The following is a 57671-nucleotide window of genomic DNA, read 5'->3' as shown; positions in this document are numbered from 1 at the left end:
CAGGTTGTGGTTCTGAGGGTCGCGGGTTCGAATCCCGTCACTCGCCCCATTTTCTTCCCTTAATACAAAATAATTAATAGACCTCTTTCATAACCTATCTTATAAAGAGGAATTTGAAGGAAACACGGAAGCGCTTACCGCCGCAGCGTACACACTAGTACGTGAGGATGCGAGTACCGGATTGACATACAAATTACCTTTAGAAGGAGGTTATGAAAGAGGCCTAATGGATATCAAACTTTTATATAGACTGGCTAAATATCTAAGGTTCTATAAAAAAGACTTGATCATCGTTATGATCTCTTTACTTAGCGTATCAGCTTCATTATTACTAATCGGTAGTGTTTTTAGCAATTTAGTTGATAAAGGCTTGAGCAAAGACCATATTTTATCGGTTGATAAATCTATATTATATATTTGTTTATTAATTATCATCTTAAGTATTGCTAGTTTTTTTCGTTCATATTTTATCAATAATGTTGCTGAAAAGGCAGTTAATCAAATAAGAAAAGAAGCTTATAGTAATTTAATTAATTATGAAATTGAAGAGTTTGAAGAACTAAAAATCGGCGATATAATTTCACGCCTAACAAATGATATAGATCAAATATCTACTCTCATCGTTAATTTCTTATCTTTTTTTATTCGCAATTCGGTGATGCTAATTGGCGGCGTTACCTTAATGTTTTTTGAAAGCTTTAAACTCGCTTCTATAGTAATTATTACCATTCCTATCTTATTAATTCCTTTAATTAAATTCGGCAAACATGTTAAGGCTTTATCTAAAAAAGCCTTGGAATCTAAGTCACTTTTAGCATCGGATATTGATGAAACTTTTAATAATATTAGAGCTATTTATGCTTTTAACCATCAAATAAAGAAAATTGCCGATTTTGATACTAAATTACAAAACTATTTAATATACTGCAAAACCCGTTTAAAAATCCGGGCTTTATTCTTTGCGATTTCAATAGCCGTTATATTTCTTGCGATTACTTTAGTCGTTTGGATCGGAGCTTCAGATATAGTGAAAGGTCATTTATCTGCCGGTCAAATTATATCATTTATTTATTATGCAATCATTGCCGGAGTTAGCTGTGGCGGTATTTTTGAGCTACTAAGCGAAATGCATTTACCTATTACAGCCCTTGAGAGAATAATTACAATTATAGATAAGACACCTATAACACATAATAATTATTTAGAATTAAATAATTCCGATCCAATCTCGATAGAATTTAAAAATGTTGATTTTACCTATCATTCAAGACCTAATTTAAGGATTATTAATAATATGTCTTTGAAGATAAATGCCAATAAGTTTCTTGGTATTGTAGGTAGATCAGGTGCAGGAAAAAGTACTTTGATGCAGTTACTGCTGTGTTTTTACCGGCAAGAAAGCGGCACTATCCTTATTAACAATCAAGATATAATTCTTTTAAATCCTGCCGAAATTCGTAAATTAATTGCCTATGTTCCCCAAGAAGCTAGCATTTTTTCCGGCACTATAAGGTCCAATATTATATTCGGTAATAATGAAGCAAGCGACGACGAAATAAATGAGATAATAAAAATTACGGGAATAGAAGAATTTGCTGCTAAACTTCATGACGGTATAAATGCTAAAATCGGTGAAAGAGGGGTTAGATTATCAGGAGGACAGAAACAAAGAATAGCTATTGCTAGAGCATTACTACGCATGCCACAAATTTTGCTTCTTGATGAGGCAATGAGTGCTTTAGATACGATGAGCGAACAGAAATTATTCAATGCTATAAAAAAAATAATGAAAGGGAAAATTATTATATCAATTGCCCATCGAATTAGTAGTATAGAATCAGCTGATCGTATTTTAGTAATAGATAAAGGAATAGTAGCAGCTAGCGGAACGCATAATGATTTATCTAAAAATTCAGAAATCTATCGCAATATCTGTAGAGAACAGTTAACAATATAAAGGGGTATGTCATTCCCGCGAAAGCAGGAATCCAGTCAACCTTAATGTCATACCACGACTTGATCGTGGTATCTTAATCTGTGACACAAGATCCCGTGGTCAAGCCACAGTATGATACTGAACGCTTTTTACTGGATTCCCGCTTTCGTGGGAATGATAATAAAGTAGATAATTGATATATTTGTTACAATAAAAGTTCCTTAGTATAAAAAAATTTAAATGTTTAATATAATTTAGCTTGAAAGCTGCCGTGGCTTTGTTATAATCGTAATTACAAAACAAAAAAGGTTTACAAAATGAAAAATTTATTAAAGATTTTATTAATTCTAGCTTTCGCAAGCCCAGTATTTGCTTCATCAATGCAAATGCCTGACCCAGCTTCAGTTACAACAACCCAAATACAAGCTATGAGTACTGACGATCAACAAGCTTGGGTTGCTAGTTTAACAGCAAATCAGTATAATATGTTAAGTCCTGATGTTCAAAAGTGGGTAATGGAGAATACTACCGATGCTCAAAAACAAGCTTTAGGAATTAATCAGTAATATTTTAATTAATTTTTAAAATTGATATATGTTAGAATAATTATTCTTAACATATATCACTAAAAGTTTCTGCTTTCACTTCCTTTCAGTCTTCCTGTTATCGTGTCATGTATATACTCATTGATAAATAAAAATTGCTAGATGAGTATAAATATTCATTTATTCTTTCTTTAGTAGAATAATACACTAATTATTGTAAGCTATAAGAATATAGAAAGCTAATTTGTTGTATGGCTTTGCTGTCATTCCTGCGTCCTTATTTATGTCATCCCTGCGAACCATTGTTGCGTGGAGCTGTTTTTCCGTCATTGCGAGAAAATTTACAATAGTAAATTGACGAAGCAATCTTGGAAAGAATTCCTGAGATTGCCACGCTCACTAACGTTCGCTCGCAATGACGACTTGGTATCCACGCAACAATGGCTCGCAGGGATGACATCGAGCAGGATTTCGGATTCAACAATACTTTGCTCAAACAACCTAAAACTAATAATTACTTATTACCGTAATCATCATGGAAATACTCGCTGGAGCGGAAATAGATTTATTCGTTCTAAGTTTCCCTGAAATACAAGATACATTTAACCTTTCAACTTTTATGACGGAACTACTACTCGGTGTAAATCTAACCGCTTATTGTATTACTTCGCTTATAGTCGGTAATTTAGGAGATAGATACGGATGCAGACCGATTATTATACTCGGTTTACTGATTTTTAATCTTGGTAGTTTTATTTTGTGTATTTGCAAATAATTATGAAGCTATATTATTTGGAAGATTTTTGCAAGGATACGGGATATCTCATCGGTTGCAGTGCTAGTATATGTTGTTCTTGCCGATATTTATTCGGTACAAGAACAGCAAAGATTAATGGGCATTTTAAACGGCACTATTGCTCTTTCTAGGGCAATAGCACCGGTTATAGGTAGCTACATCAATTTATTTTGAGGCTGGCGTGGCAATTTTGTTTTGTTGCTTATAGTAGGTTTGATTAGTCTAATTCTTGGTATATTATTTATTCCAAAAAGAGAAGTTAATAAAAAAATATGTATTTCTTTAAAAGAATATATACCTATCTTCAAATCGCCAAAAGCTATATATTATATACTTACAATGATATTTCTTGCACAAGGATATTGGATATTTATCGGGATTGCTCCTATTTTATATATGCAAGATTTAGGTGTAACTTTAGAATATTTCGGACTTTATCAAGGAGCAATGGTGGCTCTATTCTCAATTATGAGCTTTTCAAGCGGTTATTGCTTTAAAAAATTCGGTATTAGAAATTGCTTCTATTTTGGAGTTATATTTATAATACTATTCCTACTAGGAAATAGCATATTAGTTGTATATAATATTAATAATCCTTTAACCATAACAATAGTTACTTTATTATTATCTCGTGGCGTGATATATCCGATTAACATATTATGGCCGCTGCTTTTAGAAGCTATTCTGGACGGTAAAGCTCGTATGACTGCTATTTTTACTTCGGCTAGATTGATTTTAACGGCATTTGGGTTGCAATTAGTAGGATTTTTAACGGTACTTTTACCCCTCTTGGCATTACTATATCCATTGTTACGCTATTTGGGTTAGTAACATTACCTAAATTATTTAAGTACGATAAAGCCTTTGAGATTTCTAGTAACGTGTAGATGTCTTTATGTCGTCATTGCGAGGAAAAACTGTAAGTTTTGACGAAGCAATCTCAGGAATTTGTTATTATTTCATAAGATTGCCACGCAGCCTACGGATGCTCGCAATGACAAAAAAGCTGATTCACGCAGGAATAAACGGATGTGAGAAAAAATAAAAAAATGATCAATAACAATTTTATCTTCAAGATAGCTTTCAGATATTTTAGAGCTAAGAAAAACGAAAAATTTGTTTCTATTATTACTGCCTTTTCGTTAGTAGGCGTAATGATCGGCGTTGCAGCATTAATAGTAGTCATGTCCGTTATGAACGGTTTTCATATAGAGCTTACTAAAAATATTATCGGGTTAAATGGGGATATAGTAATAAATCGGCAAGGTGGTAGTATTGATAACTATGAAGAGATTAAAGCTAAACTCCTAAAACAAGATTATGTAAAGCATGTAACATTCATTGCCCACGGTCAAGCTTTGGCTCTTGGTAAAAATAATAATAGCGGTGTACTTGTTAAAGGTATGAAATTAAAGGATCTAAGTTTAAGAAATGAAATTTTTAAAAATGTAAATTTTGGTAGTTTTGATAATTTTCACGGCAAAAACGTAATAGCACTCGGAGAACAATTAGCAAGCAATTTAGGCGTAACCGTTGGGGATAAGATTAGATTAATTTCACCGAATTCAGTTTCTACCGCCTTTGGTAGTATGCCAAGATCAAAAGAATTTAAAGTTATCGCAATTTTCAATAGCGGTATGTATGATTATGATTTGACAACGATATTAATGCCGCTTACCGCAGCACAAAATTTCTTATCTCTTGGCAACGATATTAATTTAATCGAAATTAATAGTCTAGATCCCGATAAAGCTCTCGCATATTCATATAAAATACAATCATTATTAGGTCCAAACCTATATGTATTTAATTGGCAAACCTTAAATTCGCAATTTTTAAGCGCTCTTGCTGTTGAGCGTACGGCTATGTTTACTATTCTATCTTTAATTATTACGGTTGCCGCCTTTAATATTATTTCAAGCTTATTTATGCTTGTTAAAGATAAAACTTCAGATATCGCAATTCTTAGAACTATGGGAGCAAGCACTAAGCAAATAATGCTTATTTTTATCTATAACGGAATGTTTATAGGATTGCTTGGCACAACACTAGGTGTAATCCTTGGGGTTACCTTTTCTTATAATATTCAAACTATCAAGAATTATTTGGAGCGTATAACTGGTACTAAAATTTTCGAGGCAGCTATTTATTTTCTTTATAGTTTACCTTCAAAAGTAAGAGCTGAGGACATTATTTTAATTACCTCTTTATCTATAATATTGTGTTTTCTTGCAACAATTTATCCTTCTTATAGAGCCTCAAAATTAAATCCCGTGGATGCCCTAAGATATGAATAATACAGTCCTCATTTTAAAAAATATCTCAAAACATTACAGCCAAGGCAAAACTATTGTTAGAGTACTAGATGATCTTAATCTAACGGTTAATGAAGGTGAATTAATCGCTATAATAGGTTCTTCAGGTAGCGGCAAATCAACTTTACTACATATTGCCGGCTTGCTTGATAAACCTACAAACGGTCAAGTCATCATACCAAATAGCAAGTATCAAAAATATCATCTCATTCGTCTTCATTATTTAGGTTTTATCTATCAACAACATCACTTACTTAAAGATTTTACCGCTCTTGAAAATGTTATTATGACAAGACTTATTAGCGGTCTTGATCAAAAAGAAGCAATAGAAGATGCAACAAAGATATTAGATGATTTAGGGCTTGGGGAAAAACTCTATAATATACCCGGAGAATTATCGGGAGGAGAACAACAACGGGTCGCTATAGCTCGGAGCTTAATTAATAAGCCGAAAATTATTTTAGCAGATGAACCGACAGGTAATTTAGATCCCAAAACCACAAATGAAGTATTTAATTTATTTTTAAAAGTAGCAAGAGAACAAAATACCGCAGTTATTATGGTAACACATAACCATGAGTTAGCACATAAAATGGATAAATTATATAAGCTAAAGCATGGATTATTAAATATAGCTTGATTTAAAGCTCAAAAATTTTAATAATTATATGTAGATTCTGTGAAGATTTCTAAAAAGATTTAATTTTGGCTCTTTTTTGCTGCAAATTAGAAATTTTCACAGAACCTAATATTCTTTTAATAAAGGTTAGTAATGGCTGAGCCTATTATATTTACTCTTTTACTCGGAGATAAAGATCGGATATTAGAGAAAATAAACAAGCAGGAAACTCAAAATAAACTGTCTATTATCCGGCTAGAAGTTAATAAAGCATCACATATATCCGATAAAGAACGTATTTTTTCGGAGATCTTACAAGAATCCCGCGAAAAGGGCAAAACACCGATTTTTAATATTCAACTTAATAATAATAATGTAAAACCAATTTTTCGGGTACAAGATTTAATTAATTCACAAAATTTAAATATAAAAACTACTATTACTTTTAATCAATATAATTCATTACCCCAAAATTCTGAACTAGAAGCTTATTGGAAGCAAATTATGGAAAAAGTTGATCATGTTTTTTTTACAAATGAAGCAGATCAAAATTTAGCTATAGCCGATGGTATAGTACCAAAAGATAAAACCACTACAATTACGGATATAAGTTTAGTAACATCTGTTTTTAACAATCTTGTATATGATCGTAAAATTGATCAATTACTTTCCGGTACAATACCTGATAAAGAAAAGTTAGATAAAATAATAAAAAATGCTAAAAATCAAGGCGGTAGAGTGATTATAGAAACTTGGCCTCTTTCTGCAGACGAAGCAACAAATCTCATCACTGCTAAATTCGGTATTACCTCTGAAGATCAAATTTACGGATTGAAACTCGAAATTAATGAAATCTTAAAAGATCCAAATAATGCTGCTGAAAATTTTAAAAAATATATATCACAAATATCCAGGCAATTTCAAAAAGATTTAGGTAAAGCTGAGATAAATCCTATTGACTTTAATTTTAATACAAAGAAAGTTATGAATGATAGCCCTAAGGATATACAAGTAGAACAAACAACATCATATGAACCTCCAAAAGAAAACCAACCACAACCGCAAGGTTTTTTTAGAAGAGTTTTTAACTATTTTAAAGATATAGTAACTAGTTTTAAAGAAGCAATATTCGACAAAAAAGAAGAACTTAAAACTCAAGTAACTCCAACTACGGAAGCAAAGCCGACAATAACAGAAGAATCACTAACTACTGTTGCATCTTCTATAACTCAACCGCAACAATACGTTTCTAAAAGCTCTCCGGTTATAGGTTCAAGTCAAAAGCAGCAAGATAAGCCATTTAGTATGACAGAACAAGACTATAAAGTGATGAGGGCTGCTAGTACTACTTTGCACCATGATAATCCAAGTAATAATATTAATGATTTTAAATATGATCTTTCACAAGAAGATCTAAATAACATAAAAAAACCTGAATATTGGTATACTGAAAATGATATTGTAAATATCTTGACGGCAGCGTTAGATGACAAAAAAGTTTCAATACAACCGGCTATAACTTTAGCAAATACAGTAGTTAAGGAAGAAATGCTTAAAGATCTTACCATAAAAGGCGAAGAGAAAGAGAGAGCCTTAGCAGAAATTCAAGAGACAAAAGCAATGTTTAAAGATGCTCCGGAAGCAGAACGAAACAACGTTTTAAAAGACCTTGAGGCTAGAGAAAAAATAATTACTCTACCGGATGAGGAACGTAAAAAACAGAGTAATGCACTATTAAAAGAAGCAGAGTCTAAACAAAAAATTAACACAGATATTTTAAATAGAGCTGCTAAAGATATACAAGAAAATGGGAAAGAATGTGCAGTGATACCGATAGAGATGGGTACCGGACATTGGTGTAATTTATTTATGACTCATAGTAAAGAAGATAATCAAACTATTATAACTTTTAATGATTCTTTTGGGCATCCTATAGGTAGTAATAATAATATATTACCTGATACAATAAATAAAGCATTTGAAAATAAAAGACCTCCGCTTGTTATTGATGAACAAATCAAGCAGCAAAATAATAATTTTGATTGTGGTCCTTACTCCGTGGAGACTATGATTAGAAAAGCAAGCGGCAAGCCAATTCTTACTGAGAGCGAAGCTTTGAATAAAGGACCGGAGTTAAGAGAAAAGCATGCACAGGTCGTTATCGATAAACAGCAAGAGCGGCAAGCTAAAACTCAATTATCTAATCGTTGGACTAGTAAACAGCAACAAGAGAGCAAAGGCAGTAATCAACTTAGACATTAAAACTTATTTTAAACAATTGTAGACTCTTTAATAAATATATCCCATCCCTAATCCGCTAAAACTTGACGTTAGTGACTTATCACCTTTCGAAGCTGCTGAAAAGATTTTGGAGCATGTAGAGAATATTACTAGAAGTTACAAGAAAGAGCTATGATATATGAAAAACTTTTTAAAATATTTACTTACAATTTTTCTATTAACTTTTACAACTCAATCATTGGCTAATAAATATCTTTCTAAAGCTGATAATTTGTTTGGAATGAGTAAATTTGATTTCGCTCTTAAAGAGATTGATAAAGCTATAGAGCTAGAGCCTAATAACCATCATGCATATTTTGTTAAAAGTATTATTTTAACAAAATTAGGCGAAAATAAATTAGCTTTAAAAGCAAGCAATAACGCTATCAACCTAGATCCTAAAAATTCTAAATATTACTGGTTAAAATTTATGATTTTAGAAAAATTATATGAATACAAGTTAGCTAGTGAAGCATTTGATAAATATAAAGCATTAAAGCAAAAATTTCCTCAAGATATTATATTAACCGATAAAGGAGAATATAAATTAAAGAGGAAGAAGCTCTTAATGCTTTAATAGTAAGGAGACGAGTTTAAATTAGGTAAACACAAAGAAGCTTTAAAGACGTTTGAAAAAGCTATTGCATTAGATAATACTAACCCTATGGCTTATTCGTTAAAAGCTTTTGCATTATGTGATTTAGGAAGATATAAAAGCACTTATAGAAATAAATAAAGCATTAGAATTAGACCCAAATAATCTTGAGGATCAAACTATTAAAAAATTACTACAAAAGAAATTGCATAAAAAATGATTTAGGTAATAAATAATTTTAAATGCACTTACGTATAAATCAATTATTATAAATACCAGTACTAAATATTCTCCTTAAGCTAAATGAAAAGTTTTTTGAGAAAGCTGGTATTTTCGTTTAATCCAACATGGAAAGATTCGTGCTATTGTTTTAAGGCATGAATTTTTAACATACCGATAACGGTCGAGTAGATAGTGGGATTATAAGTCTTCAGCAAAGCCGTCAATAATTTCCGGTTTACCGATACGAACTTGTTGCTCAAAAATTTTATTTGCCAGTTCTTTAACACCTCTAAGCATTGACCCGCCACTGGTAATGATAGTTCGAGACGCTAGCGGTTGTCCCTTTGTTGCTTTATCATATTCAGCTTTTACCATTGATAATATCTCTTCTACTCTTGGTCCGATTATTTCAGTAAGCTTATAAATAGTAATTGCTGCATTAAGATTATAAAGACTGTCAATTTGCAAATCTTCTAAATTAATAATAGAATCTTTATCAAACGAAGATAATATTGCATTACCGTAGAGAACCTTTAATTTTTCTGCCGTAATAAGATCAATGCCAAACACTTTGGCAATATCGGAAATAATATGAAAGCTTCCTAAATTTATATGACTTGTATATATTATGTAAATAATTTGCAATTGGCTATAATTCCTAATATAATTACTTATAGTTAATTTATATTTTAACAAAGAATGACTACCATACTTGTGATCGTTATTATAATAATGATTGCCTTATCTGCTTTATTTGCCGCTACCGAAACTGCTATTACCGCTTCTTCCCCAGGGAAGATTCATAAGCTTAAAATCGCCGGTAATAAGCGTGCTAAAACAGTTTTAGAGGTTCTTAAGAAAAAAGAAAAGATCATAGGAACTTTATTAATAGGTAATAGTTTAATCAATACTGTTTGTACCACTATTGCTACTACTCTCTTTATTAGCTTTCTTGGAGATAATGGTCCCATTGTTGCTTCCGGCGTTATGGCTTTTATAATTATTGTTTTTGCCGAAGTAGTACCAAAAGCAATAGCCGTTGCTAAACCTGAGCAATTAGCATTAAAAATGGCTTCAACTATCATAATATTTTTAAAGCTTTTCAAACCTATTAATATTGCTCTTGATTACATTACAAAAATATTTTGCTTCATATTTCGTATTAATTTAAATCCTCAAATATCAGGAACGGAAGAAGTAAGAGGCGTGATTGAGCATTACCATCAAGAAGGCGGAGTTTATAAATCCGATCGTAATATGCTAGGCGGGATACTAGATATACGTAATATGACTGTATCGGAAATTATGACTCACAGAAGCAGTATTATAGCCCTTAATATTGACTTACCTCATGAAGTAATAATTAAAACTTTATTATCGGGGACTCATACACGTATACCTTTGTGGCAAGATAATAGAGATAATATAATAGGGATTCTCAATCTAAAAGATTTGCTTAAAGCCTTATACGAAAATAATAATGATGCAAAAAAAGTTGATATTAATAAACTTCTAACTCCACCTTGGTTTATCCCTGAGAATGCACTTGTAGTAGACCAGCTACATGCATTTAGAGAACGTAATAATCATTTTGCTTGTGTTGTAGATGAGTATGGTACTCTACTAGGTATTATTACTCTTGAAGATGTTATAGAAGAAATCGTAGGACCCATTACTGATGAACATGATAGACTTAATAATGAAATTATCAAGAAGTCTAATACCGAGTTCATTATAAAAGGAACTACGACTATTAGAGATATTAACCGAGCACTTGATTGGAATTTATCGGATGAGGATGCAAACACTATAGCAGGATTAATAATCCATAAAATTGCTAGAATTCCAAATCAAAGGGAAGTAATTGAAATATTTAATTTAAAGGTAATTATTTTAAAGAAAATTGCCAATAAGATTGATAGCGTAAAAATTACCGTATTACCTACTACCGAGGAAACAATAAACAGTGAGTGAAATCGGTAATTTTTTACTGCTAACAACGATGTGCTTAAGTGGGATGTCGGTACTATTGTCATTCCCGCGTAGGCGGGAATCCAGTATAACATATAAAAAATTAACTTCTTTACCAATAGTAAAATTATTTTTTCTGGATTCCCGCCTACGCGGGAATGACATTTACTTCTACATAGCTGCCTCATGTGCTATACTTGCCTTTTTTACCCTAGTCTATGCTTTTATTATCTCTGACTTTTCACTACAAAATGTTTTCTTAAATTCCAGTATTTTAAAACCTTTAATATATAAAATAGCCGGTAGTTGGTCGAGCCACGAAGGCTCAATGTTATTATGGTTTTGTTTATTACAAATCGTTAGTTGCTGTTATATATTTTTACTTGAAGATAACCGGCTTAAATTTTTATCTATTATCATATTATCAGCCATACAACTATTTTTTAGCAGTTTTATTTACTTTACCTCCAATCCTTTTAACGTGTTTTCTTTCGTTCCTAAAGAAGGGTTAGGCTTAAACCCGATGCTACAAGATATTGCTTTGAGCATCCACCCTCCTCTGCTTTATTTAGGCTATGTTAGCTATGTAGTACCTTTTACTACTGTTTGTGCTATGTTACTTACCACTGTCATCCCGTGGTTTGACCACGGGACCTTGTGCCACAGATTGCGTCCTGAGATACCGCGGTCAAGCCACGGGATGACACTTATCCATCTTCTCAAAACATTTTCCAATATCGGTATCTTATTTACTACTATCGGCATTAGCCTTGGTTCTTGGTGGGCATATAGAGAACTCGGCTGGGACGGATTTTGGTTTTTTGATCCGGTAGAGAATATTTCACTATTTCCTTGGTTATCCGGAATTATGCTCCATCATTCTATAATTGTAACGACAAAAACCGGACGCATGCAAAGTTGGACGATAATTTTATCTATCATTACTTTTTTGTTGGTAATATTTAGTACTTTTTTAGTACGTTCCGGTTTTATTACCTCAATTCACTCTTTTGCATTCTCACCTGAGAGAGGAATATACTTGCTTGGAATATTTTTGATTATGGGGATTGGAGGATTGTGTGTCATCCCGCGGCTTGACCGCGGGATCCAGTTAAAAGTATTATCAATTGTTTTTTGGATCCCGCGGTCAAGCCGCGGGATGACAGCAATAGAAAAAGCCATACTCCTCGGTAATATATTCTTCCTACTTAGCCTTATCGTACTAATAGCTGCCACACTTTATCCACCAATTTACTCTTTATTCGACGATAAACCTATTATTATTAGTGAAACATTTTTTGTTAATAATTTTATTATATTCGTTATCCCTATTCTTGGTACCATAGGATTATTTACTACCAGAATCTCTATTAAAAAACATATTATAATTCTAATATTATCTCTAATAATTACTTATTTAATATCATTAAAAGTAACATTTAGTGTTATATCGATTTTAACTATAATCGCATCTATATTTCTTATGCTTCATAATGTTCATTATCTTTTGGTTAAAACTAATTATTTTAGAAATAGACTTAAAGCAAGTAACGCTAGTATGATACTTGGGCATTTCGGTTTTGCACTAATTAGCTTTAGTATCACTATGAATGCATTATTACAAAGCGAAATGGATTTTACCGGCAGAGTAGGAACAAGTAAAACTTTTAACGAATTTAAAGTAACATTGCAAAATATTAAGTTTGCTCAAGGTAAAAATTATTATAGACAAATCGCTGAATTTTGGCTTGAGGATGATAGCCGTAATATAACTATATTAAAACCGGAAAATAGGCTTTATATAGTTGAAAAGAGTTTATCGCAAGAAAGCGATATATACTCTTACTTATCATATGATCTTTACGCAGTTTTAAGTAATATAGACGGCGATATAATCCATGCTAAAATATATTACAAGCCAATGATGAGCTTTATTTGGCTTGGAATTATTCTCACCGCTTCCGGCTTTTTTATTGCACTAATCAGAAAAAATTCTAGCTAATGTGATATTTTGTTGCATGGATCAAAAAACGCGTTCGTGTCATACCGTGGCTTGACCACGGTATCTAGAAAAACAACTTAAAATACTAACAATTTTAGTATTTTAAACTGGATCCCGCGATCAAGTCGCGGGATGACAGAGGTGGAATTGATCCACGCAATAATGAATTCATACAACAACACTAACTAATTAACTAATTGAACCATCACATTTAAGGTTTTAAATTTTTATACTATTCGGATGATCATCTCCGAATTTTTCTATTTGATTATTACGGAATTTTTCATACCAAAATTTCTTAGGTAAAGTGCAACTAGCTTTAGCGGCTGCAAGATACATATTACTTATTTCATACACATTTTTCATATTTTCTTTATAGTTATTCCAATATATATTTTCAGCAGTAGCATAATCATCTACCGCCTCCTCATTTTGATTAAGTAACACTAGTGCATCCCCTTCAGCAACAAACGTTTTTGCCAAATTTATATCCGGTGATATAATAATCTCTTTGTTAGGTCTAGTTGGATCATTAAGAAAAATTGCTTTAGCTTTTTTAGCGTATTCTAGAGCTTCGGTAACATCACCTAAACCTAGCTTTGCTCTTGATTTTTGAGTAAAAATTCGTCCAAATACTTGATTTTCCTCTTTTTTACTCGATTTATTCATATCATATACTTGTTCTAATAAAGAAAGAGATTCCTGATGTTTCTTAAGATTATTTAATACATCTACTTTAATGAGATATGAACCGGTAAGAAATCAATCTTGAGGTTTCATGCCGTTTTCGATATAAGCATTTACACTATCGTCAATTCTTCTCAAGGCCTCATAATTCTTACCTTGAATACTAAACAATTTAGATTTTGCATAATATATAGTGGCCGTATCAGTTATATCTACTAGATTTTGATTGAACATATCTTCCATCATTTGGATATTTTTTCTGCTTCTTCTAGATTTCCTAGCTGAATATTGGATATAGCCGAACCGAAAACTACATTACATTTTATGGAATCATATCCTTTCACTTCATCAAATACCTGCTTAGCTTTCGTATCATATTCAATTGCTTTTTTAGGATCCGACCAAGTTCTATAATACCATCCTATGCGTCCTAAATATGCAGCATAAGCAAATTTTTCTTCATTATTCATTGTCCATAATTTAAATTTACCTTTTTGATCGTTTTTATCAAACCAATTTACTAATTTTTTTGAGTTATATAAATCGGAAGAATTAGCATATTGTATTAATAAATTTAATTTTAACTCTAAAATTTTTATCGATATATCGTATTTTTCTGCATTTTTTGTAATTATTTCAATATTATCCGATATAGTTTTAGCATTTCTAAAAATACGCCCCTTTATAAACTTTTAGGTATAGAACTTAAAAGATTAGTAACACTACGTTCAAGATATTCTTTATTTCCTTTATCTCCATTTATTTGTAATATTTTGTCAGCTATAACATCATGCATTTCAAATATCGGATTAACTTCATTAGGCTCAATATTAGAGATCAAAGCAAATTTAGAAAGCTGATAAATATCATCGTCTAGACTATTCTTATCTTCAGTAATAGAATTTAATAATTCTTTTGAAAAACTTTGATTATTAAGCAATGCTATCCCATCTAGTAATCTCTTGGCACTAGGCTTTAATTCATTACTAACAAGTTTTATATTTAGCTCAATTTTATCCTTAGAGGCTTTTATCTTTTTCTTGTATTCTTCTAAGTTCAAACCTTGTATTTGATTTAATATTTGTGCTCCTTGAACTACGAGAATCGGATAACCTCCAAATTCTTGAGTCAAAAAATTTATTAATTCCGGATTTTTATTTTCCAATATATTGTTTGCAAGTAATGCAGCTTCCGGCTTAGTGAAAGCGTTTGCTTTGATTATGTTAGACAATAATTCAGCGTCTTGGGAACAAAATATAATATTACCATTATATTCCCAATTAATAAAATCCTCTATTTTCTTATTCTCGCCTATTTTTAAATTATCAAATACCAATAACCATTTATCTTTACTTGCTAGATAAGATAAACCATTAAATCTTTCCTCATCACTGCCATATCTTCTGAAATCACCGGTGATTTTACCCCAATATTAATAGCTTTAGATAATTTAAGTAATTGCTGCTCTATATTTAGATTACAATCAATAAACCAAATTATGTTATAGTTATCTTTATTTTCATAAGCGTACATTCTAGCAAGCTGCGTTTTACCCATACCGCTTACCCCTACTACACTAGATTGCTTATATTTATTAAGATTTTCTTTTAGCTTTTCCAATTGCGATACATGATTTATGAAATAACCGGTACAACTAAATTAGATATTTGACTTTGAGCAAATATACTTCCGCTTATTAGAAGCATAATAATCACTAATATATATTTTTTCATAATATTTATTAATTTTAAATTTCTAGCTGTAAAGCTAAATATCTTTTCGACTAAAAGTCAATAAAAATTTTGAGTTAGGTTTGGCGAAGTGTTATTACATGTATACTATGTTGCGTGGTTCGGCTTTTCCGTCATTGCGAGAAGGTATTGTTGCGTGGAGCGGCAAAACCCACTGTGTCACCCCGTGGCTTGACCACGGGGTCCATAAAAACAACTTATAATGTACATTATTTGTCTATTTTTCCTGGATCCTGCGATCAAATCGCGGGATGACAGGAGAAAAACCGATCCATGCAACAAGGTCTACGGTTGCTCGCAATGACGACTCGGTATCCACGCAACAATGCTCTACGAGGATAAACAAAAATTGGGATATAGAATAAAAAAAGCCCCCTTTTTTCAAAGAGAGCTTTTTTCTTAAGGAACTTATAAACTTGCTAATCGGGAGCGATTAGAAGTTTACACGGACTTTTAGAGTACCTTGATGTGCAGTATATTTACTTGCAATCTGAGCATCGTAACCGACTCCGTATTCCATCTTAGCATCAGGTCTTATGCTTGCACTTAAACCTAAATTATAAGATGTTTTAGCTGTTCTGTCAGGCTGGCTGATGAACGGAGTAACTTGTCCGTCTAACACAGACTGAGTTTTAGATAATCTACCGTTTACTTTGTGAACCACAAAAGCGTGAGCTTCCGGATATACCACAAGATCAGTTATGTTCATAGTACCGCCGGCTACTTTAGCACCTACTATTAAATCGGTTCTATCGCTAAACTTGCTGTTAACTTGCTTGTTTGCAACTGTTGTACCAGTTTCTTTGTAGTTTTCGTCAGAAGACTTTAAGTAGCTAAGTCCTGCCATTGGAGTTACTAACACACCTTGCATTGCATTGTAATCATAACCGACTGTTAAGTTACCGCCGAATGTCATGTTATCGTAATTACCAGCAGCAATTTGCTTGCTCATATTACCGTTAACATCGAAAAAGTAACGCTGACTTTTGTTCTTCACTTGGTTTAAGCTAAATATTGCACTACCTTGAGCAAAGAAATTCTCAACAAGCTGCTGGGCACCATATAGAGAGAATGAGAAACCGTTAACGTTAGTTTTATCACCTTTCTTATAATCTTGGTGTTTTATATCAGTTTTAGTGATACCGATAGCAGCACCGATCATTAAGTTATCGTTAGCTAGCGTATCTAAACCGATTAGGACACCGGTGGTTTTAGCTTTATAACCAGCTAAACCGCCTTTCTTACTTTGATGTGCATCAGTATAGAAAGATTTTGCCCATATACCGTAAGCTACATTATCAACAGCCTCGTCACCTGCAGCAACCGCAGCCGGTACTGCTCCAGCTTCAGGTCCAGCCATTTCAGCAGTTTCAGGAGTACCTAAATATCTAAGAGCACCTAATCTGTTACCAAGTTGAGCTTGGATATCTTTTGCTACATCTAATTGTGTATTAGTTACGGCCGCACTTGTACCGGTAACGATAGCTCCGACAAAGTTAGCAGAATCAGCACCATTTTTAGCTAAAAGAAGATTATTATATGCTGCAGTATTAGTTGCATTTGCAAATGTTGTAACGTTCTGACCTATACCCGGTGCACCTGCAAATTGGCTACCTGCAATATCATTAGTAACTATATTTGCTGCATTGTTAGTACGTGTTATTACATAATCTTGGTTAGCATCACGTATTAAACCGTATTTTACGAAACGATTATCTCCGGTTACAGCAAAGTTAAGACCTCCTAAAGTACCGTTAAATCTAGCACCACCTTGAATTAAAGTATAAGTTTGTGTACCACTGAAATTTGTATTGGCATTATCTTGTACGTTAATGGTTGTTGTTCCTGTAGTTGTTGCATTAACTTGAGCCCCTTCCGCGATAACGATGTGACCTATATTACCGTTTGCTACTGTTAAAGTAGTTTCAATAGAAGTATTGCTTCCCCATGTTGAAGTACCGCTTGCAAATGTTAAGATATTTGTATCAAGATTGATTTTACCGTTAATAGCAGTAGTACCGCCGCCTAAAATTACATTAGAATTTAAAACCCCTAAGTCATAAGTACCAAAGTCTATGACTTGTGAATAAATATTTCCTTGTAATCCTGCACCATTATCATTACCTGTAAACTTAACAGAAGCTACAGGAGTATCTGAAGCACCTATATTACCAACATACGCATTACCTAAATAAGTTACGGTACCGTTATTAGCTTTAGTAGTAACAATCATACTTGTAGAACCAGAAAATGTACCGTCAGCAAATCTTACATTAGCGTTACCGTTAACACTTCCAAGAGTAATTTTACCGTCAAAATCTGTTCCGGCTATACCGCCTGTAGTAACAGTTACACCGTCATTAATTGTTACGTTAGTTGCAATAATACTACCTAAGTTGTTATAGTCTGTAGTAAACGTTACTTGCTTTAACTTTGGATTACCATTCTCTATACCTAAGCCATAAATCGTACCAGGGGTATTAGGAATACCGCCGCTAAGAATTACAGTACCTTGATTATTTTTTATAGTTCCTATACCTGCATATAATGTAGTAGTATTAACAGCAATACCATTATCGCTTCCAAGACCTAGACCTACAATATTATTTTGATCACCGATTACTTGACCATCAGCGATTACACTATCCACACCTGATACGACTACAACAGGAACATTAAAGTTACCTGCTGGACCATTATTACCTACGGCACTTTTAATTGTTAAAGGAACTATGTTGCCTGCATCGTTGAATGGGATGCCGCTAGGTAAGAATAAAACTGCACTTACACTTGCATTTTCAAAAGAAATTGTATCAGTCGCCGCACCATGATCATTACCTGCATTACCTATCTCATTAACCACTATGTTACCGGGACCAGAAACTGTTATTTGTTTTACAGCATTAACAGGTGCAGCTTGTTTGTTTAATGTTACGATAATAGGACCGGTGTTAACGAATTCTAACATACCGGTACCATCGGCAGATGCGACAAAGTCCGCAGTATAGTTACCACCGATTTGTAAGGTAGAATTACCTTCAATTGTAGTTTCACCGTTAAATGTTGCGTTACCTAAGAACTTAGCAGTAGTACCATTATCTAATGTTACAGTATTAAGCTTATTACCTTGCTGTCCACCAACTGTACCGCTTACTATATTTGTTCCACCTGCCTTAAAGCTGAAAGAACCCATGTTAGCAGCAGCAGTAGTAATGTTAGTGGCGTATAAATTAACACCTTGACCTACATTTAATACAGTGTCTATAGCAGGTGCAAAATTAATCTCTGCAAGTGGCTTTGCAGCGCTACCTAAATTTGTACCGGCTGCAAGAATTGTATTATTAGCTCCAACAGGATTAAATATTATTTTACCTTGATTTGCAGCATTTGTAGTTTTTGTTATTAAGTAAGTATTATGAGCGAATTGTACTGAACCGTTATCTCCAATAACTAACTCGTTAATAGCAACATCACCGTCATTTAAAGCTGTTTTACTTGAGCCGATATTAAATTGTCCAAGAGTTTTATTATTAGCTCCAATAATACCGATATCACCGCTAATAGTTAAAGTTTGAGCATTTGTTAGGCTACTCGCATCAACAACGCCTGTTTGATCAGTATTTATAGCTAAATCAAAATCAACTAAAATATTATTTTGAGTACTTGTTAATTTAATAGTACCACCAGCTTGGAAATTAATCATTCCACCGGCAGCGCCGATAATATTTGCTCCACCAAGTGTTAATGTTTTTGAAGCATCATTAGCTAAAGTAATCCCTTGTAACGCAGCATTACCACCACCATGACCTATATCACCAGTAATTGTAGCACTTCCATCTAACTGAATAGAACCACCGGCAAGAGCACCGCCAATAAGAGCAGTTTGGTTAACATTACCGGTGATAACTGTATCGTCGGCAAGTTTAAAGATAGAACCGGCATTTCCTAAACGTAACTCAGCAGTATGTGTTCCTGATAAATTAACAATCCCAGCAGCACTAGCTTCGATTGCCGTAATCTTATTTGTCACCGGAGTATTTGCATTCGCACTGTTTAAAGTACCGGCACCGAGGAAAGTTATTACACCTGCAGTGTTACCGGCATTGCTCGCATCACCTGTAAAATTACCTGTAAGAGTCGGAGCATTAGCAGCAGCAACTATAATTTGTGAGGCAGTATTACCAAAATCAACAGCACCAAGTGTTGAAGAAATAGTCATTGTAGTTGTAGAAGCTGCTTTGAAAGTTGTACTACCACCGTTACCTACATCAACTTGTTGTTGGAAAGTACTAGTACCACCGTTAACTGTTACATTTTTAGCAAAAATTTGGTTTGTAATTGTAGCATTATTTCCACCAACAGCAGTAACAATAAATTGCTGAGCACGATTTGCATTATTTGTACCAACTACTGCAGTAAGACCTGGAGCAGTAGTACCAAATGTACCAGCTACAGCTGTAGTATCAAAATGTATTATACCATTATTATCTCCACCGTCACCTGCACCACCACCAAGTGTAGTACCATTAAGGACAAGAAAATTGGCAGCATTACCGTTACCACCTGCTTTAGCAAGAAGATGCAATGTACCGCTACCTTGAAGATTTATAACATTACCACCGTTTTGTAATGTTAAATTAACATTACCTGCTACATCAGAACTTGAATTAAAACGTAAAAGGCTTTCATCGTTAACATTAAGAGTTTTAACAGCAGCAAAACTATTATCCTGTACTTCTAAACCTTTAGCTTGGTTACCAATGCCGCTACCGGCATTAGTGACATTTAAAACAGCACCAGCGTTAGCTGCATTAGCAATCTTAGCATTAGCACCAAGTATAATACCGTTATTAGTATCTGCAGGATTAAAGTTTAATGTGAAAGCAAGATTAGCGAAATCGATTGCACCTAAACCATCATAAATATTGACTTGATTAGCCGCAGCACCTAGACCTTGTGTACCTGTTAAAGTTAAGAGTTGACCTGCTTGATTGACAGTAATATTAGCTAAACTAGCATTTCCTACTCCTACGATAGAACCAATGTTTAATGATTTACTTAATGTTACAGCTTCTGCATTACCACCTGTATCGATTATGAGAGCAGCTACGTTAAACCCTACAGAATCTAAGATAACTTGATTACCATTATTAGCAATTCTAAGAGTATCACCAGCAGCAGGAGCCTGTGCTGGATTCCAGTTAGCAGGAGCATTAAGAGTTGTATTACCATTAGTAGATAATAAAGCACCCATAGCTGAGCCTGTAAAACCGGCCACTATGGTAGCTGTAGAAGCAGTTACCAATCCTGCGGAAATTAATTTTTTTAGAAAATTTGGTTTTTGAGCCATAATTTTTTTTTCCTATATTTAAGTTAAAATTTAGTATCTAGTATTAAAATAAACTTATCAAACTTGAGTCAATATATCCCACATTTGATAAGGAAATAACCTAATATTTTGTTTCAATAGTTTCTAAACCACGGGCTGAGCATACTATATATTGTATATAATTACAAGCATCGCCGTAGTTTTTTTATAAAGTTTTAATAAATGTTATATTTTTATCACAACTATATCATTCCGTGGTCTCGGGGTTGTCATTGCGAGCAGCCATAGACCTTGTTGCATGGATCGGCTTATCCGTCATTGCGAGAAAAAACTACAAGTTTTGACGAAGCAATCTCAGGATATTTAACGAGATTGCCATGCTCCCTACCTCCCTACGGTTGCTCGCAATGACGAGAAAACTACTCTTCGTTAAATATTAGCACTTCAGCAGTATTTTCCCATTTTAGCATTTCGTCGTATTTAGTATGCCAAATACGCATAATTTCTTTTTCATATTCTACAATTTGCTCTTCTAATCCTTCAAATTGTTTCACCATTTGACGTGCTTTAGAAAGTATCGTGTCATTAGTAACATCAAAAACTTTTTTCAAATGAAGGTCTTGTTCTTCTTTGTAATTTAAATGAGCCGCTCTACCAAGTTCGGCATCTTTATGCATATCTTCACTTCTTATCTGTATTTCAAAATTACGCTTAGAGTGTAAAAGCTGCATTATATTATGAAGAGACTGATAGCCGTTGCTTTTTGGTCTATTGATATAATCTTTGGTGTATAACCAATCTAAATGCGGAGAACTCGTAACTACGTCCAAAGCATTATAGCATAGAGCTTCAGATTTAACTATAATCCTACATGCAATTAAGTCTTTCAATGCATCAATCGGCACTTCTTTCCTTTTCATCTTTTTTAAAACAGAATAAGGTTCTTTAAGACGCATATATATCTCATTTTCTATATCTGCTTTATTTAAATCTTCTTTAAGCAGATTAATAATATCACAAATCAAATCCCCTCCTGCTACCTAAAATTCTATATATCTCTATTCTCAGTAAATATTACCTATAGCTTTTAGAACTTAAATCCACAAGACTTTTCATAATATTATTCAAGTAATTTATAAAATTAATTCTTTAACTAAAAATTAAAAAACAAATTAATAGTAAAAATAAATTTTTTCAATATAATTTGTTTAATTAATTTTAACTTAGATTAATTGAATAAGCTCCTTAATAGCCATTTTACGGCTAAATACCTGCCGTTGTGCAGTTCCGTTGTCATCCCGTGGCTACGACCACGGGATCTTGCATCACAGACTGTGTCCTAAGATACCGTGGTCAAGCCGCGGTATGACATTAAATAAATAATAGCATTCAAGCAATAAACAAGTCAGAAAATTTATCTATAGAACCTTCCGAAACACTTCCTAAAACTTCAGACATTTTGTTAAATTCTCCGGTACATTCAAGCACTATATCTATGCCTACATCTAAAACTCCTTTGGTAATATCTGCCATACTACCGCTTAAAGCTTTCATATCTATTGCATCGGAAATAATAAGCCCTTTAAAACCAATATTATTTTTAATATAATCGATAACTATTCTGGATAGAGTTGCGGGGTTGTTTGGATCAAGAGCTTTGTAAATTATATGTGCCGTCATAGCAAGCTTAATATTATCGTGCTTCGCTAGCTCCTTAAATACTTTAAAATCTGTTTTTTCTAACTCTTCTATACCAGCATCGACAATCGGTAATTTTTTATGGCTATCCACCGTAGCTCTACCATGACCAGGAATATGCTTAATGCAAGCTGCGACTTTCTCTTCTTGTAATCCGTCTATAGCAGCTAAACATAAAGGTACGACTACTTCCGGCTCTGAGCAAAAACTTCTATCTCCGACTATCTTGTCTGCTCCTTCGTGGATCAAATCCGCTACCGGTGCAAAATCTAGATTAATGCCTACTTCTCTTAGCTCTTTGCCTATATTGCTATAGTTTTGTTTGCACTCTTGCACATCAACGAAAGTTTGAGCAGCCGGAGCGTTATAAAAAGTCGGTGCTATGAGCCTTTTTACCCTACCACCCTCTTGATCTATAGAGATGATAGTATTTTCCCCTAATACTTCTTTTATATCTGCAATAAGCTTAATAAGGGCTTCTTTATCTTGCTCACCGTTATCATTCTTTCTAATATTACGACGGAATAAAATTACACCTAAAGGATTATGCTCTTCAAATAATTCTCTTTCGGCATCGGTTAATTCAGGACCGGATATACCTATAATGACCGGCTTTACCATTTGTCTATTGTCATAATATGCTCCTTTCTTTAAAACGTGATATGACAAGTACTATACGCAAGTCATCGAGGAATCGGCAAGAATTTTTTTTATTTGAAGAGATAAATTATGAAAGTTGGTAAGTAATACATCGATTCTACTCGATGAACTTGAAAAATTGGCTGAGTCGTCTTTATAAGCCCTCGGATACTCACGTACTTCTGTATGCTCCGCTCCTCGGCTTACAGACTCCTCGCTCTTTTCCAAGTTAATCTTCGTATAACTCGTTTTGCAGCAAGATTTTTGAAGTAAATCAATATCATTAGCAGTATAATATTTTCTATTATTTATTTTATAATTAGATAAATCAGGGATTTTTGTCTCTAGATATCTTAATTGATGTAAAGCAATATTTAAATGCTTAATCACTTCACTAGCAGAATAATATTTTTTTGTTAGATTATTTGTCATGGTTGTTGATTAAAGCTTTTAATTTGGAAGAAGGGACAAAACGTAAATTCTTTTTTGATTCTATAATTACCGATGATTTGGTATGAAAATTTATTCCGGGACGTGGATTTTTTTGTTTAACCTCAAAGCTACCGAAATTCTTTAAAGTTAATTTTTGTTTCTTTGCTATTTCTAAAATGTTAGAAAAAACCGTATTAACTATTTCTTCACATAAATTATTTGAAAAACCCAATTTGGAGCTTAACATAGCTGCAATTTTTTCTTTGGTAATAGTCATAAATAATACCGATTTTTAAGGGTATATTGTCCGCAGTCATTGCGAGGAGAAACTATAAGTTTCGACGAAGCTATCTCAGGAGATTATCCTACTTTATGAGATTGCCGCGTCGATGCTACGCATCTCCTCGCAATGACGTTAAAAAATTACGAATCTGCTTTTTCTTTATCGTTATTATATTCATTAATCATTAATATTTTTATTTAGCTCTTCTAATTTATCCACTAGGTACTGACGTATTTTTTCTTGCTTCTTGCTTTCTGCTTTTTTATAATCTTCCATTTTTGCTTTTACATCATCTATAGATTTTTGCAGTTCTTCACCTTTTTTATCTTTCTGATCTTTCACATTCTTTTTTATCTCTGCAACGCTTTGGGCTATCTGATCATAAGTATTGCTTAAGGTCTGATTAAATTTATCGGCTCCCGTTTGTGCTAGGTTTGTTAAATTGTCTTTTAATTCCTGTAAGTTTTCGGTAATTGTTTTTGTACTGCTTGTAGCTACTTCTTCAGTTTGCACTTCATTTGCTTTTGTTGCATCCTTGGTAGGCGAATCTGCAAAAATGCTAGGTGTTAATAATAATGTAGCGGTAGCCCCTAGTGTTATTAAGATTTTTTTCATTATATTATCCAATTATTTATGTTTATTATTATATTGTTCACTTTTTTTACTTAAATCATCAAGTTTTTTTACAAGAGTTTGTCTATATTCTTCTACTTTATCATCTTTAATTTTCTGATAATCCTGCAACTCTTTAGTTAAATTTTTATATTGCTCTTTTATAGTTTCTAAAGAATAATCTTTACTATCCTTAGCATATTTCTCTAAATCATTAATTTTAACGGATAATTTATCCGCCACTTCATGACATTTTTTATTAAAATCGGCAGTAATAATTTTAACAGAACCTTTAAGATTATTATGTAATTCTTCAAGTGCTTCCCCTTATAGTTCTCATAAAACCTCTTTTTAAAAATAGTTAAGAAAAATTAAACTTAGGTATTATATCAGAATCATAAATAATATAACTTTAAAAAGCAATTTTAAAAAATACATATTTAATATATAGTTATTTGTATCAAATAACTTTGAGGATTTTATGACATTAGAACTAGGAAAAAAAGTTCCTGATTTATCTTTACACATAGGTAAAGATAAAATAATTAAACTATCGGATTTAAAAGGAAAATTCATAGTATTATATTTTTATCCGAAAGACAATACACCTGGATGTACTATTGAAGCACAAGATTTTAACAAGCTAAAACCGGAATTTGATAAACTTAATACGGTAATTATCGGAGTATCCAAAGATAAGCTTGACTCTCATGATAAATTTAAAGAAAAATATAGTTTAGGATTTGATTTAGCCTCTGATGCAAATTCAAATTTATGTGAACAATTAGGGATATGGATAGAAAAATCAATGTTCGGTAAAAAATATATGGGCATTGATAGAGCTACGTTTTTACTTGATAAGGAAGGCATAGTTAAGCATATTTGGCGGTCGGTAAATGCTAAAAATCACGCTCAAGAGGTACTTGAAAAATTACGGACTATGCTTTCTTAAGTGTTGTTACGTGGATCAATTCCACCGCTGTCATACCGTGGTCAAGCCACGGTATGACACCGAGCGTATGAGACCGTTCAGTCGCTCACAATGACGTTTTATTTTTTCCATCTATTATGAAACCAAAACCATTGAGAAGGATTTTGCTTAACCCATTCTCCTAGCATTTGATTAATATTAAGCATAATATTATAGCAATCAACTTTATTATCACCGGTTTGCTCAAACTTTAATTGCGGGTGAACTATTACTTTAAAATAACTGCCTTTAGTTCTAATAATTTGGCAAGGTATAATTGGATATTTATACTGCAAAGCAATTTTAGCGATGGAGTTTGCAGTCATAGCAGGGTGCCCTAAAAAAGGCAATTCAATTCCATCGTTCATTTTTTGATCAACAAGCATAACAATAGATTCACCCTCCTTGATAGCCCTAACTAAAGCTCTGCTACCTTCAGGACCTTTTGGTATAAGTCTTAATTTATCACCGGCACGGCTTTCATTAACCAACTTGTCAACATACGGGTTATTTGCTTTACGATAAATTACAGCAACTTTCAGATAAGATTTATGAAGAATCTTAAGACTAATATCCCAATTGGCAAAGTGACCGCTAAATAATAAAAAGGGTTGTCCTTCAAGTTTTTTAATATTTTCTATGCCGATTATTTCGATTCTACGCTTTAATTCGGCTTCATCCATCTTGTCGACATATGTAAATTCACCGATAAATCTGCCAAAATTATCCCAAGTCTGATCTATGATTTTTTCAACATCACACATATCGCCGAATACTGCTTTAATATTTCGTCTAGCAATTTTATTAACGGCAAATAATATACCGACTTTTCTTGCTATAAAACTACAAATATCTGCTGCTTTATCTACACCGAATATTCCTATTACTTTAAGGAATATAACGACGATAAAATACTCAATTAAATATCTGAGCTTTTTTAAAAATTTTTTCATTTAATAAATCAGGGTTGTTTATAGATAGTTCTACATCTAGACAGACAATATTATTATTTAAATCATTAAACTTAACGTGATCTTTTCTTGTAGTAATTAAGGTAGCATTATGCTCTTTAGCTAATGAATATAAATTTTCTAAATCTGCTTGTAAATAATTATAATGATCAGGAAAAATTTTGTAACCGGTTATATTTAATCCGTAATGTTTTAAAGTCGAAAAGAAACGCTCAGGATTACCGATGCCACTAAAAGCAAAATAATTTTTAGTTTTATCTATATTATTTGAAGGAACTATTTGAGCATTTATTAACTTATTGACATAAGGAGTTAAAATATTCGGTATTTTATCATTGGTGCTACTGACTAAAAAAATTAAATCAACTGCATCAAGGGCTTTATTTGGATACTGCCTTAAAGGACCGGCAGGAATTAGAAAGCCGTTGCCGGAAAGCCTTTGGCTATCTACTGAAACTATAGTAAAATCTTTATGAAAATAAGGATTTTGTAGGAAATCATCAACTATTATTATATCAGGTTTAAGCTCGTTAATTAACGGTAAAATCTCTTTAATATTTTTAGTAGCAATAACTGTTCCATGCTTTGCAAGTATTACTCCCTCATCTCCTACCTCTAATGCTGTATGTCCTTGATGTATGGTAGTTGCACTTTTAAGGTTACTACCATAAGCCTTAGTTACTATTACAAAACTTACATTTCTAACTTTTAGTAATTTGGCTAGATACATTACTATCTGCGTCTTACCCGTACCTCCTACGCTACAATTACCGACACAAATAACTTTAGCAGGCAACATAATAGGACGTGCTAAACTAGCTCGTAAATAGCCTAAAAATTGATATATCAAGCTTATAGGTAAAAGCAAATAAGCTATAATATTTCGCTTCTGCCAAAATTTAGGATATAAAAGTTTGATCATAATTTAACATTTACGGCAGTTAAAAATAAAATCAAAAGGATTAATTGCTTTATTGTCTAGTAGAATTTCAAAATGCAAATGTTCACCCATTGCATTACCGGTTCTTCCTTGTATACCGATAAATTGACCTCGCTTAATTTTATTTCCTTCCTTGACTGACATTTCCTTTAAATGAGCATATTTCGTAACCAATTTGCGTCCATGTTTAATCTCAACAAAATTCCCGTAATCAGGTGCTCTTGCCGCTTTTATAACAATTCCGCTTGCCGCTGCATATATCGGCGCTGCTTTTTTAGCTTGTAAATCAATACCGCTATGGAAACATTTCTTTTTTCTTTTCTTTTTATGAGGACTTTTTCTAATTCCGTAATGGCTAGTAATTTTCGGCTCATATTCCGGCATCATAAGCGGTATTGTACTAATTATTTTATCAAGCTTGGTTAATTCCGAGATATTATTCCTATGAGTTTGTTTTTTTGCAAAATAGCTAGCTTCCGGTTTAGAGAGAAACTTATATTTTGAATTTAGTTTTGTTACAACTGCCTTTATATCAGCTATTTTTATTTCGGCTGCTTTATTAAATTCTGCCGGGTTTTTATTATGGAATTTTTGTAAAAAAATCTTATTCTGTTTAGGACTATTAATTATTAGACCTAAGTTTTTTGCATATATACATTTGCTATTTTTGTTTGTTAAATCATACTGTACTACTAAATCCGCATGGCTGATTTTATATTTTTGCTTTAATTGAGATGAAGTGGTAGAAAGTAATGTAGTATCACTAGATTCTTTAATACTGCTACAACCTTGAACCAGAAAAACTATAAACAGTAAAAAGATATATTTTCGAAAAGACATTAAAAGTAAATATACTCCTGTGAAATGAAGAGTTGATATACGAAGCTCAATTTGGAAAAGAGCAAGGCGTTTTGAGGCTTTTAACCGCAGCATACATACTAGTACGTGAGGATTAAAAGCAAAAAACAACGAAGCCAATTTTTCAAATTCAGCAAGTATACGTAAATTTTAAATTTAAAATATTGCTTAAATAACCAGTTAATTTTTCTAATTCTTCTCTAATATTTAGAGGATTAATTAACATTAACCCACACTTTACCATATTTTTATCACTATATAAAAGCTCATATTCAATAATGATAGTTTCTTTAAATCCGATATTCTTGTAATTTGTGGTAAAAATCACGGACTAAAGATAAATCTTTTATAGGATACCAAATTAAGACGGTATTATTAAGAACTCGTAGCTTAATTTTTTTAAGTGCTTCGAGCAGTTTTTGAAACTCATTTTTTACTTCAAAAGGCGGATCAAGAAAAATTAATCCTCTATTCTCTTTAAAGGGTAAAAAAGCTTTTATAGCATTATAAGCATCTATATTATGTGTATTATTCGGTAGTAGTTTTTTTAAACTCAAGTAATCACTTGGATGAAGTTCGCAAGCAATTAAGCGATCATTTGGTCTTAATAATTGTTTAATTATTAAAGATGAGCCGGGATAATGATTAAGACCTGCTAGGTTTACTATATTTAAGAAAGTTTGTAAAAGCTGAGGAATAGGATCAGTAGCTTGCAGTAGTTTATTAATGCCCGTATCGCTTTCTAAAGTTTTAGAAGCCGCCTCCGAGTTTAAATCGTAAAGACCTAGCCCAGCAAAAGCATCTAAAACCGCAAAAGGTTTTTCTTTTTTCTTGAGCTGTTCTAAAATCGCAATAAGTACTAAATGTTTGACTATATCAGCAAAATTGCCTGCATGATCAATATGACGATAGTTCAAAATTATAATCCATATTTCTTTTTTAACAATTTTGCTGCTTCTTCTGAAGAATATAATTTCTTATTTGGATTATTACTTCTTGCTAAAGCAATTTCTGCATCTTCTCTATCTTCTTTTAATTCACGTAAGTAATTCTTAATTACCACTCGTACTAATTGAGCTTTACTAACCATAAAACTAATCATTTATTAAATTTATAATTAAGTTAATCATTAATTCTTTTTGTATAGGATCGCTTTCTGCAATAAGTAATGCTAATGATGTCATAGCACTTACTCCAATATTTTTTAACCCAATTTTTGCTTTGGTAAGATAAAGTAAACAACCTATTCTTTTATTACCATCACTAAATGGATGATCTTTTATTATGAAATATAACAAATGAGCCGCTTTTTCTTCTGCCGAGTTATATAAAGATTTGCCGTCAAAAGTTTGATCAATATTACCTAAAATTCCTTTAAAACTATTGTCTCTTTCAGCTCCAAATAAATTACTTATTTCCGCATCCTCTTGCTTGCCTAATTCTTGCTTTAACTTTTTAATTGCTTCTAAAGATTCTTGGTAGCTTAATAATCCATTAGTTTCTGCTTGTAATTTTGTCGGTGGATTTAATTTGTCTTCATCATATTTAACTAATATCTCCTATGTTTTAGAGTAATTCCTTATAAGATTAATTAATTCTTGTCCTGTACTATTTACTAAATTTTGATTTTCAAAGTATTTGTTAAAAGTTCTACCATTTGTTGTAGATTATTTAATTTCTTTTGAGTAATTTTATCTTGATTAATACTATAGCCTTTAATGAGATATTCTTTAAGTAAGTTAGTAGCCCACTTTCTAAAGGCGATCCCTCTCTTAGAATTTACCCTATACCCGACTGATATTATTGCATCTAAATTATAATATTCTACTTGGTATGTTTTACCGTTAGCGGCAGTTGTTGCAAAAAATGCAACAACTGCTTTCTCTTCTAATTCTTGCTCTTTAAATATATTCTTTAGATGTCTTGAAATTACTGATTTATCTCGGGCGAATAATTCTGCTATTTGATTTAAAGATAGCCAAACTGTTTCGTCTATTATCTTAACCTCAACATTAACTTCCCCATTTTCATCTTGATAAATTACTACCTGGCTTTCCATTTCTTTATTCATTGTTTTAAACATTTTTTATGAGCGTAAGCCATTCTTCTTCATCAATAATTTTAATTCCCAGCTCTTTAGCTTTTTTAAGTTTACTGCCTACATCAACGCCTGTTACGACTAAATCCGTGTTAGATGATACGCTAGCTGCAACTTTAGCTCCAAACTTTTCAGCCGTTGCTTTAGCTTCCGCTCTAGATATCGTCGGTAAGCTACCGGTAAATACTACTATCTTGCCTGTTAAACTGCTTTGTTCTCTAGTCTCTTTATAATCTTCAATATTTAATATTTCACCAAGTTTTTTGATAAGTTCAATATTTTCTTTAATGTCAAAAAAATCAATAATATCTACTAAAATCTTATAGCCGATACCCTCTAAATCATTTAGTTTTTGATAGATATCCGAATCGTTTTTACTAAGTAATTCCATTTGAGCTATAAAATTAGCATAGCTACCAAATTCTCTAGCAAGTAATTTAGCGTTTTGTTCACCGATATGCCTTATACCTAATGCATATATGAACCTTGGTAAGCTAACGTTCTGTGATTTTTCTATATTTTTAAAAAGATTCTCTACTGATTTTTTACCCCACCCATCCATGTTCTCAAGTTTTGTTAAGCTAGAATCATTTTTTTCTTTTAAAAAGAAAATATCGAATGGATTGCTAATTAATCCCTTATCTATTAAAAACTCAACTTGCTTACGCCCCAATCCTTCAATATCCATAGCATTTTTCGATACAAAATGACGGATACGCTCATAATTCTGAGCAGGGCAGTTAAGACCGTTATCACAGCGTATAATAATATCTTCAGGTACATAATGTAATTTAGAATTGCATGACGGACAAAATAAAGGAGTATCAAACATTGTTGTATCATTAGGACGTTTATCAAAATCAACTCCCGTAATTTGAGGAATAACGTCACCGGCACGTTGCAGAAATACATAATCGCCGATACGTACGTCTTTTCGCATAATTTCTTGAAAATTATGCAGCGTTGCTCTGCTAACGGTTACCCCGCCTATTTCTATAGGTTCAAGCTCGGCTACCGGTGTTAACGTACCGGTTCTGCCTACTTGCACCGTAATAGAAAGCAGTTTCGTTTGTCCTATTATAGCAGGAAATTTATGAGCGGTAGCAAATCTTGGAGATCTAGCAATAAACCCCATTCTATTTTGCAGTGCAAAATCATTTAGCTTATATACTACTCCATCAATTTCATAAGGTAAATTTTCTCTATTTGTTTTGAGATATTCATAAAAAGCAAAAATTTCTTCTTCGGAATACGCAAGTTTTGATATCTCATTAACGCTAAAGCCGAATTTTTTTAATTTTGTAAGTAGTTGATCTTGTGAAGAAGCGAGATTCTGTTCAGTTACCCCTCCTGAATAAACAAAATATTTGAGCGGCCTTTGAGCCGTAATAGAAGCATCAAGTTGACGAAACGAGCCGGCAGCAGCATTACGAGGATTGGCAAATTTATCTCTGCCCTGCTCTTCCTGTTCTTTATTTAGGTTTAAAAAATCTTGTTTCTCAATATAAATTTCCCCTCGCACTTCTAAAAACTCCAGAGCATTATCTATTTTATGAGGAAAATTTTTGATTGTTTTAATATTTGCCGTTATATCTTCACCGACATATCCATCACCTCTTGTAGCTCCCGCTGTAAGCAGCCCATCTTTATAAATAGCAGAAAAAGACAAACCGTCTATTTTAGGCTCACAAAAGATAGGAACAAACTCATCAAGGCGTAAGAAATTTTTTATACGATCTACAAAATCTCTTACATCTTGCTCGTCAAAAGCATTACTAAGAGATAGCATTGGTGCTTGATGCGTAACTTTATCAAATTTATTTGCTATTTTAGCCCCTACTTTTTTGCTAGGACTATTTTCTAGAATTAGATGGGGAAATTTCTGCTCTAGCTTTAGATTGGTATTAAATAGCTGGTCATACTCGGCATCTAAAACTAAAGGATTATCTTCTATATAATAAGCATGATTATATGCTGCTATTTTATCTGCTAATTCTTCTAGTAATTTTTTTGCTTCTTCTTCAGATATTAAATCAATATTTTGCATTAGTAATTCATACTTTTATTTAAAATTCGGATTTAATAATGATATCTACATTGTAATATATAAATGGTTTTACCTTTAATAGTATATATTAACCTATGTTCGTGATTAATCCGGCGAGACCAATAGCCTGATAAATCGTACTTTAAGCCTTCAGGTTTACCGATTCCCGTAAAGGTAGAACATGTAATATCTTTAATTAGCTCATTTATTTTTTCTAGAATTTTTGTATCATTTTTTTGAAAGGACAAATAATCTGCCCATGCATCAATGTGAAATGATATTTCCATTATAAAGACATTGTTTTAAAGTTTTTATTTGCTTCAAAATCATTAATTGCTCGTTTTAGTCTTGCAGCATTTTTAGGGCTTTTTAATAAGTATAAAGTTTCCTCCATAGCATTATAGTCTTCAAGGGACATAATAACCACCGGTTTTTGTTTTTGTCTAGTTACAACCACTGAAGTGTGATCTACACAAACTCTTTCCATAATATCTGCAAAATTATTTCTTGCTTTAGTGTAAGATATTGCTTCCATAATACGACATATTTAAGTACATGTACATATAATAAGACATATTTTATAATTAGTCAATTTAAGAATTAAAATCAAAATCTTTACCTAGTTTAATATATTCTCTAATACGGCTCATGAGGTTTTGAAAATATGTTAAATTATGCCACGTCATTAGCATAGAGCCAAGTATTTCACCGATTCTAACTAAGTGATGCAGATAAGCTTTACTATAGTTTTTACAAGCAGGACATAGGCAATCATGCTCAAGCGGCTCGTTATCATCGGCATATTTGCTATTGCGGATATTTACCGTACCGTATTTGGTAAAAGCCTGACCATTGCGACCTGAGCGTGTCGGGATTACGCAGTCAAACATATCTATACCCCTGCTAACCGCACCGATAATATCAGCAGGCTTACCGACTCCCATTAAGTAACGCGGCTTATTTTGCGGCAGAAAATCGGGAGCATAGTCAAGTACTTTAAACATAAGCTCCTGCCCCTCGCCTACCGCAAGCCCGCCTATAGCATAGCCCTCAAAATCGAGTTCTACTAAATCCTTAGCCGATTGCTCACGTAATTCTTCGTAAATACTACCTTGAATAATACCGAATTGTGCGTAGCCTTCCCGCTTAACAAAAGCATTACGCGATCTCTTCGCCCATCTAGTCGTTAATTGCATAGAAGTTTTAGCTTCTTCAAAGATTGAAGGGTAAGGTGTACATTCATCAAAAGCCATAGTAATCGTACTACCGAGCAGATATTGTATTTCGGTAGAACGCTCAGGAGTTAACATATATTTATCGCCGTTAATATGAGAGCTGAAACTTACTCCCTCTTCGGTTATCTTGCGTAACTTCGATAACGACATTACCTGAAAACCGCCGGAATCGGTTAATATAGGCTTATCCCAATTCATGAATTTATGCAGACCGCCAAGACGTGCTATACGTTCGGCAGTCGGCTGCAGCATTAAGTGATACGTATTGCCAAGCAGTATATCCGCCCCCGTTTCAGCTACTGATTCAGGTAGCATTGCCTTAACGGTTCCTCTAGTCCCGACCGGCATAAAGGCAGGAGTGCGAATCTCACCGTGTGCGGTTGTGATAATACCGCTTCTAGCTTTTTTATTCTGATGATGAATATTAAAAGAAAATTTTGACACTGATAACCACTTATTTTTAAAAGCAATATCTTAGCATACTATAATTTATCCTGGAATATAAAAATTAAGGCTAAAAACAGGTATCACCTAAAAGCAGCTGATATCGTCATTGCGAGCAGCTGTACGCCTTGTTGCATGGCTCGAAAAACCTGTGCCTTTCCAAAAGTCAATTGAGAACATTATTGTTTTGACAGCATTGCCTAAAAAGAATTGCTTTGTATTGGAGCTTAACGCTTTGATGTCATTCCTAACTAAAAGCGACTTTGTTGCACGGATCTTATGTTATTCCCACGGAAGCAATGATGATTTTTTCAACTCTAAATAATTATATTTATAGGTGAACTAAATTTATAAAACTATAATTATTACAATCAATAGTCATTGACTTATTTTAATTACTTCTATAAATTACTTCTCTTAAATGATAACTAAACTCTGTCATTCATGATATAATCTAATTTTTTAAGAGTTAAAATATGGAAAATAAAGAAGAAGAAACTTTAACCTCTGAGTTAATAATAGATGAAGAGGAGGAAAAGCGTTTAAAAGCTCAAAATGCAAGGAAAGAGCTTAAGTTAATATCAATAACATTTGCTATTATTCTTACTAGTTTTTTAACTTTTTGTTATTTCTTTTTTAACTATATAGAAGAAAAAGCAGCAGAGTATAAATTACAGCAAGAACAAGAAGCAAAAGTAAATAATAAAACAGAATGACGTTGTTTAAATACAATATAACCAAAAGTTATTAATCTATTTAAAGTTAAAATTATTTGTTATTGCAATTTTTTAACTTTCGCTTTAATTGTAATCAACTATTATTAACATAAATAAAATAACTTTTATGGAAGATATAAGCTCTTGGAAAGAAAAGTTTGAAACTTGCATTTACGCTAAAAAGCTGATTGATAAACTCGAATATTTAAACACTAAAGTAAAAAATCCTGTTGATATAGAGGAAGTCCAAAAAGGTATCTACTACGCCCGTAAATATCACGGCTCGCAAATGCGTCAATCGGGTGATCCTTACTACTCTCACCCAATTGAGGTAACGATTATGCTTGCGGAGTTTGTGGCAGACGAAGCTCCTAAGCTTTTTACTTCTAATATGATAAATGCTGCTCTATTTCACGATACTATTGAGGATACAGAGCTTACTGAAAAGATGATCATCGAAATTTTTGGTAAAGAAATAGCAAAACATATAGAAGGTTTAACTAGAATTAAACCTCACGGAAAAATCAGTGTCGAGGAAAGCTTAAACCTATTAATTAAGCAAAAAAGATATGATACCGCATTTATAAAATTATTTGATCGTATTCATAATGTACAAACATTAGCAGCTAAATCACCTGAAAAGGCTAAAAAAATTATTGAAGAGACTTTAAGAAATTTTGTACCTTTATCTATTTATTTAAAAATAAAGATCCCTACAATATTTTTAGATATACAAATAGATATTCAAAAAAAATTTCTTTTAGGTTTAAGGATACTGATTCACTTCTTTCTCCAATCTTTGAAAGTGATTTATACCCCCAATATATCCAATCCCCGTAGGAATAATAATCGCTATTAACCCCCATGTCCATGATTCAAAATAATTAATTAAATACACTAAACAAAAAGAAGTAACTACATACATTAAAGCATGTGATAAATACCAAACTAGAACAAGTAAAACGTTTAAAAATTGGAAAATGAATAAGAAATATTGGAAGTGCTGGAGTATCACCAAACCCAAAAACAATCACAAAAGATTGTATAATAAATAATTGAAATGGTGTAACTAGCCGGATTACTGTAAATAGTATTATATAATAGATAAAAAAGGAAAAGAGAAAAAATTAGCGTTCTTACTTTAATAACTTTTAATGGATGAATTTTATAAGAAGCATACGCAAATATGAAAAGAGCAAATAGTTTTACTAAGGATACATAAAAATTATGTTGAATGACCTCATGACTAGTATATCCAAAAGAATCCTTAAGTATATTACTACAGTGAACAAACACGAAATAAAAACACGCAGGCCATGCACAATAAATAAGGAATAAAGCTAATACTGTTTTTATATTAAGTTTTTCGTTAATAAGCTGGTTTTCCTTAAATAACTATTTCTTTCTTCAAGAATTTTTTTTTAAACGACGTTTTGCATCCGCAAAATCTGGAGTTTCACGAAGTGCTGTTCTTGCAACTGCTCCTATTAACCCTATTATAAGACCAAACCAACAAGCTAACCGCCAATTAAACCCGTAAGAAGTAAACAGCCAAGATATTGCTAAGGCTACACTGCCCCCTAGTGTAGACCCCATTGCTATTGTACATACTACTGGATATCTTATTGGCGGTTCAGTTATTTCTGTTAGATAAAGAGAGGCTCCTACCACTCACCTACTGATGAAATCCCTTGTATTTCACAACATATAGTTAATAAATATGCTGCTGTTACTCCTATTTGGGAAAATGGTGCAAGGTTAGCAATAATAAAACATGAAAGTGCCATCAACATAGTAGTAATAATAATTGTAGACTTCCGCCCTATATTGTCACCAATCCACCCAAATATTACAGCTCCAATAGGTCTAAAAGCTAAAGTTGAGCAAAAAGTAAGAGCTGAAAAAATTGCTGCTGTATATGGATCAGACTTTGGGAAAAAAGCTCATTTAGTACTACCGACATATGAACATAAAGCATTAGATCAAAATATTCAAGGAATGTACCTATTGATAGTAACCTACCGCTTGCTTTTGTTCTCTTGTTAAGCTTCTCTGTTCTTTTTCATAGCCTCGCATAAATTCTTTACAAAAAATTAAATTGTAAAGAAACTTATACTGTTTTATATAAAAGTCAATAGGGAATTTCACTTTACACGATAAATAAGAAAATGAAGTGCAACTTAATATATTTCGTGGATTGATAGAAAAAAGCTATAATATATTGCGATGTTTTTTATAGTTATAATATATAGATTTAACTGTATTCCCCAGCAAATAGTAACGTTAAAAGCAAGAAACAAACTAATATTAGTACTTTAAAATTTACTTTATTTATTAGCACAATAAATATGTGATAAATAAACTAATTGAAAGAAAAAAATAAGTAATATACAGTAATGGTTCATTTTTAGATTGAAAAGCAAAAAAATCTATACTATCTTTGGTAGTTATAATTAAATATATTGAAAATATGCTTTTTCAATCACTAAATTTATACTCTATCTTAGTTGCAGGTCTTACAGCTACCGTTATCGTTTTTATGCGTCAGTTATCTTATTACAAACAGCAAATTATTAATAAGGATTTAAAAAATAATACCTGCATATTTTGATAAAAAAATGTTATATAAAATTCTTAATAATAACTGCGACAAATATTCTGCTCTTGAAATGATGAGCAATTAAGCGAATTATTTAGAGATTCTTTAAACTATTTTATTAATGCTTTTATATCAAAATCCGATAAATCAGTTGCAGCAAATAAAGCGTTTAGTATACAAGATGAACATAACAATACTCACAAATTATATGCGTTTTTAGAGAAAAATAAAATATCGGACAAAACACATCAAATGCTTATATATGTCAAAGTACCTTATATAATGACCAAAGACGACGAAGAAAGCTTAAACACTTTCATACACTTGGCTAAGATAATGTAGATTTCCCAAAAATAAAATCAGAACCTCAAATAACAAATTTAAGAGTGAGCTTAACGAAGCGTATAAGTGAATCTTACAAAATTCGGCATCAAGAGCTTAGATTCTGTGCACTTTTGATTAATGATTATAATTATGAGATATTTTTAAGCGAAAATTAATAAGATTTTTGAAGGAATAGTTATTCATATTTCAAAAAAATCTGATAATTTGCAGCTAAAAAGAGCCATAATTATGATTATTCTATTAAAAGTACACAGAACCTAATATTGAAACTATATTTTTAAGTAAGATAGAGTTATTTAAAGCTCGGTTTAGAGTTACCTAAACCGAGAAATAAATTACTACTTACCTCAAAGTGGATATGTAACATTTTTTAAGAATTTTCTTTTAATATAAGTACATACTAAAAATATCAGTACGGTACTTGGAACATAGCGAATTATCGTAGGTAAATATCTTATTAAGGTCTTAGTTGAGACTAAGTCAGTAAACGGCGTACTTATGCTCTCTACTAACTCTCTACTTTTTGATCTTAAACAATCTAAAGTACGATATCTATTTTTGTATTTTAAATAACATCTAACAGATTCAATAACCATAGAAGATATAATAGAAATTATTCCGCTTTGCATAAGAAAATAAAATTCCGTACTATCCGAACAATAACAATAATTAGCAATAATTATTAAAACTAAACCTAGAATATTTAAAAAATAGACAAATGGTTTGCCATAAGATTTCTCTTCTTGCTTAATGCTACTTTTTAATAATTCATATATTAGAGATTTTAAAATAAAGAAAACCGAATCCAGAATAGATTCGGTTGAATTTTAGAGAGTTTTTACTTACTACCGAATGAAGAAACAATTTTATTAATTAATGATTCAATATTAATTGCTGATTGAGTATATCTTATCTCTTCATTAGCCGCTAAATTTTCATCGTCATTACCCGGTACAATTGAAATATATTTACCTCCAAGTAACCCGCTGGTGACTACTTGGGCTTTAGAATCTTTAGGTATTTTAACATCATCATTAATATTTAGATATACACTTGCATAAAAGCTATTTGGATCTAAAGTAATTTTCTTTACACTACCGATTTTTATACCTGAGATCATTACGTCGTTTCCGACTGCTATACCCTCTGCACTCTGAAAATTAGCAGTTATCTGATAACCTTTTGAGCTAGTTATAGAACTACCTGTTTTGTAGGCAAAAATCAAAAACAGCAAAGCAATAATTAATACTACAAAGCCGATAATTGTTTCAATAATATTCTGTTTCATTGTTTTTTATATTATACTCCTGATAAATGAAGAATTGGTATACGAAGATCAACTTCAAAAAGAGCAAGGAGTTTATAAGTCAAGGAACGGAGCGTATACTAATACGTGAGTACCGCAGATCTTATAAAACGACGACGCCAATTTTTGAAGTTGATCGAGTATACTAGTTAATTATGGCTGCCATCTATTATATTTAAGATTTGATATCTTAGATGATTTTTTAGTTATTATATTATTCTTTTGCCATGGAAAAAGCTGGATATTTTTCGGTATCTCATTTACTAAATGATGCAACCAAGCGTGCCAACTCGGCGGAATTTTTGTAGGTTCATTTACATTTTTATAAATAACAAACCTCCTTGGACGCCCTAAATAATCAATATTACGGCTTTCATAATATTGATTCAAAAACTCATCTTCTCCTACTTTTTTGTGAAAAAAAGTAATAAAAAACTTATCTATCCACGACATTTTAAAATTTCTATAGCAGTTTCTTTTCCTTGCACTGCAAGTTTATCGGCAGCAATATTACCGCTATTATTTGCATGACCTTTTACCCATTTCCAAATAATAGTATGTTTACTTAATTCTGCGTATAATTTTTGCCATAAATCGGCATTTTTAACGGGTTCATTGTTGCTTTTACACCAATTATTTTTTATCCAATTATGAATCCAAGCGGTAATTCCTTGTTGCAAATATTTACTATCAGTATAAATCTCAACATTACAAGATTTTTTCAAAATCCTTAATGCTTCAAGTGCTGCCGTAATCTCCATACGATTATTAGTCGTATCTAACTCATGCCCAAATATTTCTTTGCTAGTATCATTAAATTGAAGCAAAGCTCCCCATCCTCCGGGACCTGGATTACCCGCACATGCACCATCAGTATATATCACTACTTTTGAATCCATAATATGCATTAACTAGGTTTAGAAGAATTACGAAACTTATCTAACATTATAACATTTGGATTTGAAGATGATGAAGTCTGATAACTTTTATTATTACTTATTTCCTCTTCATGTTGAGGATTTTCTTGTATATTTAACGACTGATTAAAAGTTAGACTGTAATTATTATTGGAATCAACAAAGCTAATAAGTGCATCAAAAGGTACGTAAATTATTTCTTTAACACCGTCAAAACTTACCGTTAAAGAAAAGCCCGTATCATTTACTATTAAATTTTCAAACTGATATTGCAGTACTATTGTTATCTGTTTTGGATATGCCTGTTTAACTTTTGAAGGTAAAATTACCGCAGGGTTATCGGTTCTGTACGATATGTATATTAACTGATCCCAATATAAATTTTCATGCTGAATTTTTGTTAGAATTTTTTTCACAAATTCTAGCATATATTCATTCACAAATTTTTTATATTCAATATTCATACGAGAAAAATAAATAAAAATATGTCGACGAAGTTTAATTTGAACAGTTTACGTCATTGCGAGGAAAAACTGTAAGTTTTGACGAAACAATCTCAGGAGTCCTACTTTATGAGATTGCCACGCTCTCTACGTTCGCTCGCAATGACGATATCAACCGTTTTTAGGAACACCAATTTTTCAAATTAAACGAGTATACTCTTCTGATTTCAAGAATTGCTCTTTCATTTTATCAAGGATTCGCATCCTCACCCATTAAGTTATAGGCTGCGGGTGCTCACCTCTCAAAATAAAATTCAATTCTTGAAATCATTTGAGTATATACGTGAGGGTTTTTCTGTTGCCCGGCAAACCCTCCAGCCGCGTAGGGTTAAGCTGCTAAAGCTAAACGACCTACAGAACGATTATTATCGTTTGCGTTTCTTTGTTTTGACCCATATGGCAAAAGCCATCGGCGGAATCATCCCGAGTAAAAGCAATCTTTTTATTAGGCACGTCGATCCTATTTCGCCCCCAAGATTTTGATGTTATTCTTATATGGGAGCGTTGTTGCATGGCTTGCTTATGTCATTCCCGCGTAGGCGGGGATGACATCGAGTAGGTTTTTCGATCCATACAACAATAATCCGCCCTATGCGGGAATAACATTCTTATGTATTGGTGGAGGCGTCGGGTACTGCCCCCGAGTCCGCAACCTCTATTCTAAATTACGTTTATTACTATAGCTATATCAGCACCAAACATTATGCCTTAATTTGATCAAAATGTAAAGGTCAAATAAGAATTCTAGATTTATATTAAAAATGGACTTATAATAAATGTTTAGAATTCTAAATTAAAAACTTAATTATGCTACCAAATCTTGGAATTATCGCCGGCAGAGGTTCATTACCTTACTTAATAGCAGGTAATTATACAAAGCAAGGCGGTAATTGCTATATAGCGGCAATTAAAGACGAAGCTGATATAGATCAAATTAAGGATTTTGAATATAAGATTTTAAAAATCGGTATGGTAGGGGAAGCTATAAAATATTTTAAGGAGCATGAGGTAAAAAATATTATTTTTATCGGCGGAGTTAATAGACCGAATTTTAAAAATTTAGCCGTAGATAAAATAGGCGGTTTATTGCTTTTCAAAATAGTTGGGCAAAAAATTCGAGGAGATGATAGTTTGCTAAAAACAGTAGCGGATTTTTTTGAAAGTTACGGTTTCAAGGTAATATCAAGTAATGAAATATATAAAAATCAACAAGGTAACTCCAATATTATAACCGATACTCACCCTACAAGTTCAGATAAAAATGATATTGAGCTTGGAATAAAATTATTGAATCATCTAAGTTCATTCGACATCGCACAATCGGTTATAGTTGAAAGTAGCTACATACTTGGTATAGAGGCTGCCGAAGGTACGGATAATTTAATAGCGAGATGTGCAGATTTACGTAAAAATCCTTATGGAGGAGTATTAGTAAAAATACCGAAATTAGGTCAAGATAATAGACTAGATATGCCGACGATCGGTCCTAATACTATAAAGAATCTTGCTAAATATAATTACAAAGGAGTAGCGATTCAGAAAAATAACGTAATTATAGTCGAAGAAGAATTAACTATAAAACTCGCTAATGAACATAAAATTTTTATAACAAAATGTTAGCAATAGGTATTACCGGTAGCTATGCATCGGGCAAAACTTTTATTTTGGATTATTTAGTAGAAAAAGGATATAAAACTTTTTGTGCCGATAGATGCATAAAAGAATTATATCAAGATTTGAACGTGCAAACTCGGATTCTAAAGTTATTACCTGAACTTGAGTATTTCAATATTGGGAAAATCAGTAATTTAATTTACAATAACGACCTAGCTAGAGAAAAAATACAAAATTTTATTTACCCCTTACTAATAGATAAACTCATTTTATTTAAAAAAGAAAACGCTAATTCCAAATTTGGCTTTGCCGAAATACCGCTGCTTTATGAAGCTAAATTTGATAAATATTTTGATTTTGTCGTAACAATATACTGCTCTGAAGAAATAAGAATGCAAAGAGCAATAACGAGATCTTTATTTAATATAGAAATTTATAATAAAATCAAAGAAATTCAGCTATCACAAGAGAGCAAAATAGCAAAAACAGATTTTACTATAAATAGCGGCGTTGATATGTTAGACTTGGAAAAACAAATAGCGAAGCTAATAAAGAATTTGGAAGTAAGATAATTCTCGTCATTGCGAGGAAATGTGGCCTTGTTGCATGAAACGAAAAACGCATTCGCTGTCACCCCGTGGCTTGACCATGGTATCCAGAAAAATAACTTGATAATACTAATAATTTTATTATTAGTAACTGGCCCCCGTGGTCAAGCCACGGGGTGACAGCGGTGAAATCGGTCTACACAACAACACCCGCTCGCAATGACGATTTTAAAGACTAATAAAGGATTTGGAATGTCGAGTTTAAGAGAAATAATTTTAGATGCCGAAACTACGGGGCTTGACCCACGACAAGGTCATCGAATCGTTGAGATCGGTGCTATTGAGATGGTAAATAAGGTATTAACAGGAAGGAATTTTCATTTTTATATTAATCCTGAGCGAGATATGCCGTTTGAAGCTTATAGAATTCATGGTATATCCGGTGAGTTTTTAAAGGATAAGCCTCTATTTCATACAATAGCCGATGATTTTTTAGAGTTTATTGCAGATAGCAAACTTATTATTCATAATGCTCCTTTCGATATTAAATTTCTAAATCACGAATTATCATTATTAAAGAGAGCCGACATTAAACTCTTGGAACTAGCAAATACTATTGATACTTTAGTAATGGCTAGAAGTATGTTTCCAGGCTCAAAATATAATCTTGATGCATTATGTAAAAGATTTAAAGTTGATAATTCAAGTAGGCAGCTTCACGGAGCTTTGAAAGATGCAGCATTACTTGCAGAAGTATATGTAGAGCTAATGGGCGGTAGACAATCCGCTTTTAAAATGGTTGATAAATCTGCCGGAATAAATAATTTAGCAACTAATCAAGTAAATAACAAAACAGAGCAAGCTACTATTGTTATTAAACCTACAAAAGAAGAGCTGCAAAAACATAAAGAGTTCATAAATAAGATTTTAATACCGACTTAATTATGATACTGGTGTCATGCCGTGGCTTGACCACGGGATCCAGTTTTTTTATTTTTATGGATGCCGTGATCAAGCCACGGCATGACACCACAGGCTTTTTTAACAATCCCCTTAAAACTTATCTATGAAAACAAATTTTCTTGTACTTATAACCTTTACAATACTTATCTCTTTAGGCTTTTGGCAGCTTAGTCGTTTAAAAGAAAAGAAATTATTTTTAGCTTCAATGCAAGCTAACCTAACCTCACCTGCAATTAATTTAGCAGAAATTCAAGACGGTTTACCTTATCACAAAGTAAAAATTACCGGTCAATTTTTGCCTAATAAAGACATATATTTATATGGTAGAAGGTCAAGGTCGAGTGAAAAAGATGGATATTATTTAGTTACTCCTTTTAAAACCATAGAAGATAAAGTTATTTTAGTAGTACGAGGTTGGTTCAGTAATCGCAATAAAAATATTATCACGCAAGCTACAAACGACCAGCAGCACGAGATTATCGGTGTTACCATGCCATCAGAAAAAACTCGTAGCTACTTACCTGCTAACGATATAAAAAATAATGTGTGGCTAACGCTAGATTTAAAAGAAGCATCTAAAGTGTTAGGCTTAGATCTTGAGAATTTTTATATTATTGCGGAAGGAAAAGATATTAGCAATCTAGATATTTTATTACTGCTTTCAATAAATCATTTAGCAGCAATCAGAAATGACCATTTAGAATACGCCCTAACTTGGTTTGGACTTGCTATTTCCTTAATCGTAATATATGTGATTTATCGGCGTCGTTATATGGCTGTGGATGTCATCCCGCGACTTGATCGCGGGATCCAGCAAAATAATTAAAAAGACTGGACCCCGTGGTCAAGCCACGGGGTGACAGTAGAAAATCGATACATAAATGAGCGATCTACAACAACAAGCATCTGATCCTAATTACTCCGTTTGGGTATCAGCATCTGCTGGTACCGGTAAAACCAAAATCCTAACCGATCGATTTTTACGTCTGTTAATAACGGGCGTAGAACCTTCAAATATTTTATGCCTTACTTTTACTAATACTGCAGCTATAGAGATGCAAGCAAGGATTAATAGCAGACTTAAATATCTTTCTCTTTGCAACGCCGAGAAACTAGAAGAAGAACTTTTCTTAATGAGCGGCAATAAGCCGTCACCGCAAGAAACAGAAAACGCAAAAACTTTATATGATAAAATACTAAATAGTAATGAGCCTTTAAATATCTATACAATTCATGCTTTTTGTCAAAAAATTCTTAAAACTTTTCCTGTAGAAGCAGACATAACACCGGAGTTTAAGGTTCTTGAAGAAACTAAATTACAAGATATCTTCCTAAATATCAGAAATGAAATTTACTTAAGCGACGAGTATAATGACTTAATTAAAATTTTACTTAACCGCTTCCATGAAATAACACTACAAGATATTTTTACTGAAATAATTGAGCAGAAAATTAAATTCAAAAAGTTATTTATAAATACTCAAATTCCAAAAGAGATTTATAATAAAAGATTAGCGTTAGGGAAATTAAATAATATTTACGATAAGGTAAAAAACTTATTTGCAGAATATGATTTGGAGATAGAACCGAAAGAAATTTTTTTTACCAAAGACGGGAAAAAACGAAAAAGCCTTTTATCGAAAGAATTAATAAGGAAATATCCTAAATTATTACTAGAGCTAGAAAAAATTACCTCTGAAATTTACCGATTAGATGAGCTGCGTCGCATAGAAGAGCTAGAATATCATACGAACTTACTTACTAAACTTGCTCATATTATTTTAAAAAAATACGATTCATATAAGGAAGAAAATAATTTACTCGATTACGACGATTTAATTTACTACACCGAGAAATTACTAAATAATAAAACTACTCATGAGTGGTTGCTGCATAAGCTTGAAAGCGAGATAAATCATATTCTTGTCGATGAAGCACAAGATACAAGCCCCCTGCAATGGAATATTATTACTACTTTAATAATAGAATTTAATGCAGCAGATAAACCACAAAATGTCATACCGTGGCTTGACCACGGTATCCAGGAAAAAATAAAAAAAGACTGGATCCCGCTACAAGCTCGCGGTATGACAATTTTCATAGTAGGCGATGATAAGCAATCGATCTTTAGCTTTCAAGGAGCTGATCTTCATAATTTCAGCTTAGTAAATGAAACATTAAAAGCCAATCTCACAAATGCTAATAAGAAATTCAAAAATATTACCCTTGAATATTCATATAGATCATGTGCAGAAATTTTACAGTTTACTCATAATGTTTTAAAAAATATAAAATCCAATTACCCTAATTTATTCCTTTCGGATAATCCTTTAATATCCTCATTCCGTACACATCAAGGCATCGTAACGGTTTGGCCCTTAGTAACAAGTGAAAAACAAGAAGAGCTTTTTTGGGCATTACCCGAAGATTATGAAAATTCTAAATCTGCTGCCGATTTACTCATAGAAAAAATCGTAAATTTTATAAAAGAACAAATAGAAAGCGAAGAAATTTTACCGTCTACCGCAAACAGAATATCTGAACAAGATTTTATGATATTAGTAAGAAAGAGAGATGAGTTTAGTAATAATCTGATTAAAGAACTTAGCAAAGCTAAGCTTAAAGTTGAAATAAGCGATAGAATTAATCTTAAAGAAAACCTAACTATAATGGATTTAATGTCCGTGGCTAAATTTGTTTTATTACCTGACGATGATTTAAACCTTGCCGGTTTACTAAAATCGCCGATTATCGGCATGAACGAGCAACAATTATACGAACTTCTTGTAAATAAAAACGATAATAGTTTATGGGATAATCTATCTGCTTATGAAGAAATATATGCTAAGTTAAATTCCCTAATTGAAATTTATAAAATATCTACTGTTGAGAATTTCTTTGATTTAGCGGTGAATAATTTAAATTTACGAGAGAATCTTAATGCTTATAACGGTGATGATAGCAATAATATAATAAATGAGCTATTAACATTAAGCAAAAACTATGTGAATGATATAGATAATTCTTTGCAAGGATTTGTTGCTTGGTTTGAGAATAACGATATCTATATCAAACATGATATGGAGCATTCAGACAAAATAAGAGTAATGACCGTACACGGCTCTAAAGGACTTGAAGCTCCTATCGTTATATTATGCGATTCTACTACTTTGCCGGTGAGTAGCAATAAATTTATTTGGGACGATAAAGGTGAAATGTTTTTTTCTGCTAATGCTGCTGACACTCCTAGGTTTTTACAAGAGCTGAAAGAAGCTGAAAAATTAAAAGATTTGCAAGAATATATAAGACTACTCTATGTTGCAATGACAAGAGCTAAAGACCAGCTAATTATATGCGGTTTTAGTAATAAAGCTGCTATTCCTGAAAATTGTTGGTATGAAATAACCAAGAAAACTTTCAAGTAATAATTGCTTAATTAAATATAATATGCTATTAAGACGCACTTATAATTTAAAATAGCGTCTTATGTTGAAGATTTTAGAAAATTCTTTTGAAAATAAAGCAAGAATTAAAATAGAAAGATTTAAGCAATTACCGCCTTTACATGCAGCTACTGCAGAAGGTAATATTTCTGATATAAGAATATATTTACATAGAAAATGTGACGTAAACAAGCAAGATATTAACGGTAAAACCCCTCTGCATCATGTTTATGAAAAAGTTAATAATACAAATACTGCTTCAACCTCATGGCATTGATAAGAATATTCAAGATAATAAAAATTATATCCCTGCAGATTATAGCGCTGAATTTGAAAATACAGTAGATAAGCTCGGAGAAGTCATAGAATAAGAGTAGCTTAACAAATAACCCATTTATCTAAAATTGTTAAAAAAGGAGAAGAAAAATAAATTTTTAGCAAAAATTAATAAGATTTTTGAAAGAATAGTTAATCCTATTTCAAAAAAACTTATTAATTTTCCTGCACAAAACCTAGAATTATTTTATACTTTCTAAATATAATGAACGCTGCTCTATTCTCTTTATCTCATCTACCATTACCTGTTCTTCTAGCCTTTGTTTAAACTTAGAGCTCAGTTTTTCTAAATCTTTATTTTTCTTAGAAATCGGTAATATTTTAGATAATAATTTATTATTTTTGTTGAACATGCGGTTACTCCCGATTGATTAAACTTAAATTGTTCAAGTTTCAACCACCGAAGATTTTAACCTCGGGTGGTTGGGGCGTTAGAAGAACCGTCACAGAACAGTTATAATAGCTTTTAGGTTTAAATTAAAGTTTGTACTTTAAACCCTGAACATAGCTAAAATCATCCCAACCATGACAAAGTTGAGGAGCATAAAGTTGAGGAGCATTTTTAAATGGATAATGCTAACCATCTGTGATAAAGGACTTCTACACCCCGGAATAACGTTACCTCTATTCTTACGGAAGATTTTAATAAATTTTTTAAAAAAGTCAATTAGCTATTGTCAGAGGACGGCTGCATGGATCAATTTTAACGCTGTAATCCCGCTACTTGATCACGGGATCCTGTTTAAAATACTAAAATTATTAACACTTTAGATTGTTTTTTGGATACCGTGGTCAAGCCACGGTATGACACCGAATGCGTTTTCCAATCCACGCAACAATGCCTCGCGGGAATGATATCGAGTAGTTTTTTTGTTCCATGCAACAAAGCCGCTTACTCCGAACTAGTATTAAATAACTGCACTAAATGTATATAAATATCCAGTGTTTCAATTTCCTCCTTAGTAAATTTATAAGGGGATTTTACACAAATAAGTTTTTTGGCGTTTTGCTTCTTTATTTGGTCAGGCGGTAAATATATATAATCTATGTTCTTCTGGATCCTGAGACTCCTTATTAGCATGCAGCATTGTTATATCTTTTTTTGTTTCATCTAAAAAAGATGTAGCAACTTCTGCTAACTTGTCTTTAAATAAACTACTTAACTCTTGATCACTTTCTAGCTCTTCCTGCGAAATTACTCTTATATCATCTAATTTAAAATAAGATTTGATATTTTCTAAAAAAGAATTAGCATAATTCTCAGTTCTAGGACTTTTAAGGTTTTTATTCAAATGATTATATCTAGATAAAATTGAATAATACTTAAACTTTTTTCTCTTAAGGTTTTTTTATACCTTGTTATTTTAGAAATAACGACTACAACAAGAACAATACTTATTAACAGAGGATATAAGATATTTAACTGATCAAACATTATTAATTTCACAGAATTTAGTTGATACTACATAATAGTAGTAACATTTATTTAAATTTCAACTTAAATATTTTTTATTTCAATTTAACTCCTATATCTTAAATTTAAATCATTTATATTTAGATATTGTCATAAGAAAATTAATAAGATTTTTATTGAAACCGCTACTTCTAAAATAGATAGCATAATAATTTATGCATTATGATTATGATAATAATCATGCCCTAATAAATCAGATTTAGGAATACCACAATTATATTCATATGAACCTAAATAAGCTTGTAATTCATGAACATTTTGTTCTATTTTTTCATAATTATATTTATATGAGTTTTGGAATTTTTCAACTAATTTACTTTTATTAACAACTTTTTTATAAGCATCTTCTTTAAAAAACCCGTCCTTTTGTTCTTCACTATGAAAGTAATCCTTAAATTCACTATGTTTTTTCGGTAAATTAGAGATAAATTCTGCAAATTTTTCTAATTGAATATTGGTAATTAGAGTAAATACCAAACCTATATTTTCTTTATATTGGTTAACTCTTGAAATTTCATGCTCTATATGTATCTTTTTGTTCAATTTCAATAACATTATTAGATAAAATAACTAAATCTTTTTTATTAACCTCTTGCTTTTCAGACTCCTTTAGTTTTATATTCAGTATTTCCTCTTCTAATTCCTTTTCTGTAAATAATTTTTTAAATGCAGCAAGCCATGGACCAAAAGCTTTACTTTCTAACTTTTTAAAATATTCTTTTAACTTCATAACTAATTTCCTTGTTTATATTTTCTTAGTTTAATTTATAGTAAGTACTAGTTGAAAGTAATCAAGTTATAAAGCTAAGAAAAATTAATACTTTTGTAAAAATTATATGTAGCGTAACAATTGAAAAACAGTTTTAAAATACTTAAAATAATTTGACTATTTTAGAAAATTTTAATAAAATCTATTAATAAACTCAATCGATACTACAAAATATGAAAACAGCTTTTATCTTCCCCGGTCAGGGGTCGCAATTGACCGGCATGGGAAAGGATTTTTACGATAATTTTAAACCCGCCAAAGAAACCTTTCAAATCGTTGATGAAGTACTAAACCGGAAACTCACTGATATAATTTTTAATGGACCTTCTGAAGAACTTACCTTAACCACTAACACACAACCGGCATTAATGGCGGTATCTATGGCAATAATAAATATTATCAAAGCTGAAACCGATAAAAGTTTGGATAGTCTTTGCGATTATGCTGCCGGTCATTCTCTAGGCGAATATAGTGCTTTATGTAGCACCGAAAGTATTAGTATTGAGACAGCAGCAAAACTACTTCATATACGTAGTACATCTATGCAGGAAGCATGTCCTGAAGGTGAGGGAAGCATGGCAGCTTGTATCAATATTCCGCTTCAAACACTTGCAGAAATATTAGAAGATACAAACAAAATAAATTTATGCCAAATTGCCAACGATAACATCGAAGGACAAATAGTTATTAGCGGCAAGACTACAGCTATAGATCATGCTATTAGTATAATTAAAGATTTAGGTTATAAAGCGATAAAGCTGAAAGTCAGTGCTCCATTTCATTGTAGCTTAATGAAGTTGGCAGAAGAAAAAATGCGAGTAGCTCTTGATAAAGCTGTAATTAATAAGCCTCTGATACCGGTAATCCAAAATTATACCGCAAAACCTACTCTAGATCCTACAGAAATCAAACAAAATTTAATTCTTCAGATATGCGGGCGAGTTAGATGGCGTGAAACTTTAGAACTCTTTAATATTTTAGATATAACTCATATAGTAGAAATAGGTGCCGGAAGCGTACTCACAAATATGCTCCGAAAAATTAATTATCCATATAAGTTAAGTAATATAAGTAATTTAGAAGAACTACAGAATTTTTTAGATAACGTTAGCAAATAACTGTCTCTAATAACTTCTGACTTATAAAGTTTTTAAATTAACTTAATATTATTATATGAAAATTAGTTTTAGTTTTTTTAAGCAATTGCTAAAATTATTAACTAGTGATTGGCGAAGCTATTTAAATGACAGAATAACAGAGCTGAAAAATTTAGCTTTATTAGACGGTAATAATACATTTTTAAGAGAAGAATGTTATAGAAAAATTGCTTTGAAAGATGCATTAAAGGAGGTGAATATCCATGGTATGTTGCTCCTTTTAATAAAATAGATCATACAAGTTTACTACTTACCAATATTTATATATTAGAGCTTGATTATCTAAATTAAAATACGGTAAAAGCAGTAAAAAATATGCTGCAAAATAACTTCAAAGATATATATAATCCGGAAATTTATATTATTGCTAATTATGAAGAACCTATAATTAAAAACTATACAATAACAGATAAAATAGCTAAAGGTAAAATTATTACATTTGAGGATTTAAATATGAAGAACACACGAATGAAGAGTTAAAATATATAGGTGATATAGTAAATGATATTAGAAAACTAGATAGTGAGCTAGTAGCAGAACTATCAAAGATTATCAATTTTATTTTATAGATTCTTTTATTACTCAGTGTACAATTATTTTTATGGCTACACACTTTGAAGATCTACAAAATTTTCATCAGAATTTAGATAAAATCAACTTTATAGTACCATTACAAAAATATAATCCAAAATGCCAACCAAAAGACTATAAAAGTTTTGTCAATATTGAAGCAATAACTTGGAATAGATTTTTAGTTAAATATCAGAAATTATTTGATAATCTTAGCGAAGAACATTCAGAAATACTATTTAGCATTTGTAGCGATAATGAGGATTTTGTAAAATCATTGCTTTCAGACTCCATCTCTCTTGATTTAGAAAAGCAAACTAAAACCATAACCTATGTGATGGATAAATATAAAGGCGATACTGATTCTTGTCATATAACTCGGCTTTTTAATATTTGCAATAATGCAACAAAGCTTAAAATAGTAAAATTACTAATCTTAAATTCTATCTCTCTCGATTTAGAAAAACGAATTGAAATTTTAAAATATGTGACAGATAAATTTGAAGATAACACGGATTCTATTTGTCATATAACCACCCAACTTTTTAATATTTGTAAAAATACGACAAAGCCTGAAGTTATAAATATTTTATTGATTATTTAGAACCTTGGAAAGGATTACCTATTTTTTGGTGTTATAATGATATGCTTCCTATAGGTGAAGTTTCTTCAAAACTACCTAGCCATGATTATGAATAATATTTAAATCAATAATAAAAATTCTAAAATAATTCTAGAAATTTTATAATTTAGATGCTATAAAGTTAAGCCATGACCGGAGAGATGGCCGAGTGGCCGAAGGCGGCGGTTTGCTAAACCGTTATACGGGTCATACCGTATCGAGGGTTCGAATCCCTCTCTCTCCGCCAATCTGGACAGTAAGCCAATTCTTGTAGTTTATTGAACGGGAAAGCCAAGGAGTAATCAAGGTTCCCGCCTTTCAAATTTAGGTTCGCAAATACAAATTATCGCCTTATTTCCTTTATTTAACAAATATTTTAGCTATTAATACAAACCTACTAATTATGTTCTATGCTATTCATATGTTAGTTTACGCTAGACTTTTCTCTAATATTTTCTGTTACTTATACGTTATTTTCTGCAAATTTCACCAATTTTAGCCATTTTTTTCTAAAAATATGTACGCTACATAAACGAGGGGCTATTTCTCATAAAATAAGGAATTTGGGAAACTTTTTGCAAAAATTTTTTTTAAGAGAATTAATTGTTTATACCAAAATTTTTCAGTTTTTGTGTATAAAAATTTTACCTATTACCGGAATTGAGTGAGGATTTAAATAAAGCTCAAGGGTTGGGTCGGAAATCTAAAGGTTTAAAAATTCCAACGTTTCTTCTTTATTACTACAGTCTGTGCTGCCATTATTACACATGGTACATCCTAATTTTACTTTATCATTTGCTACTAAATCTTTTAATTTTGTCACTTCTTCTAAGGTAGCAAATTTTATATCACTTATGTTGCGAAAACCATCTATTACTTCATTAAATATATTATTTACTCCTTGCGAAACTGTCCTTCTTATATCATTTATATCTTCATTAGTACGCCAAGAAACATAAGGTAAACTACTATCATATTTGTGAAACAAACCCCAACACCAACCTTGTACCCCTTCTGTATTTCCAGGAGTTATAATATAGCTACTCCATTATTAAATATGTTATATGCATCTATATCCTCCTTATTAAGACCATACTACCTTTTGAGAGTATAAGCTATAATTACTCCAGTCCAATTAGATTTACATGTAAAATGTCTTTTCATACCTTACCTTTTTAAATTTTATTAAAAACTTTAACTATTTAAGATTAGATAATATCATCTTCGTCGCCCATTAATTTAATTAAGTCTGGATAGGTTTGCTCATATTGAGCTATAAGCTCAAGTGTTTCTGTTTTATCATAAGATGATCATTTAACTTTATCACTTTCTACTAAATCTCTTAATCCTTTTATTTCTTGTAAGGTAGCATAATGAATACTAACATTTTCACCATCTTTTGTTGCATACCATTGATTGTGAGCATCGCATGAAAGAAAGGGCATTTAATATATTAACATTTATGGGTTCTAAATCTAGTTTTACAAAGAAATTTCTTGTTAATCGGAATTGTGGAGTTTCGGTGATAGGTACGTATGATAATCCAAAAGATTCATTATTAAATATACAAAATGGCTCTGTTTTCTTTTGAAAACTACTGTCAGGAATAAAACCAAAAATTTTTATTGTATAGTGTTGATTTATATAATTCATATCATTTATAAATAATTTTTGTTCTTTCATTTTTTACCTCTTACAATAGTTAAATTCTATTTATTAAAGCTCTCTATTATTTTCTTTAATCCTTAATATATTCATAAATTCCCTAAATCAACCCTAACTCATTTATTCATACTTTTAATTAAATTTCTATTATATTCTTAAAACTCCTTATTATGATTCTGTCTATAAGCTCATTTTTAACAAAATATTAAGATTTATAGAATTTAATAAGGATATGAAAGAATTAATAGAATTTCTAGAAAGAAGTGGATTAAAGGAGGAAGCCGATAATTTAAGAAAGGGTGGCACAACTCTTGATCTTTCTGCTAACAACATAGGCGATGCTGGAGCAAGGGAAATCGCTAAAGCACTTAAAGCTAATAACTCTTTATATGGCTTAATCTTGATAACAACAACATAGATAAGGCAACGTTGGACACGATTAACGGATATCTGCAAAGAAATAAAACTATAACCGAGAAAAAAGCAGAAAGCTTAAATGCAGAGGGTAATAATTTATGCAGTCAATAAAAGTATAATGAAGCTATAGAAAAATATAAAGCAGCAATAAAAATTACAAAAGAATCTTTACGTACAGAAAACAAATTATTTGAAGAAAATAAAATAAATGCAGAAAAGAAATATGAAGAACAGCAGCAGAGCCTAAAGCTTGAAGAGCTAAAATATAATCAACTAATTTTAGCAATAAAAGAAAGTAAGGAAGAAGAAGCAAAGAGTTTAGTCCAAAATTTAAATGCGACTACGCTTAACAAGATAGACGATAACGGCGAAACGGCTTTAACTTATGCTGCTAAGTAAAGGCTTAAGTAAAGTATGCATGCAACTAATCCCTCAAATGAGCGATCCGACTATTAATACTATTACCAAAACTTATGGAACTACAGCCTTAACTTGTGCTGCATGGAAATGCTTAGGCGAGGTATGATACAACTAATTTCAAGAATGCCGGATCAAGCTATTAATCATATAACCAATGGCAGCGATACAGCATTAACCTTAGCTGTATGGAACGGCTTAGAAAAGGTAAGTGAGTTATTAATACCTAGAATGACTATTCAAGCTATTCATCATGTTAATAATAAAGGTGAAACAGTATGAGGAAGAAGATATTTACCAAATAATAGGCAAGATAATTTTTAACTTACAAAATAGTACTAATATTGATGAGAAGCTTATTTTAGCCGGATTAATAAGTGTAGGATATAATGTATTTAAACTAAATATTTGGAGCTGGTACTAATGCATAAAAAGGTTTAATGAAAGCCTGAATCAAGACTAATCTAAACTGGTTAAGGGTTCGCATAACGTACCCCGCCAGTCTAGACAGTTAACCAATTCTTGTAGTGCTATCTAAGTATAATCTTTATCACCAAGCATATTATAGATTTCCGGCATATATTTATGTTTCAGCCAAATCTCAAGATTACCGATAATATAAAGGTTATTTTTAGCTCTGCTAATACCGACGTTTAGCACATTCGGTTTATCGGTCATAACATTTCTTACTCCCCAATCTTCAGGATGTTGAGCCCCTAGTACCATAATAACCGTATCTGCTTCTTTCCCCTGAAAAGCGTGAATAGTACCAATATTATTACTACAAAAATTACTAACTTTATTTTCTATTTTAAGTTTACGGGCTTCTTGTTCTAAACTAAATTTTATATAAGAGCTATAATTTTTATACATAGTTATTATATAGATTTGATTTAATAATTGAATACAATTATCTTGTTCAAAAATTGATTTTAATAGTTTAAACAATTCTTTAAATTTGGCTTCTGATTCATATTGAGATTTTTTAGTATGATCATCTTGAATATCAATCCATCTTGATTTTTTTAGAATTGTTCTAAGATAAGAATCAGATTTAGGGGCAGCAAAAATCATTTTATTGTCATAAGCACTCTATTGCATATATCAAACATTGGGCTTTGACATCTTCTAGCACCAATAAAGGAAAACCCACGGAAATATTACCGTATCTTGTTTGATATAAAGAATTATGATCCGCTAGGTGTTGTACCGAGACTTCGGAAGGTGACCATGTTGAGTAATCTACTTTAAGTTTTTGACAAAGCTTATCTATTAATGCTTGACCTAAAATTGATATAGGAGCCGTTTGCATTGGGTCACCGACTACTATAACATTTTTTGATTTATAAATAGCACTTGCCGCATATTGCGGCGGAGTTTGTCCTGCTTCATCAATAATAAACCAAGCTAGGTCATTATGGCTAAAATGTTTAAACATATTATCAAATGAATAAAAAGTTGTTGAGACAACCGGTACAATCATAAAAAAGTTTTGCCACACGGCTTTCCACATATCCGGTTCTATGTTACTAAATTTTCCATTCATTATTCCAGAAAATAAACTTAAACTATCCCAAAAATTACGAGCATTAGCATTTATAAATATTTCGTGTAGTTTAGTTGCTTGAATAAATAATTTTGACCGTAATTTTTCTACTTCTTGATTACAATAAGGTGTAATTTTATGAAATGCGTCATAATCGGTAGAATAATTTTGCTCAAAATCATTATCGTTAAAGATTGTAACAGCAAAATTTTTGGAGGTTAAAAACTCCATACTAACAAATAAGGATTCTTCTATTTTTGTAAGCTTTTCTATATCGAGCTTTAATTGCTTGGATTTATCTTGAAGCTTTTTAATATCGCTTTTGTTTTTTTCTTTTAACTCTAATTGTTCATTTTTTAACCGAATTAAACGTAAGTTATCTTGAATAAAACTATTATATCTCTTTGTTTTAAAAACCCTAATGATAATGAACCAATTTCGTAATCAAATTCTTGGATTTTAGAATCAATATATTTTAATGTTGATTCTAAATTTTTTATTTCTTCTACATATTCATCTAAAATAGCTAACAAATCTTTATTTGGATAATCTTTTAATAAATCACTTTTTTGTTTATTAAGAGTAATAACTTTTTCTATTGTATCGTTAACGTTTAAGACGTCTTGATATAATTTATTAAAATATAACCATTCTTTTTGCCATTCTTCTTTAGTATCTATATATGAGTTACAGAGTTACAATATTTAGGCATTAAATACTTTAAGCTATGAGCTTCAGATTTACCTTTTAGTAAATTTAAATATTGAAACATTGTTTTATATTTGTAGCCTTCCTGTTCTTTAGGAAATTCAGGTTTCCAAAATTTTTCCATAAAACTTTGATGATTAGCACTTCTTCCAAGTACTGCCGTAAATATTCCCCAGTTTGTATTTCTATCCGTATCGTTTACTAACCAATCAAAAAATTTTAACTCTTCATGATAAATTTTATCTATCTTTGCATAAAGAGGTAACTCTTTGGAAATGTTTTCAACTGCATTATTGTTAGAAGAAGCTATAACAATCTCATGATTTTTAAGAGAAGGGACAAGAGCTTTTATTTTATATTCAAATCCTGAAACTTTAAAGCAATGTTGATCGTCACTAAATCCTTCATCGGGAGTTTTTAATTTAGCAAGGTTTAATGCTCTTTTGACATAAATATTTGCTATTATGTCAAATAGTAAAGTAGTGTACCGGTTCCGGGTGGACCGTTAACTGCAAAAATATGCTCTGTATTTTCTATTTTTTGTAGTATTGTATTAATAGCAGCGGTTTGTAAAGCAGCTAAACAATTTTTTGGTGATGAAGGCCATCTAGCAAACTACATTTTAGAAGGTTCAAGTAATTCTTTTAATAATAACAACTCACTCAAAACATCTTTTATATCAGGTTTATCATCAGCTCCAAGATATTATAGTAATTGGAGAATTTGCAGTAAATTTATCAATATTATTGCGTATTAAATCA

The 57671-nt window shown here is 31.7% G+C and carries 63 protein-coding genes, 2 tRNA genes, 1 other RNA gene and 8 pseudogenes (1 of these 74 running past the window's edge); 32 read left to right on the top strand and 42 right to left on the bottom strand.

What is annotated here, in order from left to right; all coding sequences use genetic code 11:
• The 9 genes and pseudogenes from D6968_RS02650 to D6968_RS06645 form a co-directional block, all read left to right on the top strand.
• A tRNA-His gene (locus D6968_RS02650) sits at positions 1–49 on the top strand (it extends 28 nt beyond the left edge of the window).
• Between the two features lie 177 nt (positions 50–226).
• On the top strand, positions 227–1957 hold the full coding sequence (locus D6968_RS02645; protein WP_141110521.1) for an ABC transporter ATP-binding protein: 1731 nt from the start codon (positions 227–229) through the stop codon (positions 1955–1957).
• A 296-nt stretch (positions 1958–2253) separates the two neighbouring features.
• Complete coding sequence (locus D6968_RS02640) at positions 2254–2502, top strand: DUF2673 domain-containing protein (protein WP_032138948.1); 249 nt, start codon at positions 2254–2256, stop codon at positions 2500–2502.
• A 514-nt stretch (positions 2503–3016) separates the two neighbouring features.
• A pseudogene (locus tag D6968_RS02635) lies at positions 3017–4164 on the top strand (MFS transporter).
• 162 nt (positions 4165–4326) lie between these two features.
• A complete protein-coding gene (locus D6968_RS02630; RefSeq protein WP_121543402.1) occupies positions 4327–5574 on the top strand; it encodes a lipoprotein-releasing ABC transporter permease subunit in 1248 nt (415 codons plus the stop codon).
• Positions 5567–6232, top strand: coding sequence for an ABC transporter ATP-binding protein (locus tag D6968_RS02625; RefSeq protein WP_121543219.1), 666 nt, complete (start codon positions 5567–5569; stop codon positions 6230–6232). The genes D6968_RS02630 and D6968_RS02625 overlap by 8 nt, the downstream gene beginning before the upstream one ends.
• Before the next feature lie 132 nt (positions 6233–6364).
• Complete coding sequence (locus D6968_RS06485; RefSeq protein ID WP_121543217.1) at positions 6365–8473, top strand: Ulp1 family isopeptidase; 2109 nt, start codon at positions 6365–6367, stop codon at positions 8471–8473.
• A gap of 259 nt (positions 8474–8732) precedes the next feature.
• Positions 8733–9068: a tetratricopeptide repeat protein gene (locus D6968_RS02615; RefSeq protein ID WP_177717192.1), complete on the top strand. Its 336-nt coding sequence runs from the start codon at positions 8733–8735 to the stop codon at positions 9066–9068.
• Positions 9069–9092: 24 nt separating this feature from the next.
• Positions 9093–9227, top strand: a pseudogene (locus D6968_RS06645) (tetratricopeptide repeat protein); the annotation flags it as partial.
• 224 nt (positions 9228–9451) lie between these two features.
• Here D6968_RS06645 and D6968_RS02605 read toward each other — a convergent pair.
• A pseudogene (locus D6968_RS02605) lies at positions 9452–9938 on the bottom strand (cell division FtsA domain-containing protein); the annotation flags it as partial.
• 69 nt (positions 9939–10007) lie between these two features.
• On the opposite strand from D6968_RS02605, the gene D6968_RS02600 reads away from it, so the two are divergent.
• From D6968_RS02600 to D6968_RS06635, 3 genes and pseudogenes are all read left to right on the top strand, one after another.
• On the top strand, positions 10008–11282 hold the full coding sequence (locus D6968_RS02600; protein ID WP_121543213.1) for an HlyC/CorC family transporter: 1275 nt from the start codon (positions 10008–10010) through the stop codon (positions 11280–11282).
• Between the two features lie 133 nt (positions 11283–11415).
• Positions 11416–12357, top strand: a pseudogene (ccsA, locus tag D6968_RS06640) (cytochrome c biogenesis protein CcsA); the annotation flags it as partial.
• 99 nt (positions 12358–12456) lie between these two features.
• Positions 12457–13281 (top strand): annotated as a pseudogene (locus D6968_RS06635) (cytochrome c-type biogenesis CcmF C-terminal domain-containing protein); the annotation flags it as partial.
• Between the two features lie 219 nt (positions 13282–13500).
• Here D6968_RS06635 and D6968_RS05805 read toward each other — a convergent pair.
• The 12 genes and pseudogenes from D6968_RS05805 to D6968_RS02535 form a co-directional block, all read right to left on the bottom strand.
• Entirely contained in the window at positions 13501–13950 is a 450-nt protein-coding gene (locus D6968_RS05805) for a hypothetical protein (RefSeq protein WP_245969150.1), read from the bottom strand.
• A gap of 93 nt (positions 13951–14043) precedes the next feature.
• Positions 14044–14202 carry a hypothetical protein gene (locus D6968_RS05800; protein WP_245969148.1) on the bottom strand — a complete coding sequence of 53 codons (159 nt, stop codon included), beginning with the start codon at positions 14200–14202 and terminating at the stop codon, positions 14044–14046.
• Between the two features lie 8 nt (positions 14203–14210).
• Positions 14211–14438: a hypothetical protein gene (locus D6968_RS05795; protein ID WP_245969146.1), complete on the bottom strand. Its 228-nt coding sequence runs from the start codon at positions 14436–14438 to the stop codon at positions 14211–14213.
• Between the two features lie 212 nt (positions 14439–14650).
• A complete protein-coding gene (locus D6968_RS02575; RefSeq protein WP_177717188.1) occupies positions 14651–15304 on the bottom strand; it encodes a hypothetical protein in 654 nt (217 codons plus the stop codon).
• A gap of 20 nt (positions 15305–15324) precedes the next feature.
• Positions 15325–15588: an ATP-binding protein gene (locus D6968_RS05170; protein ID WP_177717185.1), complete on the bottom strand. Its 264-nt coding sequence runs from the start codon at positions 15586–15588 to the stop codon at positions 15325–15327.
• A gap of 564 nt (positions 15589–16152) precedes the next feature.
• The gene (gene ompB / locus D6968_RS02565; protein WP_121543207.1) at positions 16153–21069 is read right to left on the bottom strand and encodes an outer membrane protein OmpB; all 4917 of its coding nucleotides are present in this window, start codon (positions 21067–21069) and stop codon (positions 16153–16155) included.
• Between the two features lie 398 nt (positions 21070–21467).
• A complete protein-coding gene (locus D6968_RS02560) occupies positions 21468–22073 on the bottom strand; it encodes a bifunctional (p)ppGpp synthetase/guanosine-3',5'-bis(diphosphate) 3'-pyrophosphohydrolase (RefSeq protein WP_121543205.1) in 606 nt (201 codons plus the stop codon).
• Positions 22074–22437: 364 nt separating this feature from the next.
• The gene (locus D6968_RS02555) at positions 22438–23367 is read right to left on the bottom strand and encodes a glycoside hydrolase family 3 N-terminal domain-containing protein (RefSeq protein WP_121543203.1); all 930 of its coding nucleotides are present in this window, start codon (positions 23365–23367) and stop codon (positions 22438–22440) included.
• Positions 23368–23418: 51 nt separating this feature from the next.
• Positions 23419–23817 carry a palindromic element RPE5 domain-containing protein gene (locus D6968_RS02550; RefSeq protein ID WP_121543201.1) on the bottom strand — a complete coding sequence of 133 codons (399 nt, stop codon included), beginning with the start codon at positions 23815–23817 and terminating at the stop codon, positions 23419–23421.
• The gene (locus D6968_RS02545; RefSeq protein WP_121543199.1) at positions 23807–24094 is read right to left on the bottom strand and encodes an HU family DNA-binding protein; all 288 of its coding nucleotides are present in this window, start codon (positions 24092–24094) and stop codon (positions 23807–23809) included. The genes D6968_RS02550 and D6968_RS02545 overlap by 11 nt, the downstream gene beginning before the upstream one ends.
• A gap of 146 nt (positions 24095–24240) precedes the next feature.
• Positions 24241–24715: pseudogene (locus tag D6968_RS02540) on the bottom strand (hypothetical protein).
• Between the two features lie 12 nt (positions 24716–24727).
• Positions 24728–24955 (bottom strand): hypothetical protein, encoded by a 228-nt coding sequence (locus tag D6968_RS02535; protein ID WP_245969144.1) that lies wholly within the window; start codon positions 24953–24955, stop codon positions 24728–24730.
• A 238-nt stretch (positions 24956–25193) separates the two neighbouring features.
• On the opposite strand from D6968_RS02535, the gene bcp reads away from it, so the two are divergent.
• Complete coding sequence (gene bcp, locus D6968_RS02530) at positions 25194–25664, top strand: thioredoxin-dependent thiol peroxidase (protein WP_121543195.1); 471 nt, start codon at positions 25194–25196, stop codon at positions 25662–25664.
• A gap of 98 nt (positions 25665–25762) precedes the next feature.
• On the opposite strand, the gene D6968_RS02525 is transcribed toward bcp, so the two are convergent.
• From D6968_RS02525 to tgt, 11 genes and pseudogenes are all read right to left on the bottom strand, one after another.
• Entirely contained in the window at positions 25763–26635 is an 873-nt protein-coding gene (locus D6968_RS02525; RefSeq protein WP_121543193.1) for a lipid A biosynthesis lauroyl acyltransferase, read from the bottom strand.
• Positions 26598–27575 (bottom strand): tetraacyldisaccharide 4'-kinase, encoded by a 978-nt coding sequence (gene lpxK, locus D6968_RS02520; protein WP_121543191.1) that lies wholly within the window; start codon positions 27573–27575, stop codon positions 26598–26600. The genes D6968_RS02525 and lpxK overlap by 38 nt, the downstream gene beginning before the upstream one ends.
• 3 nt (positions 27576–27578) lie before the next feature.
• On the bottom strand, positions 27579–28433 hold the full coding sequence (locus tag D6968_RS02515) for a M23 family metallopeptidase (protein WP_121543189.1): 855 nt from the start codon (positions 28431–28433) through the stop codon (positions 27579–27581).
• 148 nt (positions 28434–28581) lie between these two features.
• Positions 28582–29368 (bottom strand): annotated as a pseudogene (rlmJ, locus tag D6968_RS02510) (23S rRNA (adenine(2030)-N(6))-methyltransferase RlmJ).
• Between the two features lie 2 nt (positions 29369–29370).
• Positions 29371–29553 (bottom strand): hypothetical protein, encoded by a 183-nt coding sequence (locus tag D6968_RS02505; protein WP_032138961.1) that lies wholly within the window; start codon positions 29551–29553, stop codon positions 29371–29373.
• Entirely contained in the window at positions 29546–29911 is a 366-nt protein-coding gene (locus tag D6968_RS02500; protein WP_281269444.1) for a Fic family protein, read from the bottom strand. The genes D6968_RS02505 and D6968_RS02500 overlap by 8 nt, the downstream gene beginning before the upstream one ends.
• A gap of 155 nt (positions 29912–30066) precedes the next feature.
• Entirely contained in the window at positions 30067–30534 is a 468-nt protein-coding gene (locus D6968_RS02495; RefSeq protein ID WP_245969142.1) for a virulence RhuM family protein, read from the bottom strand.
• Complete coding sequence (ligA, locus tag D6968_RS02490; RefSeq protein ID WP_121543185.1) at positions 30527–32596, bottom strand: NAD-dependent DNA ligase LigA; 2070 nt, start codon at positions 32594–32596, stop codon at positions 30527–30529. Before ligA ends, D6968_RS02495 begins: the two co-directional genes overlap by 8 nt.
• A gap of 32 nt (positions 32597–32628) precedes the next feature.
• Positions 32629–32883, bottom strand: coding sequence for a Txe/YoeB family addiction module toxin (locus D6968_RS02485; RefSeq protein ID WP_121543183.1), 255 nt, complete (start codon positions 32881–32883; stop codon positions 32629–32631).
• Positions 32883–33131 (bottom strand): type II toxin-antitoxin system Phd/YefM family antitoxin, encoded by a 249-nt coding sequence (locus tag D6968_RS02480; RefSeq protein WP_008579252.1) that lies wholly within the window; start codon positions 33129–33131, stop codon positions 32883–32885. The genes D6968_RS02485 and D6968_RS02480 overlap by 1 nt, the downstream gene beginning before the upstream one ends.
• A 58-nt stretch (positions 33132–33189) precedes the next feature.
• A complete protein-coding gene (gene tgt / locus D6968_RS02475) occupies positions 33190–34275 on the bottom strand; it encodes a tRNA guanosine(34) transglycosylase Tgt (RefSeq protein WP_121543181.1) in 1086 nt (361 codons plus the stop codon).
• Positions 34276–34751: 476 nt separating this feature from the next.
• On the opposite strand from tgt, the gene D6968_RS02470 reads away from it, so the two are divergent.
• Both D6968_RS02470 and D6968_RS02465 read left to right on the top strand, forming a co-directional pair.
• Positions 34752–34991 (top strand): RP671a family tick cell line-upregulated protein, encoded by a 240-nt coding sequence (locus D6968_RS02470; RefSeq protein ID WP_121543179.1) that lies wholly within the window; start codon positions 34752–34754, stop codon positions 34989–34991.
• A 127-nt stretch (positions 34992–35118) separates the two neighbouring features.
• On the top strand, positions 35119–35850 hold the full coding sequence (locus tag D6968_RS02465; RefSeq protein WP_121543177.1) for an HD domain-containing protein: 732 nt from the start codon (positions 35119–35121) through the stop codon (positions 35848–35850).
• Positions 35851–36398: 548 nt separating this feature from the next.
• On the opposite strand, the gene D6968_RS06480 is transcribed toward D6968_RS02465, so the two are convergent.
• Both D6968_RS06480 and D6968_RS06475 read right to left on the bottom strand, forming a co-directional pair.
• Positions 36399–36662 carry an MFS transporter gene (locus tag D6968_RS06480; RefSeq protein ID WP_342767344.1) on the bottom strand — a complete coding sequence of 88 codons (264 nt, stop codon included), beginning with the start codon at positions 36660–36662 and terminating at the stop codon, positions 36399–36401.
• Positions 36656–36898, bottom strand: coding sequence for an MFS transporter (locus D6968_RS06475; RefSeq protein WP_342767351.1), 243 nt, complete (start codon positions 36896–36898; stop codon positions 36656–36658). The genes D6968_RS06480 and D6968_RS06475 overlap by 7 nt, the downstream gene beginning before the upstream one ends.
• Here D6968_RS06475 and D6968_RS06470 point away from each other — a divergent pair.
• The gene (locus D6968_RS06470) at positions 36819–37037 is read left to right on the top strand and encodes a hypothetical protein (protein WP_342767343.1); all 219 of its coding nucleotides are present in this window, start codon (positions 36819–36821) and stop codon (positions 37035–37037) included. The genes D6968_RS06475 and D6968_RS06470 overlap by 80 nt on opposite strands.
• A gap of 394 nt (positions 37038–37431) precedes the next feature.
• Positions 37432–37932: pseudogene (locus D6968_RS06465) on the top strand (hypothetical protein).
• Between the two features lie 350 nt (positions 37933–38282).
• Here D6968_RS06465 and D6968_RS02445 read toward each other — a convergent pair.
• From D6968_RS02445 to ssrA, 6 genes are all read right to left on the bottom strand, one after another.
• Positions 38283–38726: a hypothetical protein gene (locus D6968_RS02445; RefSeq protein WP_121543175.1), complete on the bottom strand. Its 444-nt coding sequence runs from the start codon at positions 38724–38726 to the stop codon at positions 38283–38285.
• A 47-nt stretch (positions 38727–38773) separates the two neighbouring features.
• On the bottom strand, positions 38774–39223 hold the full coding sequence (gene mlaD, locus D6968_RS02440; protein ID WP_121543173.1) for an outer membrane lipid asymmetry maintenance protein MlaD: 450 nt from the start codon (positions 39221–39223) through the stop codon (positions 38774–38776).
• A 171-nt stretch (positions 39224–39394) separates the two neighbouring features.
• Complete coding sequence (locus D6968_RS02430; protein WP_008579707.1) at positions 39395–39694, bottom strand: NADH-ubiquinone oxidoreductase subunit NDUFA12 family protein; 300 nt, start codon at positions 39692–39694, stop codon at positions 39395–39397.
• On the bottom strand, positions 39682–40149 hold the full coding sequence (gene rnhA / locus D6968_RS02425; protein WP_177717224.1) for a ribonuclease HI: 468 nt from the start codon (positions 40147–40149) through the stop codon (positions 39682–39684). Before rnhA ends, D6968_RS02430 begins: the two co-directional genes overlap by 13 nt.
• Positions 40149–40622: an SspB family protein gene (locus D6968_RS02420; protein WP_121543169.1), complete on the bottom strand. Its 474-nt coding sequence runs from the start codon at positions 40620–40622 to the stop codon at positions 40149–40151. Before D6968_RS02420 ends, rnhA begins: the two co-directional genes overlap by 1 nt.
• Positions 40623–40945: 323 nt before the next feature.
• Positions 40946–41394, bottom strand: a transfer-messenger RNA (tmRNA) gene (ssrA, locus tag D6968_RS02410).
• A 74-nt stretch (positions 41395–41468) separates the two neighbouring features.
• Here ssrA and D6968_RS02405 point away from each other — a divergent pair.
• The 6 genes from D6968_RS02405 (at position 41469) to D6968_RS02375 (ending at position 47506) form a co-directional block, all read left to right on the top strand.
• Entirely contained in the window at positions 41469–42281 is an 813-nt protein-coding gene (locus tag D6968_RS02405; protein ID WP_121543167.1) for an LpxI family protein, read from the top strand.
• Positions 42275–42847, top strand: coding sequence for a dephospho-CoA kinase (coaE, locus tag D6968_RS02400; RefSeq protein WP_121543165.1), 573 nt, complete (start codon positions 42275–42277; stop codon positions 42845–42847). The genes D6968_RS02405 and coaE overlap by 7 nt, the downstream gene beginning before the upstream one ends.
• 228 nt (positions 42848–43075) lie before the next feature.
• Positions 43076–43765: a DNA polymerase III subunit epsilon gene (dnaQ, locus tag D6968_RS02395; protein WP_121543394.1), complete on the top strand. Its 690-nt coding sequence runs from the start codon at positions 43076–43078 to the stop codon at positions 43763–43765.
• Positions 43766–43889: 124 nt separating this feature from the next.
• Positions 43890–44612 (top strand): SURF1 family protein, encoded by a 723-nt coding sequence (locus tag D6968_RS02385; RefSeq protein ID WP_121543161.1) that lies wholly within the window; start codon positions 43890–43892, stop codon positions 44610–44612.
• Positions 44613–44667: 55 nt separating this feature from the next.
• Positions 44668–47211, top strand: coding sequence for a UvrD-helicase domain-containing protein (locus D6968_RS02380; protein ID WP_121543159.1), 2544 nt, complete (start codon positions 44668–44670; stop codon positions 47209–47211).
• A 61-nt stretch (positions 47212–47272) separates the two neighbouring features.
• Positions 47273–47506 (top strand): ankyrin repeat domain-containing protein, encoded by a 234-nt coding sequence (locus tag D6968_RS02375; protein WP_121543157.1) that lies wholly within the window; start codon positions 47273–47275, stop codon positions 47504–47506.
• A gap of 241 nt (positions 47507–47747) precedes the next feature.
• Here D6968_RS02375 and D6968_RS05155 read toward each other — a convergent pair whose 3' ends face one another.
• From D6968_RS05155 to D6968_RS05790, 4 genes are all read right to left on the bottom strand, one after another.
• Complete coding sequence (locus D6968_RS05155) at positions 47748–47918, bottom strand: hypothetical protein (RefSeq protein ID WP_177717221.1); 171 nt, start codon at positions 47916–47918, stop codon at positions 47748–47750.
• 669 nt (positions 47919–48587) lie between these two features.
• Entirely contained in the window at positions 48588–48857 is a 270-nt protein-coding gene (locus D6968_RS02365; protein ID WP_121543153.1) for a hypothetical protein, read from the bottom strand.
• A 335-nt stretch (positions 48858–49192) separates the two neighbouring features.
• Complete coding sequence (locus tag D6968_RS02360; protein ID WP_245969139.1) at positions 49193–49582, bottom strand: hypothetical protein; 390 nt, start codon at positions 49580–49582, stop codon at positions 49193–49195.
• Positions 49554–49769: a hypothetical protein gene (locus D6968_RS05790; protein WP_245969137.1), complete on the bottom strand. Its 216-nt coding sequence runs from the start codon at positions 49767–49769 to the stop codon at positions 49554–49556. Before D6968_RS05790 ends, D6968_RS02360 begins: the two co-directional genes overlap by 29 nt.
• A 212-nt stretch (positions 49770–49981) precedes the next feature.
• Between D6968_RS05790 and fabD the strand changes: the two genes are divergently transcribed.
• The 5 genes from fabD to D6968_RS02335 all read left to right on the top strand — a co-directional run bounded on the left by fabD (position 49982) and on the right by D6968_RS02335 (position 52404).
• Positions 49982–50926 (top strand): ACP S-malonyltransferase, encoded by a 945-nt coding sequence (fabD, locus tag D6968_RS02355; RefSeq protein ID WP_121543151.1) that lies wholly within the window; start codon positions 49982–49984, stop codon positions 50924–50926.
• An 85-nt stretch (positions 50927–51011) separates the two neighbouring features.
• Positions 51012–51197: a hypothetical protein gene (locus tag D6968_RS02350; RefSeq protein ID WP_245969135.1), complete on the top strand. Its 186-nt coding sequence runs from the start codon at positions 51012–51014 to the stop codon at positions 51195–51197.
• Between the two features lie 83 nt (positions 51198–51280).
• Positions 51281–51445, top strand: a complete 165-nt coding sequence (locus D6968_RS05150) for a hypothetical protein (protein WP_177717216.1) — start codon at positions 51281–51283, stop codon at positions 51443–51445.
• Positions 51446–51566: 121 nt separating this feature from the next.
• Entirely contained in the window at positions 51567–52139 is a 573-nt protein-coding gene (locus D6968_RS05785; protein ID WP_245969133.1) for a hypothetical protein, read from the top strand.
• A 173-nt stretch (positions 52140–52312) separates the two neighbouring features.
• A tRNA-Ser gene (locus D6968_RS02335) sits at positions 52313–52404 on the top strand.
• A 456-nt stretch (positions 52405–52860) separates the two neighbouring features.
• On the opposite strand, the gene D6968_RS02330 is transcribed toward D6968_RS02335, so the two are convergent.
• Both D6968_RS02330 and D6968_RS06255 read right to left on the bottom strand, forming a co-directional pair.
• Positions 52861–53145: a hypothetical protein gene (locus tag D6968_RS02330; RefSeq protein WP_245969131.1), complete on the bottom strand. Its 285-nt coding sequence runs from the start codon at positions 53143–53145 to the stop codon at positions 52861–52863.
• 322 nt (positions 53146–53467) lie between these two features.
• Positions 53468–53602, bottom strand: coding sequence for a hypothetical protein (locus tag D6968_RS06255; protein ID WP_281269440.1), 135 nt, complete (start codon positions 53600–53602; stop codon positions 53468–53470).
• A gap of 452 nt (positions 53603–54054) precedes the next feature.
• On the opposite strand from D6968_RS06255, the gene D6968_RS02320 reads away from it, so the two are divergent.
• The 4 genes from D6968_RS02320 (at position 54055) to D6968_RS05135 (ending at position 55080) form a co-directional block, all read left to right on the top strand.
• Positions 54055–54240, top strand: a complete 186-nt coding sequence (locus D6968_RS02320) for a leucine-rich repeat domain-containing protein (RefSeq protein ID WP_121543149.1) — start codon at positions 54055–54057, stop codon at positions 54238–54240.
• 384 nt (positions 54241–54624) lie between these two features.
• On the top strand, positions 54625–54765 hold the full coding sequence (locus D6968_RS05780; RefSeq protein WP_245969129.1) for a hypothetical protein: 141 nt from the start codon (positions 54625–54627) through the stop codon (positions 54763–54765).
• On the top strand, positions 54762–54938 hold the full coding sequence (locus D6968_RS05140) for a hypothetical protein (RefSeq protein ID WP_177717213.1): 177 nt from the start codon (positions 54762–54764) through the stop codon (positions 54936–54938). Before D6968_RS05780 ends, D6968_RS05140 begins: the two co-directional genes overlap by 4 nt.
• Positions 54910–55080, top strand: coding sequence for a hypothetical protein (locus D6968_RS05135; protein ID WP_177717210.1), 171 nt, complete (start codon positions 54910–54912; stop codon positions 55078–55080). The genes D6968_RS05140 and D6968_RS05135 overlap by 29 nt, the downstream gene beginning before the upstream one ends.
• A 110-nt stretch (positions 55081–55190) precedes the next feature.
• Here D6968_RS05135 and D6968_RS02310 read toward each other — a convergent pair whose 3' ends face one another.
• The 4 genes from D6968_RS02310 to D6968_RS05125 all read right to left on the bottom strand — a co-directional run bounded on the left by D6968_RS02310 (position 55191) and on the right by D6968_RS05125 (position 57034).
• Positions 55191–55730 (bottom strand): AAA domain-containing protein, encoded by a 540-nt coding sequence (locus tag D6968_RS02310; protein WP_121543147.1) that lies wholly within the window; start codon positions 55728–55730, stop codon positions 55191–55193.
• Between the two features lie 7 nt (positions 55731–55737).
• Positions 55738–56433, bottom strand: a complete 696-nt coding sequence (locus D6968_RS02305; protein ID WP_342767342.1) for a hypothetical protein — start codon at positions 56431–56433, stop codon at positions 55738–55740.
• A 134-nt stretch (positions 56434–56567) separates the two neighbouring features.
• Complete coding sequence (locus tag D6968_RS05130) at positions 56568–56735, bottom strand: hypothetical protein (RefSeq protein ID WP_177717207.1); 168 nt, start codon at positions 56733–56735, stop codon at positions 56568–56570.
• A 143-nt stretch (positions 56736–56878) separates the two neighbouring features.
• On the bottom strand, positions 56879–57034 hold the full coding sequence (locus D6968_RS05125) for a hypothetical protein (protein WP_177717203.1): 156 nt from the start codon (positions 57032–57034) through the stop codon (positions 56879–56881).
• Between the last annotated feature and the right edge of the window lie 637 nt (positions 57035–57671).

Origin of the sequence: Candidatus Rickettsia colombianensi (assembly GCF_003664375.1) — a bacterium.
GTDB classification, from domain to species: Bacteria; Pseudomonadota; Alphaproteobacteria; order Rickettsiales; family Rickettsiaceae; genus Rickettsia; species Rickettsia tamurae.
Note: the sequence above shows the minus strand (reverse complement) of the source record. Positions and strands in the feature narration are given on the sequence as shown.

Excerpts from the sequence above, each read along its gene's own strand:
- D6968_RS02645 (WP_141110521.1), top strand. The coding sequence starts at position 227 with ATGGATATCAAACTTTTATATAGACTGGCTAAATATCTAAGGTTCTAT.
- D6968_RS02640 (WP_032138948.1), top strand. The coding sequence starts at position 2,254 with ATGAAAAATTTATTAAAGATTTTATTAATTCTAGCTTTCGCAAGCCCA.
- D6968_RS02630 (WP_121543402.1), top strand. The coding sequence starts at position 4,327 with ATGATCAATAACAATTTTATCTTCAAGATAGCTTTCAGATATTTTAGA.
- D6968_RS02625 (WP_121543219.1), top strand. The coding sequence starts at position 5,567 with ATGAATAATACAGTCCTCATTTTAAAAAATATCTCAAAACATTACAGC.
- D6968_RS06485 (WP_121543217.1), top strand. The coding sequence starts at position 6,365 with ATGGCTGAGCCTATTATATTTACTCTTTTACTCGGAGATAAAGATCGG.
- D6968_RS02615 (WP_177717192.1), top strand. The coding sequence starts at position 8,733 with ATGAGTAAATTTGATTTCGCTCTTAAAGAGATTGATAAAGCTATAGAG.
- D6968_RS02600 (WP_121543213.1), top strand. The coding sequence starts at position 10,008 with ATGACTACCATACTTGTGATCGTTATTATAATAATGATTGCCTTATCT.
- D6968_RS05805 (WP_245969150.1), bottom strand. The coding sequence starts at position 13,950 with ATGAATAAATCGAGTAAAAAAGAGGAAAATCAAGTATTTGGACGAATT.
- D6968_RS05800 (WP_245969148.1), bottom strand. The coding sequence starts at position 14,202 with ATGTTCAATCAAAATCTAGTAGATATAACTGATACGGCCACTATATAT.
- D6968_RS05795 (WP_245969146.1), bottom strand. The coding sequence starts at position 14,438 with ATGAATAATGAAGAAAAATTTGCTTATGCTGCATATTTAGGACGCATA.
- ompB (WP_121543207.1), bottom strand. The coding sequence starts at position 21,069 with ATGGCTCAAAAACCAAATTTTCTAAAAAAATTAATTTCCGCAGGATTG.
- D6968_RS02555 (WP_121543203.1), bottom strand. The coding sequence starts at position 23,367 with ATGGTAAAGCCGGTCATTATAGGTATATCCGGTCCTGAATTAACCGAT.
- D6968_RS02550 (WP_121543201.1), bottom strand. The coding sequence starts at position 23,817 with ATGACAAATAATCTAACAAAAAAATATTATTCTGCTAGTGAAGTGATT.
- D6968_RS02545 (WP_121543199.1), bottom strand. The coding sequence starts at position 24,094 with ATGACTATTACCAAAGAAAAAATTGCAGCTATGTTAAGCTCCAAATTG.
- bcp (WP_121543195.1), top strand. The coding sequence starts at position 25,194 with ATGACATTAGAACTAGGAAAAAAAGTTCCTGATTTATCTTTACACATA.
- D6968_RS02525 (WP_121543193.1), bottom strand. The coding sequence starts at position 26,635 with ATGAAAAAATTTTTAAAAAAGCTCAGATATTTAATTGAGTATTTTATC.
- lpxK (WP_121543191.1), bottom strand. The coding sequence starts at position 27,575 with ATGATCAAACTTTTATATCCTAAATTTTGGCAGAAGCGAAATATTATA.
- D6968_RS02515 (WP_121543189.1), bottom strand. The coding sequence starts at position 28,433 with ATGTCTTTTCGAAAATATATCTTTTTACTGTTTATAGTTTTTCTGGTT.
- D6968_RS02505 (WP_032138961.1), bottom strand. The coding sequence starts at position 29,553 with ATGATTAGTTTTATGGTTAGTAAAGCTCAATTAGTACGAGTGGTAATT.
- D6968_RS02495 (WP_245969142.1), bottom strand. The coding sequence starts at position 30,534 with ATGTTTAAAACAATGAATAAAGAAATGGAAAGCCAGGTAGTAATTTAT.
- ligA (WP_121543185.1), bottom strand. The coding sequence starts at position 32,596 with ATGCAAAATATTGATTTAATATCTGAAGAAGAAGCAAAAAAATTACTA.
- D6968_RS02485 (WP_121543183.1), bottom strand. The coding sequence starts at position 32,883 with ATGGAAATATCATTTCACATTGATGCATGGGCAGATTATTTGTCCTTT.
- D6968_RS02480 (WP_008579252.1), bottom strand. The coding sequence starts at position 33,131 with ATGGAAGCAATATCTTACACTAAAGCAAGAAATAATTTTGCAGATATT.
- D6968_RS02470 (WP_121543179.1), top strand. The coding sequence starts at position 34,752 with ATGGAAAATAAAGAAGAAGAAACTTTAACCTCTGAGTTAATAATAGAT.
- D6968_RS02465 (WP_121543177.1), top strand. The coding sequence starts at position 35,119 with ATGGAAGATATAAGCTCTTGGAAAGAAAAGTTTGAAACTTGCATTTAC.
- mlaD (WP_121543173.1), bottom strand. The coding sequence starts at position 39,223 with ATGAAACAGAATATTATTGAAACAATTATCGGCTTTGTAGTATTAATT.
- D6968_RS02430 (WP_008579707.1), bottom strand. The coding sequence starts at position 39,694 with ATGTCGTGGATAGATAAGTTTTTTATTACTTTTTTTCACAAAAAAGTA.
- rnhA (WP_177717224.1), bottom strand. The coding sequence starts at position 40,149 with ATGCATATTATGGATTCAAAAGTAGTGATATATACTGATGGTGCATGT.
- D6968_RS02420 (WP_121543169.1), bottom strand. The coding sequence starts at position 40,622 with ATGAATATTGAATATAAAAAATTTGTGAATGAATATATGCTAGAATTT.
- D6968_RS02405 (WP_121543167.1), top strand. The coding sequence starts at position 41,469 with ATGCTACCAAATCTTGGAATTATCGCCGGCAGAGGTTCATTACCTTAC.
- coaE (WP_121543165.1), top strand. The coding sequence starts at position 42,275 with ATGTTAGCAATAGGTATTACCGGTAGCTATGCATCGGGCAAAACTTTT.
- dnaQ (WP_121543394.1), top strand. The coding sequence starts at position 43,076 with ATGTCGAGTTTAAGAGAAATAATTTTAGATGCCGAAACTACGGGGCTT.
- D6968_RS02385 (WP_121543161.1), top strand. The coding sequence starts at position 43,890 with ATGAAAACAAATTTTCTTGTACTTATAACCTTTACAATACTTATCTCT.
- D6968_RS02380 (WP_121543159.1), top strand. The coding sequence starts at position 44,668 with ATGAGCGATCTACAACAACAAGCATCTGATCCTAATTACTCCGTTTGG.
- D6968_RS02375 (WP_121543157.1), top strand. The coding sequence starts at position 47,273 with ATGTTGAAGATTTTAGAAAATTCTTTTGAAAATAAAGCAAGAATTAAA.
- D6968_RS05155 (WP_177717221.1), bottom strand. The coding sequence starts at position 47,918 with ATGTTCAACAAAAATAATAAATTATTATCTAAAATATTACCGATTTCT.
- D6968_RS05790 (WP_245969137.1), bottom strand. The coding sequence starts at position 49,769 with ATGAAGTTAAAAGAATATTTTAAAAAGTTAGAAAGTAAAGCTTTTGGT.
- fabD (WP_121543151.1), top strand. The coding sequence starts at position 49,982 with ATGAAAACAGCTTTTATCTTCCCCGGTCAGGGGTCGCAATTGACCGGC.
- D6968_RS05150 (WP_177717216.1), top strand. The coding sequence starts at position 51,281 with ATGCTGCAAAATAACTTCAAAGATATATATAATCCGGAAATTTATATT.
- D6968_RS05785 (WP_245969133.1), top strand. The coding sequence starts at position 51,567 with ATGGCTACACACTTTGAAGATCTACAAAATTTTCATCAGAATTTAGAT.
- D6968_RS06255 (WP_281269440.1), bottom strand. The coding sequence starts at position 53,602 with ATGCCCTTTCTTTCATGCGATGCTCACAATCAATGGTATGCAACAAAA.
- D6968_RS02320 (WP_121543149.1), top strand. The coding sequence starts at position 54,055 with ATGAAAGAATTAATAGAATTTCTAGAAAGAAGTGGATTAAAGGAGGAA.
- D6968_RS05780 (WP_245969129.1), top strand. The coding sequence starts at position 54,625 with ATGCTGCTAAGTAAAGGCTTAAGTAAAGTATGCATGCAACTAATCCCT.
- D6968_RS05140 (WP_177717213.1), top strand. The coding sequence starts at position 54,762 with ATGATACAACTAATTTCAAGAATGCCGGATCAAGCTATTAATCATATA.
- D6968_RS05135 (WP_177717210.1), top strand. The coding sequence starts at position 54,910 with ATGTTAATAATAAAGGTGAAACAGTATGAGGAAGAAGATATTTACCAA.
- D6968_RS02310 (WP_121543147.1), bottom strand. The coding sequence starts at position 55,730 with ATGATTTTTGCTGCCCCTAAATCTGATTCTTATCTTAGAACAATTCTA.
- D6968_RS02305 (WP_342767342.1), bottom strand. The coding sequence starts at position 56,433 with ATGGAGTTTTTAACCTCCAAAAATTTTGCTGTTACAATCTTTAACGAT.
- D6968_RS05125 (WP_177717203.1), bottom strand. The coding sequence starts at position 57,034 with ATGGAAAAATTTTGGAAACCTGAATTTCCTAAAGAACAGGAAGGCTAC.